Annotated in this window: 56 protein-coding genes (1 of these 56 running past the window's edge); 25 read left to right on the forward strand and 31 right to left on the reverse strand. The window is 51.8% G+C overall.

Annotated elements, in window-relative coordinates:
* Window positions 1-98: 98 nt before the first annotated feature.
* Genes hemG through pepQ form a run of 4 tightly spaced genes read right to left on the reverse strand, consistent with a single transcriptional unit; the run spans window position 99 to window position 4,097 of the window.
* Window positions 99-650, reverse strand: coding sequence for a menaquinone-dependent protoporphyrinogen IX dehydrogenase (gene hemG, locus FQ015_RS17010; protein WP_160524301.1), 552 nt, complete (start codon window positions 648-650; stop codon window positions 99-101).
* 11 nt (window positions 651-661) lie between these two features.
* Window positions 662-2,113, reverse strand: coding sequence for a Trk system potassium transporter TrkH (gene trkH / locus FQ015_RS17015; protein WP_000545683.1), 1,452 nt, complete (start codon window positions 2,111-2,113; stop codon window positions 662-664).
* Between the two features lie 38 nt (window positions 2,114-2,151).
* Window positions 2,152-2,766 carry an IMPACT family protein gene (locus tag FQ015_RS17020; RefSeq protein ID WP_097470667.1) on the reverse strand — a complete coding sequence of 205 codons (615 nt, stop codon included), beginning with the start codon at window positions 2,764-2,766 and terminating at the stop codon, window positions 2,152-2,154.
* Entirely contained in the window at window positions 2,766-4,097 is a 1,332-nt protein-coding gene (pepQ, locus tag FQ015_RS17025; RefSeq protein WP_000444561.1) for a Xaa-Pro dipeptidase, read from the reverse strand. Before pepQ ends, FQ015_RS17020 begins: the two co-directional genes overlap by 1 nt.
* Window positions 4,098-4,286: 189 nt before the next feature.
* On the opposite strand from pepQ, the gene fadB reads away from it, so the two are divergent.
* Both fadB and fadA read left to right on the forward strand, forming a co-directional pair.
* Entirely contained in the window at window positions 4,287-6,476 is a 2,190-nt protein-coding gene (gene fadB / locus FQ015_RS17030) for a fatty acid oxidation complex subunit alpha FadB (protein ID WP_000965930.1), read from the forward strand.
* Between the two features lie 9 nt (window positions 6,477-6,485).
* On the forward strand, window positions 6,486-7,649 hold the full coding sequence (gene fadA, locus FQ015_RS17035) for an acetyl-CoA C-acyltransferase FadA (RefSeq protein WP_039020301.1): 1,164 nt from the start codon (window positions 6,486-6,488) through the stop codon (window positions 7,647-7,649).
* Between the two features lie 290 nt (window positions 7,650-7,939).
* On the opposite strand, the gene fre is transcribed toward fadA, so the two are convergent.
* Window positions 7,940-8,641 carry an NAD(P)H-flavin reductase gene (gene fre, locus FQ015_RS17040; RefSeq protein WP_001353704.1) on the reverse strand — a complete coding sequence of 234 codons (702 nt, stop codon included), beginning with the start codon at window positions 8,639-8,641 and terminating at the stop codon, window positions 7,940-7,942.
* A 45-nt stretch (window positions 8,642-8,686) separates the two neighbouring features.
* Complete coding sequence (ubiD, locus tag FQ015_RS17045; protein WP_059337559.1) at window positions 8,687-10,180, reverse strand: 4-hydroxy-3-polyprenylbenzoate decarboxylase; 1,494 nt, start codon at window positions 10,178-10,180, stop codon at window positions 8,687-8,689.
* Between the two features lie 166 nt (window positions 10,181-10,346).
* On the opposite strand from ubiD, the gene rfaH reads away from it, so the two are divergent.
* A complete protein-coding gene (rfaH, locus tag FQ015_RS17050) occupies window positions 10,347-10,835 on the forward strand; it encodes a transcription/translation regulatory transformer protein RfaH (protein WP_001192404.1) in 489 nt (162 codons plus the stop codon).
* On the opposite strand, the gene tatD is transcribed toward rfaH, so the two are convergent.
* The 8 genes from tatD to rmuC all read right to left on the reverse strand — a co-directional run bounded on the left by tatD (window position 10,832) and on the right by rmuC (window position 17,835).
* A complete protein-coding gene (gene tatD, locus FQ015_RS17055) occupies window positions 10,832-11,614 on the reverse strand; it encodes a 3'-5' ssDNA/RNA exonuclease TatD (protein ID WP_160524302.1) in 783 nt (260 codons plus the stop codon). The two genes, rfaH and tatD, sit on opposite strands and share 4 nt — an antisense overlap.
* 41 nt (window positions 11,615-11,655) lie before the next feature.
* A complete protein-coding gene (tatC, locus tag FQ015_RS17060) occupies window positions 11,656-12,432 on the reverse strand; it encodes a Sec-independent protein translocase subunit TatC (protein ID WP_000109943.1) in 777 nt (258 codons plus the stop codon).
* A 2-nt stretch (window positions 12,433-12,434) separates the two neighbouring features.
* Window positions 12,435-12,950: a Sec-independent protein translocase protein TatB gene (tatB, locus tag FQ015_RS17065; protein ID WP_000459594.1), complete on the reverse strand. Its 516-nt coding sequence runs from the start codon at window positions 12,948-12,950 to the stop codon at window positions 12,435-12,437.
* Between the two features lie 3 nt (window positions 12,951-12,953).
* Complete coding sequence (gene tatA, locus FQ015_RS17070; RefSeq protein ID WP_001295260.1) at window positions 12,954-13,223, reverse strand: Sec-independent protein translocase subunit TatA; 270 nt, start codon at window positions 13,221-13,223, stop codon at window positions 12,954-12,956.
* A gap of 78 nt (window positions 13,224-13,301) precedes the next feature.
* Window positions 13,302-14,942 carry a ubiquinone biosynthesis regulatory protein kinase UbiB gene (gene ubiB / locus FQ015_RS17075; RefSeq protein WP_000187541.1) on the reverse strand — a complete coding sequence of 547 codons (1,641 nt, stop codon included), beginning with the start codon at window positions 14,940-14,942 and terminating at the stop codon, window positions 13,302-13,304.
* Window positions 14,939-15,544: a ubiquinone biosynthesis protein UbiJ gene (gene ubiJ, locus FQ015_RS17080; RefSeq protein ID WP_160524303.1), complete on the reverse strand. Its 606-nt coding sequence runs from the start codon at window positions 15,542-15,544 to the stop codon at window positions 14,939-14,941. Before ubiJ ends, ubiB begins: the two co-directional genes overlap by 4 nt.
* A 13-nt stretch (window positions 15,545-15,557) precedes the next feature.
* On the reverse strand, window positions 15,558-16,313 hold the full coding sequence (gene ubiE / locus FQ015_RS17085) for a bifunctional demethylmenaquinone methyltransferase/2-methoxy-6-polyprenyl-1,4-benzoquinol methylase UbiE (RefSeq protein ID WP_000227958.1): 756 nt from the start codon (window positions 16,311-16,313) through the stop codon (window positions 15,558-15,560).
* A 94-nt stretch (window positions 16,314-16,407) separates the two neighbouring features.
* Window positions 16,408-17,835, reverse strand: a complete 1,428-nt coding sequence (rmuC, locus tag FQ015_RS17090) for a DNA recombination protein RmuC (protein WP_160524304.1) — start codon at window positions 17,833-17,835, stop codon at window positions 16,408-16,410.
* Between the two features lie 215 nt (window positions 17,836-18,050).
* On the opposite strand from rmuC, the gene FQ015_RS17095 reads away from it, so the two are divergent.
* The 6 genes from FQ015_RS17095 to FQ015_RS17120 are packed head-to-tail and all read left to right on the forward strand — an operon-like array spanning window position 18,051 to window position 23,490.
* On the forward strand, window positions 18,051-18,818 hold the full coding sequence (locus tag FQ015_RS17095) for an IclR family transcriptional regulator (RefSeq protein WP_105271937.1): 768 nt from the start codon (window positions 18,051-18,053) through the stop codon (window positions 18,816-18,818).
* Window positions 18,819-18,841: 23 nt separating this feature from the next.
* Window positions 18,842-19,846 carry a 2-dehydro-3-deoxygalactonokinase gene (locus FQ015_RS17100; protein WP_039020297.1) on the forward strand — a complete coding sequence of 335 codons (1,005 nt, stop codon included), beginning with the start codon at window positions 18,842-18,844 and terminating at the stop codon, window positions 19,844-19,846.
* The gene (locus FQ015_RS17105) at window positions 19,836-20,465 is read left to right on the forward strand and encodes a 2-dehydro-3-deoxy-6-phosphogalactonate aldolase (protein ID WP_160524305.1); all 630 of its coding nucleotides are present in this window, start codon (window positions 19,836-19,838) and stop codon (window positions 20,463-20,465) included. The genes FQ015_RS17100 and FQ015_RS17105 overlap by 11 nt, the downstream gene beginning before the upstream one ends.
* Before the next feature lie 24 nt (window positions 20,466-20,489).
* The gene (locus FQ015_RS17110) at window positions 20,490-21,464 is read left to right on the forward strand and encodes a Bug family tripartite tricarboxylate transporter substrate binding protein (RefSeq protein ID WP_105284504.1); all 975 of its coding nucleotides are present in this window, start codon (window positions 20,490-20,492) and stop codon (window positions 21,462-21,464) included.
* 16 nt (window positions 21,465-21,480) lie between these two features.
* Entirely contained in the window at window positions 21,481-21,987 is a 507-nt protein-coding gene (locus tag FQ015_RS17115; protein WP_160524306.1) for a tripartite tricarboxylate transporter TctB family protein, read from the forward strand.
* 12 nt (window positions 21,988-21,999) lie between these two features.
* On the forward strand, window positions 22,000-23,490 hold the full coding sequence (locus FQ015_RS17120; RefSeq protein ID WP_000463035.1) for a tripartite tricarboxylate transporter permease: 1,491 nt from the start codon (window positions 22,000-22,002) through the stop codon (window positions 23,488-23,490).
* A gap of 211 nt (window positions 23,491-23,701) precedes the next feature.
* Here the strand turns inward: FQ015_RS17120 and udp are convergent, their stop codons facing one another.
* A complete protein-coding gene (udp, locus tag FQ015_RS17125) occupies window positions 23,702-24,466 on the reverse strand; it encodes a uridine phosphorylase (RefSeq protein WP_039020295.1) in 765 nt (254 codons plus the stop codon).
* 261 nt (window positions 24,467-24,727) lie between these two features.
* On the opposite strand from udp, the gene FQ015_RS17130 reads away from it, so the two are divergent.
* The 3 genes from FQ015_RS17130 (at window position 24,728) to FQ015_RS17140 (ending at window position 27,315) form a co-directional block, all read left to right on the forward strand.
* A complete protein-coding gene (locus tag FQ015_RS17130; protein ID WP_039020294.1) occupies window positions 24,728-25,540 on the forward strand; it encodes a dienelactone hydrolase family protein in 813 nt (270 codons plus the stop codon).
* A 391-nt stretch (window positions 25,541-25,931) separates the two neighbouring features.
* Window positions 25,932-27,080 carry a type VI secretion system tube protein TssD gene (tssD, locus tag FQ015_RS17135; RefSeq protein WP_001280048.1) on the forward strand — a complete coding sequence of 383 codons (1,149 nt, stop codon included), beginning with the start codon at window positions 25,932-25,934 and terminating at the stop codon, window positions 27,078-27,080.
* Window positions 27,070-27,315: a MarR family transcriptional regulator gene (locus tag FQ015_RS17140; RefSeq protein ID WP_160524307.1), complete on the forward strand. Its 246-nt coding sequence runs from the start codon at window positions 27,070-27,072 to the stop codon at window positions 27,313-27,315. The genes tssD and FQ015_RS17140 overlap by 11 nt, the downstream gene beginning before the upstream one ends.
* Window positions 27,316-27,601: 286 nt before the next feature.
* On the opposite strand, the gene metE is transcribed toward FQ015_RS17140, so the two are convergent.
* The gene (gene metE, locus FQ015_RS17145; protein WP_160524308.1) at window positions 27,602-29,863 is read right to left on the reverse strand and encodes a 5-methyltetrahydropteroyltriglutamate--homocysteine S-methyltransferase; all 2,262 of its coding nucleotides are present in this window, start codon (window positions 29,861-29,863) and stop codon (window positions 27,602-27,604) included.
* A 235-nt stretch (window positions 29,864-30,098) separates the two neighbouring features.
* Here metE and metR point away from each other — a divergent pair, with 235 nt between their 5' ends.
* Window positions 30,099-31,052 (forward strand): HTH-type transcriptional regulator MetR, encoded by a 954-nt coding sequence (gene metR / locus FQ015_RS17150; RefSeq protein WP_160524309.1) that lies wholly within the window; start codon window positions 30,099-30,101, stop codon window positions 31,050-31,052.
* Here the strand turns inward: metR and bioP are convergent.
* The 3 genes from bioP to pldB all read right to left on the reverse strand — a co-directional run bounded on the left by bioP (window position 30,940) and on the right by pldB (window position 33,745).
* A complete protein-coding gene (bioP, locus tag FQ015_RS17155; protein ID WP_001196238.1) occupies window positions 30,940-31,839 on the reverse strand; it encodes a biotin transporter in 900 nt (299 codons plus the stop codon). The two genes, metR and bioP, sit on opposite strands and share 113 nt — an antisense overlap.
* Before the next feature lie 75 nt (window positions 31,840-31,914).
* Window positions 31,915-32,715 (reverse strand): sugar/pyridoxal phosphate phosphatase YigL, encoded by an 801-nt coding sequence (yigL, locus tag FQ015_RS17160; protein WP_000285352.1) that lies wholly within the window; start codon window positions 32,713-32,715, stop codon window positions 31,915-31,917.
* Window positions 32,716-32,722: 7 nt separating this feature from the next.
* On the reverse strand, window positions 32,723-33,745 hold the full coding sequence (pldB, locus tag FQ015_RS17165; protein WP_000487644.1) for a lysophospholipase L2: 1,023 nt from the start codon (window positions 33,743-33,745) through the stop codon (window positions 32,723-32,725).
* Window positions 33,746-33,855: 110 nt separating this feature from the next.
* Here pldB and rhtB point away from each other — a divergent pair, with 110 nt between their 5' ends.
* Complete coding sequence (rhtB, locus tag FQ015_RS17170) at window positions 33,856-34,476, forward strand: homoserine/homoserine lactone efflux protein (protein ID WP_000171696.1); 621 nt, start codon at window positions 33,856-33,858, stop codon at window positions 34,474-34,476.
* 61 nt (window positions 34,477-34,537) lie between these two features.
* Here rhtB and rhtC read toward each other — a convergent pair whose 3' ends face one another.
* From rhtC to pldA, 3 genes are all read right to left on the reverse strand, one after another.
* Window positions 34,538-35,158, reverse strand: a complete 621-nt coding sequence (gene rhtC, locus FQ015_RS17175; RefSeq protein WP_160524310.1) for a threonine export protein RhtC — start codon at window positions 35,156-35,158, stop codon at window positions 34,538-34,540.
* Window positions 35,159-35,221: 63 nt separating this feature from the next.
* Window positions 35,222-37,051: an ATP-dependent DNA helicase RecQ gene (gene recQ, locus FQ015_RS17180; protein WP_000035580.1), complete on the reverse strand. Its 1,830-nt coding sequence runs from the start codon at window positions 37,049-37,051 to the stop codon at window positions 35,222-35,224.
* Window positions 37,052-37,182: 131 nt separating this feature from the next.
* Window positions 37,183-38,052, reverse strand: coding sequence for a phospholipase A (gene pldA, locus FQ015_RS17185; RefSeq protein WP_001259701.1), 870 nt, complete (start codon window positions 38,050-38,052; stop codon window positions 37,183-37,185).
* 164 nt (window positions 38,053-38,216) lie between these two features.
* Here pldA and yigI point away from each other — a divergent pair, with 164 nt between their 5' ends.
* The 4 genes from yigI (at window position 38,217) to FQ015_RS17205 (ending at window position 40,495) form a co-directional block, all read left to right on the forward strand.
* Window positions 38,217-38,684, forward strand: coding sequence for an acyl-CoA thioesterase YigI (yigI, locus tag FQ015_RS17190; protein ID WP_001277142.1), 468 nt, complete (start codon window positions 38,217-38,219; stop codon window positions 38,682-38,684).
* Window positions 38,685-38,735: 51 nt separating this feature from the next.
* Window positions 38,736-39,626, forward strand: a complete 891-nt coding sequence (gene rarD, locus FQ015_RS17195) for an EamA family transporter RarD (protein WP_004025853.1) — start codon at window positions 38,736-38,738, stop codon at window positions 39,624-39,626.
* A gap of 94 nt (window positions 39,627-39,720) precedes the next feature.
* Window positions 39,721-40,101 (forward strand): protein YigG, encoded by a 381-nt coding sequence (gene yigG, locus FQ015_RS17200; RefSeq protein ID WP_021521448.1) that lies wholly within the window; start codon window positions 39,721-39,723, stop codon window positions 40,099-40,101.
* A gap of 13 nt (window positions 40,102-40,114) precedes the next feature.
* Window positions 40,115-40,495, forward strand: a complete 381-nt coding sequence (locus tag FQ015_RS17205; protein WP_000032590.1) for a DUF2628 domain-containing protein — start codon at window positions 40,115-40,117, stop codon at window positions 40,493-40,495.
* Between the two features lie 42 nt (window positions 40,496-40,537).
* Here the strand turns inward: FQ015_RS17205 and corA are convergent, their stop codons facing one another.
* Together corA and ysgD are read right to left on the reverse strand one after the other, a co-directional pair.
* Entirely contained in the window at window positions 40,538-41,488 is a 951-nt protein-coding gene (gene corA, locus FQ015_RS17210; RefSeq protein WP_000947159.1) for a magnesium/cobalt transporter CorA, read from the reverse strand.
* Window positions 41,489-41,639: 151 nt separating this feature from the next.
* The gene (ysgD, locus tag FQ015_RS24285; protein WP_212723238.1) at window positions 41,640-41,696 is read right to left on the reverse strand and encodes a YsgD/CorL family protein; all 57 of its coding nucleotides are present in this window, start codon (window positions 41,694-41,696) and stop codon (window positions 41,640-41,642) included.
* A gap of 161 nt (window positions 41,697-41,857) precedes the next feature.
* Here ysgD and FQ015_RS17215 point away from each other — a divergent pair, with 161 nt between their 5' ends.
* Window positions 41,858-42,622 (forward strand): phosphodiester glycosidase family protein, encoded by a 765-nt coding sequence (locus FQ015_RS17215; protein WP_000951158.1) that lies wholly within the window; start codon window positions 41,858-41,860, stop codon window positions 42,620-42,622.
* A gap of 142 nt (window positions 42,623-42,764) precedes the next feature.
* Here the strand turns inward: FQ015_RS17215 and uvrD are convergent, their stop codons facing one another.
* The 6 genes from uvrD to lptM all read right to left on the reverse strand — a co-directional run bounded on the left by uvrD (window position 42,765) and on the right by lptM (window position 48,388).
* Window positions 42,765-44,927: a DNA helicase II gene (uvrD, locus tag FQ015_RS17220; protein ID WP_039020288.1), complete on the reverse strand. Its 2,163-nt coding sequence runs from the start codon at window positions 44,925-44,927 to the stop codon at window positions 42,765-42,767.
* An 83-nt stretch (window positions 44,928-45,010) separates the two neighbouring features.
* Window positions 45,011-45,727, reverse strand: coding sequence for a 5-amino-6-(5-phospho-D-ribitylamino)uracil phosphatase YigB (gene yigB, locus FQ015_RS17225; RefSeq protein ID WP_001213568.1), 717 nt, complete (start codon window positions 45,725-45,727; stop codon window positions 45,011-45,013).
* Window positions 45,727-46,623: a tyrosine recombinase XerC gene (gene xerC / locus FQ015_RS17230; RefSeq protein ID WP_000130687.1), complete on the reverse strand. Its 897-nt coding sequence runs from the start codon at window positions 46,621-46,623 to the stop codon at window positions 45,727-45,729. The genes yigB and xerC overlap by 1 nt, the downstream gene beginning before the upstream one ends.
* The gene (locus tag FQ015_RS17235; protein WP_000812785.1) at window positions 46,620-47,327 is read right to left on the reverse strand and encodes a DUF484 domain-containing protein; all 708 of its coding nucleotides are present in this window, start codon (window positions 47,325-47,327) and stop codon (window positions 46,620-46,622) included. The genes xerC and FQ015_RS17235 overlap by 4 nt, the downstream gene beginning before the upstream one ends.
* A complete protein-coding gene (gene dapF, locus FQ015_RS17240) occupies window positions 47,324-48,148 on the reverse strand; it encodes a diaminopimelate epimerase (protein WP_001160648.1) in 825 nt (274 codons plus the stop codon). The genes FQ015_RS17235 and dapF overlap by 4 nt, the downstream gene beginning before the upstream one ends.
* Window positions 48,149-48,184: 36 nt before the next feature.
* Window positions 48,185-48,388: an LPS translocon maturation chaperone LptM gene (gene lptM, locus FQ015_RS17245; RefSeq protein ID WP_000799889.1), complete on the reverse strand. Its 204-nt coding sequence runs from the start codon at window positions 48,386-48,388 to the stop codon at window positions 48,185-48,187.
* Between the two features lie 188 nt (window positions 48,389-48,576).
* Here lptM and FQ015_RS17250 point away from each other — a divergent pair, with 188 nt between their 5' ends.
* The gene (locus FQ015_RS17250) at window positions 48,577-50,589 is read left to right on the forward strand and encodes a hypothetical protein (RefSeq protein ID WP_010365389.1); all 2,013 of its coding nucleotides are present in this window, start codon (window positions 48,577-48,579) and stop codon (window positions 50,587-50,589) included.
* 62 nt (window positions 50,590-50,651) lie between these two features.
* On the forward strand, window positions 50,652-50,972 hold the full coding sequence (gene cyaY / locus FQ015_RS17255; protein WP_000999947.1) for an iron donor protein CyaY: 321 nt from the start codon (window positions 50,652-50,654) through the stop codon (window positions 50,970-50,972).
* Between the two features lie 39 nt (window positions 50,973-51,011).
* On the opposite strand, the gene cyaA is transcribed toward cyaY, so the two are convergent.
* Window positions 51,012-53,558 (reverse strand): class I adenylate cyclase, encoded by a 2,547-nt coding sequence (gene cyaA, locus FQ015_RS17260; protein WP_000281696.1) that lies wholly within the window; start codon window positions 53,556-53,558, stop codon window positions 51,012-51,014.
* A 386-nt stretch (window positions 53,559-53,944) separates the two neighbouring features.
* On the opposite strand from cyaA, the gene hemC reads away from it, so the two are divergent.
* The 4 genes in view from hemC to hemY are tightly spaced (at most 21 nt apart) and all read left to right on the forward strand, a layout consistent with a single transcriptional unit that may run on beyond the window.
* Window positions 53,945-54,886 carry a hydroxymethylbilane synthase gene (gene hemC, locus FQ015_RS17265; protein WP_001303155.1) on the forward strand — a complete coding sequence of 314 codons (942 nt, stop codon included), beginning with the start codon at window positions 53,945-53,947 and terminating at the stop codon, window positions 54,884-54,886.
* Window positions 54,883-55,623, forward strand: a complete 741-nt coding sequence (gene hemD / locus FQ015_RS17270) for a uroporphyrinogen-III synthase (RefSeq protein ID WP_032185560.1) — start codon at window positions 54,883-54,885, stop codon at window positions 55,621-55,623. The genes hemC and hemD overlap by 4 nt, the downstream gene beginning before the upstream one ends.
* Window positions 55,624-55,644: 21 nt before the next feature.
* Window positions 55,645-56,820, forward strand: coding sequence for a uroporphyrinogen-III C-methyltransferase (hemX, locus tag FQ015_RS17275; RefSeq protein ID WP_160524311.1), 1,176 nt, complete (start codon window positions 55,645-55,647; stop codon window positions 56,818-56,820).
* Between the two features lie 2 nt (window positions 56,821-56,822).
* Window positions 56,823-57,671, forward strand: partial view of a protoheme IX biogenesis protein HemY gene (hemY, locus tag FQ015_RS17280; RefSeq protein WP_000921814.1) — the 5' portion only. It continues 348 nt past the right edge of the window; only the first 849 of its 1,197 coding nucleotides appear in the window; its start codon is at window positions 56,823-56,825; its stop codon lies beyond the right edge, outside the window.

Genomic DNA, 57,671 nt, shown 5'->3' on the forward strand with positions numbered 1-57,671 from the left:
GCCGTTGTTCCGTGTCAGTGGTGGCGCATTATAGGGAGTTATTCCGGCCTGACAAGAGGAAATTTAAAATAATTTTCTGACCGCGCATTTTTTATTCTTTATGCTTGTTTCAGCGTCGGTTTGTCGGTTAAATGGGCGATTTCTCGGGCGAAATTCGCCACCTGCTGCCAATCGGTATAGACAACTTCTTTGCGCGTATCCGTTTCACCGCCTGACATCTTCATAATCAGCTTGATCATAAAGCGGTCGTACCAGCGGTAACGTGGATAACGCAGCGCCCCGGCAATGACCGCGCAGCGATCGGGACGCCATTGTGAACTCATCAGAAACTTCCGCGCGTAGCTATTGGTCTGTGGAGTACGCTTCTCCGGTTTACGCGCCACCAGGTTTACGGAGTAAAAGGCGCTCGGCATCGAATTCAGCCGCGTCGCATGCTTTTTGACAAATTCCTGGAACGCAGAGTGGTAGTGACCGTAGCGAATAGAAGCGCCAATGACCACGCGATCGTAGTTTTCCCACTGGGGTTCTTCAATGCGATGCACATTAGCGACATCTGCCTGGATCCCCAATTCTTTCAGTTCCGAAGCCAGGTAGGCGGCAATCTCGCGCGTTTGTCCGTCCCTTGTTGAGAAAAGAATTAATGTTTTCACGTATTACTCCATCATTCACGCCAGAAAGTCGGGGTAAAGAGCACCAGTAATGTAAAGACCTCGAGACGACCAAACAGCATATTGGCAATCAGGATCCATTTAGCCACCGGGTTCATACTGGTAAAGTTATCAGCAACCACGCCAAGCCCTGGTCCCAGGTTATTCAATGTCGCAACAACCGAGGCAAAGGCAGAAAAGTCATCCACCCCCGTGGCGATAATCGCCAGCATACTGACAATAAACACCAATGCATAGGCGGAGAAAAATCCCCAAACGGCTTCGAGGATACGTTCCGGCAGTGCGCGATTCCCCAGCTTAATGCTATACACGGCGTTCGGGTGCACCAGTCGTTTCAGCTCACGGTTCCCCTGCTTAAACAGCAGCAGAATGCGGATCACTTTCAGGCCACCGCCCGTAGACCCGGCGCAACCGCCAATAAATGCTGAACATAAAAGCAGTACCGGCAAAAAGAGCGGCCAGCGGGCAATGCTATCTGTCGTAAATCCGGCGGTCGTCGCCATCGACACCACCTGAAAAAACGCCTGGTTAATTGTCATCAGCGCCGAACTGTAGACATTATGAAACCACAGCACGAGGGTACAAATAACCACCAGCGTAAACTGTACGCCGATAAACATGCGAAATTCCGGATCGCGCCAATAAACCTTCAGACTACGCCCACTTAACAGTGAAAAGTGCAGACCGTAGTTACAGCCGGAGATCAGCAGGAAGATAGCAATGATGGTGTTAATAGTCGGGCTGTCGAAATAACCGATACTGGCATCATGTGTCGAGAAGCCGCCAATAGCGATAGTCGCAAAGCTATGGCCGATGGCATCAAAGGCATCCATTCCGGCAAACCACAACGCCAGCGCACAGGCGACGGTCAGCAAGACATAAATCAACCACAGGGTTTTCGCCGTTTCCGCAATTCGCGGGCGCATTTTGTTATCTTTCAGCGGGCCGGGCATTTCCGCGCGATAGAGCTGCATCCCCCCCACGCCGAGGATAGGCAGTATCGCAACCGCCAACACGATGATCCCCATCCCGCCAAACCATTGCAGCATCTGGCGATAAAAGAGGATTGCGTGAGGAAGTGTATCCAGCCCCACCAGCGTAGTGGCCCCCGTGGTAGTCAGACCGGAGAAAGATTCAAAAAACGCATCGGTAATCGTGAGGTTTGGGCTTTCCGAAAAGATAAAAGGGAGCGCACCGACGCTACCCAACACGGTCCAGAACAGCACCACTATCAGAAACCCTTCACGGGATTTCAGTTCGCCCTTCTCTTTGCGGTTCGGCCACCACAGCATAGAGCCAATGGCGAGGGCGACAAAAAAGGTCTGGGTAAAAGCGCGGCCCGCTCCATCCCGGTAGATGAGTGCTACCAGCCCAGGGATAATCATGGTCCCTGAAAATAAGATGACCAGTAGTCCAACGATTCGGGTAATGGCGCGAAAATGCATCTCTGCCGCTTCCTTAGTTCTGCAAAACGAAGTGGGGATTATTCTTCAATCGCTAACAATTGCAATGAACCACGGCTAAAATCCGCCAGCTTTGCGGAAAATTCAGCCACTTTCGCCGCCGGAAGCGCCACCCGCAGCAGAACGAATGCCTGATAATCACTGTTGATAATTTTGCCGCCACACTGCCCCAGCAACGCTTCAATGCCGGTTAACTGACTATATTCACATTGCAAAGTATATTCGGTTAATGGCGTCTTGCGTTGGGTCGTTAGCTGGCGCAGTGCCTGATTCACGCCGCCGCCATACGCTTTCACTAACCCACCGGTGCCCAGCAATATGCCGCCGTAGTAGCGCACCACCACGGCGGTAATTTCCCCGACGCCGCTGCCCATAAGTTGGGCGAGCATCGGTTTACCTGCCGTTCCCGCCGGTTCCCCGTCATCAGAGAAACCCAACTGTTGTGAATCATCCGGCGCACCCGCCACCCACGCCACGCAATGGTGGCGGGCATCGGGGTGTTCTGCCCGCACCGATTCAACAAACGCTTTCGCCGCCTCAACGCCATCGGTATGAGCCAACATCGTTATGAAGCGGCTCTTTTTGATCTCTTCAACGACCGTGACCGGTGCCGCAGGAATTAACCAGCTTTCCATCACGCCAGTTTCAGATCCCGGGTCATGTTTTCCACGTTGTTTTCGTGGATCACCACGTTGTCTTCGATACGAATGCCGCCGAACGGTTTCAGTGCTTCAATTTTCTGCCAGTTAAAGTGTTTACTGAACTGCCCTTCACGCCACGGCGCCAGCAGTGATTCGATGAAGTAGATACCCGGTTCGATGGTTAACACCATACCCGGCTGAAGAATACGGGTGCAGCGCAGGTACGGATATTTTGCCGGTGCCGCGAGGTGCGTACCGCTATCATCCTGCATAAAACCGGCCACGTCATGCACCTGCAGGCCCAGCGGATGGCCGATACCGTGCGGCATAAACGGTCCGGTAAGATCATTTTCGACCATCGCCTCTTCACTCATATCGGTGATGATTTGATGCTTACGCAGCAGTTTGGCGATGCGCTGATGGAACTGGATGTGGTAATCCACATAGCTGACGCCTGCTTTCATGGTAGCGATCAGCGCCAGTTGTTCATCATTTACGTCTTTCACCAGCTGTGCATAGTCGTTGTCGCTTTTTGCCGACCAGGTACGAGTCAGGTCAGCCGCATAGCCGTTATATTCGGCCCCGGCATCCAGCAGGAAGCTGCGCATCTCTTCCGGTGCCTGGTGGTCCAGTTTGGTGTAATGCAACACCGCAGCGTGTTCGTTAAGCGCCACAATGTTGCTATAAGGTACGTCGGTATCACGATGACCGGTCGCGGTCAGATAGGCAATGTTGATATCGAACTCGCTCATGCCAGAACGGAACGCTTCTTCTGCCGCGCGATGACCGTTGACCGCCATTTTCTGCGCTTCACGCATACAGGCCAGTTCGTACTCGGTTTTGAAGGAGCGGTAGTAATGCAGGTAGTCGATCACCCCTTTCGGGTTGATATTGCTGGCCTCAATACCCAGTTGCAGCGCACGTTCCGGCACCGGACCGATATAACCGATATTGCCGCGCGCAGCTGGCAACAGGCTACCAATGCCATCGGCTTTCGGCAGCGCAATTACTTCCACATCCTCAGTCCAGAAGGAGGTCGGCAGTGGTTCGACGTTGTGCCAGTAATCAACCGGCAGATAAAACCACAGTTTCGGCTTGTTCACGCCATCTACCAGCAACCAGCAGTTTGGCACCTGGGTTACCGGCACCCACGCTTTGAATTGCGGGTTCACTTTAAAAGGATAGGGATGATCGTCGAGAAAAACGTTGAACAGTTCGCCGGAGTGAATAAGTAACGCATCCAGTTTGAAGCGCGCCAGCGCATCGCGAGTCCGTTCCTGTAAGGTAGCTATATGATTTTTATAGAGCGAGGCCAGTGATTCCATTTTTTACCCTTCTGTTTTTTTGACCTTAAGTCTCCGCATCTTAGCACATCGTTCATTCAGAGCGTGATTTCTGCCGAGCGTGATCAGATCGGCATTTCTTTAATCTTTTATTTGCATATTTTTAACACAAAATACACACTTCGATGCATCTGGTACGACCAGATCACCTTGCGGATTCAGGAGACTGACATGCTTTACAAAGGCGACACCCTGTACCTTGACTGGCTGGAAGATGGCATTGCCGAACTGGTATTTGATGCCCCAGGTTCAGTTAATAAACTCGACACTGCGACCGTCGCCAGCCTCGGCGAGGCCATCGGCGTGCTGGAACAGCAATCAGATCTAAAAGGGCTGCTGCTGCGTTCGAACAAAGCAGCCTTTATCGTCGGTGCTGATATCACCGAATTTTTGTCCCTGTTCCTCGTTCCTGAAGAACAGTTAAGTCAGTGGCTGCACTTTGCCAATAGCGTGTTTAATCGCCTGGAAGATCTGCCGGTGCCGACCATTGCTGCCGTCAACGGCTATGCGCTGGGCGGTGGCTGCGAATGCGTGCTGGCGACCGATTATCGTCTGGCGACGCCGGATCTGCGCATCGGTCTGCCGGAAACCAAACTGGGCATTATGCCGGGCTTTGGCGGTTCTGTACGTATGCCACGTATGCTCGGTGCTGATAGTGCGCTGGAAATCATTGCCGCCGGTAAAGATGTCGGCGCGGATCAGGCGCTGAAAATCGGTCTGGTGGATGGCGTAGTCAAAGCAGAAAAACTGGTTGAAGGCGCGAAGGCGATTTTACGTCAGGCCATTAACGGCGACCTCGACTGGAAAGCGAAACGTCAGCCGAAGCTGGAACCGCTAAAACTGAGCAAGATTGAAGCCACCATGAGCTTCACCATCGCTAAAGGAATGGTCGCACAAACAGCAGGGAAACATTACCCCGCACCCATCACCGCAGTAAAAACCATTGAAGCGGCTGCCCGTTTTGGTCGTGAAGAAGCATTAAATCTGGAAAACAAAAGTTTTGTCCCGCTGGCGCATACCAACGAAGCTCGCGCACTGGTCGGCATTTTCCTTAACGATCAATATGTAAAAGGCAAAGCAAAGAAACTCACCAAAGACGTTGAAACCCCAAAACAGGCCGCTGTGCTGGGCGCAGGCATTATGGGCGGCGGCATTGCTTACCAGTCTGCGTGGAAAGGCGTGCCGGTTGTCATGAAAGATATCAATGACAAGTCGTTAACCCTCGGTATGACTGAAGCCGCAAAACTGCTGAACAAGCAGCTTGAGCGCGGCAAGATCGACGGTCTGAAACTGGCTGGCGTGATCTCCACGATTCATCCAACGCTCGACTACGCCGGGTTTGATCGCGTGGACGTTGTGGTAGAAGCGGTTGTCGAAAACCCGAAAGTGAAAAAAGCCGTGCTGGCAGAAACCGAGCAGAAAGTACGCCCGGATACCGTGCTGGCTTCCAATACTTCAACCATTCCTATCAGCGAACTGGCCAACGCGCTGGAACGCCCGGAAAACTTCTGCGGGATGCATTTCTTTAACCCAGTGCACCGGATGCCGTTGGTGGAAATTATTCGCGGTGAGAAAAGCTCCGACGAAACCATCGCGAAAGTTGTCGCATGGGCGAGCAAGATGGGTAAAACGCCAATTGTGGTTAATGACTGCCCCGGCTTCTTTGTTAACCGCGTGCTGTTCCCCTATTTCGCCGGTTTCAGCCAGCTGCTGCGCGACGGCGCGGATTTTCGCAAGATCGACAAAGTGATGGAAAAACAGTTTGGCTGGCCGATGGGTCCGGCATACCTGCTGGATGTCGTGGGCATTGATACCGCGCATCACGCCCAGGCAGTGATGGCAGCAGGTTTCCCGCAGCGGATGCAGAAAGATTATCGCGATGCCATCGACGCACTGTTTGATGCCAACCGTTTTGGTCAGAAGAACGGCCTCGGTTTCTGGCGTTATAAAGAAGACAGCAAAGGTAAGCCGAAGAAAGAAGAAGATGCCGCCGTTGACGACCTGCTGGCAGAAGTCAGCCAGCCGAAGCGCGATTTCAGCGAAGAAGAGATTATCGCCCGCATGATGATCCCGATGGTCAACGAAGTGGTGCGTTGTCTGGAGGAAGGCATTATCGCCACTCCGGCAGAAGCCGATATGGCACTGGTCTACGGCCTGGGCTTCCCTCCGTTCCACGGCGGTGCGTTCCGCTGGCTGGACACCCTCGGTAGCGCAAAATATCTCGATATGGCACAGCAATATCAGCACCTCGGCCCGCTGTATGAAGTGCCGGAAGGTCTGCGTAATAAAGCGCGTCATAACGAACCGTACTATCCCCCGGTTGAGCCAGCCCGTCCGGTTGGCGACCTGAAAACGGCTTAAGGAGTCACAATGGAACAGGTTGTCATTGTCGATGCAATTCGTACCCCGATGGGCCGTTCGAAGGGCGGTGCTTTTCGTCACGTGCGTGCGGAAGATCTCTCCGCTCATTTAATGCGTAGCCTGCTGGCGCGTAACCCGGCGCTGGAAGCAGCGGCCCTCGATGATATTTACTGGGGTTGTGTGCAGCAGACGCTAGAGCAAGGTTTTAACATCGCCCGTAACGCGGCGCTGTTGGCAGAAGTGCCGCATTCTGTCCCAGCGATCACCGTCAATCGCTTGTGCGGTTCATCCATGCAGGCACTGCATGACGCAGCACGGATGATTATGACTGGCGATGCACAGGCATGTCTGGTCGGTGGCGTGGAGCATATGGGCCATGTGCCGATGAGTCACGGCGTCGATTTTCACCCCGGCCTGAGCCGCAATGTCGCCAAAGCGGCGGGCATGATGGGCTTAACGGCAGAAATGCTGGCGCGTATGCACGGTATCAGCCGTGAAATGCAGGATGCCTTTGCCGCGCGATCACACGCCCGCGCCTGGGCCGCCACGCAGTCGGGCGCATTTAAAAATGAAATCATCCCGACCGGTGGTCACGATGCCGACGGCGTCCTGAAGCAGTTTAATTACGACGAAGTGATTCGGCCGGAAACCACCGTGGAAGCCCTCGCCACGCTGCGTCCGGCGTTCGATCCAGTCAGCGGCACGGTAACGGCGGGTACGTCTTCCGCTCTCTCCGATGGCGCTGCAGCCATGCTGGTGATGAGTGAAAGCCGCGCCCGTGAATTAGGTCTTAAGCCACGCGCCCGCGTACGTTCGATGGCGGTCGTTGGTTGTGACCCGTCGATTATGGGTTACGGCCCGGTTCCAGCCTCGAAGCTGGCGCTGAAAAAAGCGGGGCTTTCTGCCAGCGATATCGGCGTGTTTGAAATGAATGAAGCTTTTGCCGCGCAGATCCTGCCATGTATTAAAGATCTGGGGCTAATGGAGCAGATTGACGAGAAGATCAACCTCAACGGTGGCGCGATCGCGCTGGGTCATCCGCTGGGTTGTTCCGGTGCGCGTATCAGCACCACGCTGCTGAATCTGATGGAACGCAAAGACGTTCAGTTTGGTCTGGCGACGATGTGTATCGGTCTGGGTCAGGGTATTGCAACGGTGTTTGAGCGGGTTTAAACACTTGCCGGATGCGGCGTGAATGCCTTATCCGGTCTACCGACCCGGCACTAATGTAGGCCTGATAAGACGCGCCAGCGCCGCATCAGGCATCGATTGCCGGATGCGGCGTAAACGCCTTATCCGGCCTACCGACCCGGCACCAATGTAGGCCTGATAAGACGCACCAGCGTCGCATCAGGCATCGTGCATCGATTGCCGGATGCGACATAGATCTAAATGCCACTGTATCACTGTATAAAGTTTTAGTTGCCGTTCTTCCCGCCTGTCAGGGGCGGGTTTTTTATATCTCAGATAAATGCAAACGCATCGCCAAACAGGCGATCTTCCCGCGCATTACGCTCGCTGCAAAACAGGTCACGGGCAATTTTCGCCATCTCAAAACGTCCGGCAATATAGATATCATGCTCTGCCAACGTACCATGATCCTGCAATACCGCCGTTAACACGGTGCCAGTACGCCCACGCCAGCCCGCTTCCGGTTGTTCAACCACCGGCACCACTTGCAAACCTGGATGCTTAAGCGAAAGCGCCTCAAGCTCGGAGAGATCATACAGATGCTGCTCTTCACGCCCGCCCCAGTAAATGGTGATATCACGGTTTGGGTTACGCGCCAACGCTGTCAGCAAAATCGAGCGGGCATAAGAGAACCCGGTGCCGCCCGCAATCAAAATCATCGGACGCTCTTCATCATCGCGCAGCCACGCTTCTCCGTGGGGAATATCGACCACGATTTGATGATCTTTGAGGATGCGGTCCATGACTGCTTTCGCGTAAAGGTTGATTTCAGAAGCGCCAATATGCAGCTCGATAAACTCTTTTTCATCCGGCGTCGAAGCCATTGAGAATGGACGTTTATCGCGCTCATCCATCACCACCATCAAATACTGACCAGCACGAAAAGAAAAGGCCGCGTCTGGCACGATGCGGACACGATATACGGTATCCGTGATAGCTTCTACCGAGGTCACTTTACAGCTTAAGGTTGTCATGCGCTTTCTCTGTCGGATCGATAAATAGGGCAAAACAAACGCGCATCAGGCGCTTTTACCGTTGTTAAAAATAGCCAGTTCATCCCAGATGGCGTCAATATGCGCGACAACATCTGGATCTTTTTTGATGGGACGTCCCCATTCACGCTGGGTTTCCCCCGGCCATTTATTCGTGGCATCCAGCCCCATTTTTGAACCCAGCCCGGAGACAGGCGAGGCAAAATCCAGATAATCAATAGGCGTATTTTCTACCAGAACAGTATCCCGAACCGGGTCCATACGGGTGGTAATCGCCCAAATCACATCGTTCCAGTCGCGTGCGTTGACGTCATCATCGCAAACGATCACAAATTTAGTGTACATAAACTGGCGTAAGAACGACCAGACGCCCATCATGACGCGCTTCGCGTGTCCGGCGTACTGTTTTTTGATCGTCACTACCGCCAGGCGATAAGAGCAGCCTTCCGGCGGCAGGTAAAAATCGACAATTTCCGGGAACTGTTTTTGCAGAATCGGCACAAACACTTCGTTCAGTGCGACACCCAGCACCGCAGGTTCATCCGGCGGACGCCCGGTATAGGTGGAATGATAAATCGCATCTTCACGCTGGGTAATATGCGTCACAGTAAATACCGGGAAACTATCGACTTCGTTATAGTAACCGGTGTGGTCGCCATACGGCCCTTCCGGCGCCGTTTCACCTTGTTCGATATACCCTTCCAGCACAATCTCCGCACTGGCGGGCACTTCAAGGTCATTGGAGATACACTTCACCACTTCGGTCTTGGTGCCGCGCAGCAATCCGGCAAACGCATACTCTGAAAGCGTATCCGGAACGGGGGTGACTGCACCGAGAATCGTGGCGGGATCAGCACCCAGCGCCACAGAAACCGGGAAACGTTCGCCCGGATGCGCCGCACACCACTCCTGATAATCCAGCGCGCCGCCGCGATGCGACAGCCAGCGCATAATCAGTTTGTTTTTACCAATTAGCTGCTGGCGATAAATGCCCAGATTCTGCCGCTCTTTATGCGGGCCGCGCGTCACTGTCAGCCCCCAGGTAATCAGCGGCGCGGCATCTTCCGGCCAGCAAGTCATAATGGGAATGCGGTTAAGATCGACGTCATCGCCAGAGACGATTTTTTGTTGACAGGGCGCACCACGCAGTCGCTTTGTCGGCATGTTTAACACTTGCTTAAACTGCGGCAGTTTATCAAACAGGTCGCGGAAACCTTTTGGCGGCTCCGGCTCTTTCAGAAAAGCCAATAATTTACCCACTTCACGCAGCGCCGAAACATCTTCCTGCCCCATGCCCATCGCCACGCGCTTCGGCGTACCGAACAGGTTGCACAGCACTGGCATTGAGTACCCTTTAGGGTTTTCGAATAACAGCGCAGGCCCACCGGCACGCAAAGTGCGGTCAGCAATTTCAGTGATTTCCAGATGCGGATCCACCGGGAGCGTGATACGTTTTAGCTCACCCTGCTGTTCAAGCAGCGTCAGGAAGTCGCGTAAATCGTTATATTTCATGGCATCCATTGTAGCCTCTTAATCTGCGCCCATTATACGGCGTTCATCTTTGCGATGCTGTAAATTTGTTAAATTAGCGTGAACTCTGACGGTATAACGCAAACCGGGGAATATAATTAACTTAGCGTAAAGCTTTTGCTATCCTTGCGCCCCGATTAAACGGATAAGAGTCATTATGCAATCCTGGTATTTACTGTACTGCAAGCGCGGGCAACTTCAACGTGCCCAGGAACACCTTGAGAGACAGGCGGTTAATTGCCTGGCTCCGATGATCACCCTGGAAAAAATCGTACGGGGTAAACGTACCGCAGTCAGTGAACCGTTATTCCCTAACTACCTGTTTGTGGAATTTGATCCAGAAGTGATTCATACCACGACTATCAGCGCTACACGTGGCGTCAGCCACTTTGTGCGCTTTGGTGCGTCGCCAGCGATAGTCCCATCGGCGGTGATTCATCAGCTATCGGTATATAAACCGAAAGACATTGTCGATCCGGCAACCCCTTATCCGGGTGATAAGGTGATTATTACCGAAGGCGCGTTCGAAGGTTTTCAGGCCATTTTCACCGAACCCGACGGTGAGGCTCGCTCCATGCTATTGCTTAATCTTATTAATAAAGAGATTAAGCACAGTGTGAAGAACACCGAGTTCCGCAAACTCTAAAACGCAATCCCAAACAGTGTTTTAACATTGGCATCCGTGGTGGCAGCCAGCCATGCGGCATCTTCTCCACGCCAGTGCGCAATACGTTGCAAAATATGGGGCAGATGGGCTGGCTCGTTGCGCCGGGATGATGGCTTCGGCGTGAGATCGCGCGGGAGCAAATACGGCGCATCAGTTTCGATCAGCAATTTCTCCGCCGGAATCAACGGCAACAATTCCCGCAGCTCCAGCCCGCGTCGTTCATCGCAAACCCAACCGGTAATGCCGATATAAATTCCACGCGCCGCGCACGCCTGCATCTCTTCACGTGTACCGGTAAAGCAATGAAGAACTGCACCAGGCAGTTTATCCAGCCACGGCTCCAGCAAGGTTATAAACCGATCGTGGGCATCGCGACAGTGCATAAATACCGGCATGTTTAATTCTGCAGCAATGCGTAGCTGGGCAACAAAAGCACATTCCTGCTCTTCTGGTGTAGAAAAGTTGCGGTTAAAGTCGAGGCCACACTCACCAATCGCCACCACTTCTGGCTGCGAGGCCAGTTCAAAGATCGCTTCTTCGGTCGCTGCTTGCCACTGGCTGCTGTCGTGAGGATGTACGCCCGCCGTTGACCAACAGGATGAATACTGACGCGCCAGTTTTTGTGCCTGCTGGCTTTCGTGCAGGTTAGTGCCAGTGATGAGCAGCCCATCAACTCCTGCGTCAAAAGCGCGTGCTACAACATCATCACGGTCTTTCGCAAATTGCGAACTGGTCAAATTAACGCCGATATCAAACATCCTGTACTCCATATGACAACCGCCCTGACGGGCGGTTGAATTTATTCTTCAGTTTTTTCGCTTTCTGCTTCAGCGTCGTTTTCTTCTTCCCGGTTTCGACCCTTACCAACGTAAAAGCGTGAGAAGAAGACACCGATTTCAAACAGGCAGTACATCGGGATCGCCAGCAGCGTTTGCGAGAAGACATCCGGCGGCGTCAGCAGCATCCCGACAACAAATGCGCCAACCAGCACATACGGACGTTTTTTGCGTAAGTCTTCTGGCGAGGTAATTCCCATCCAGCACAGCAGCACAATTGCCACCGGCACTTCAAAGGAGACACCAAACGCCATAAACAGCGCCATAACGAAGCTTAAATAGCTGGCGATGTCGGTGGATACCTGTACCCCTTCCGGCGCGGTATTGGCAAGGAAGCCAAATGCCAGCGGAAAGACCACAAAGTAGGCGAACGCCATGCCGATATAAAACAACAGAGAGCTGGAAACCAGCAGCGGCACCACCAGGCGACGTTCATGCTTATACAGCGCTGGGGCGATAAACGCCCACACCTGATAGAGAATCACCGGCGCTGACAGAATCAGCGACACCATAAAGGTCAGCTTGATCGGCGTAAAGAACGGTGAGGCCACGTCGGTGGCGATCATCGTTGAACCTTGCGGCAACTGCTTGATCAATGGCGCGGATACCAGGTGATAGATGTCATTGGCGAAATAGACCAGACACAGGAATATCACGATCACCGCGATAATGCAGTTCAGCAGACGCTTACGCAGCTCAATCAGATGCGTGATAAGCGGTTGAGTATCTTCTACAGACATGTTTACGGTTTATCACTCGACGAAGGGGAAGGTGCAGCGGTTTTCGGTTCAGCGTCCGCAGCAGGTTTTACCACCGGCTCTGGCGTGGTTTCTGGCTTCTGTTCCGGCGAACTGGCCTGCGTTTGTGCAGCGGCAGGCGTTACGCCTTCATGCGCAGCTTCATTATCTTTCACCACCGGATTATGGATGGTGTGCGCTTCATCGCTCGCCTTTTCAGGATCGTTTGCAACGTAGGAACGCTTCATCGACTCCGCGGCCTGGCGTAGTTCATCCATCGACGCTTTCAGTTCGGGCGTCAGGTTAGTGAGGCTCGCCTTTTCAACCTTTTTCAGGCTGTCCTGAAACTCCTGGAGTTTTAACTCCTGGGTCAGTTCGTTCTGCACCGTTGTCGCCAGTGAACGCAACGCGCGAATCCAGCCCGCTACCGTTTTTACCGCCACAGGCAGTCGTTGCGGCCCCAGAACGACGAGGCCGATGATGAACACCAATAGCAGTTCGCTAAAACCGATATCAAACACGGATTACACCTGCTCTTTATCGTGGCGCTTCGCGTCTTCTGTTTTAGCCTGTTCCTGATTCGTATCCGCCTGCTTATCGGCGATAGTTTTCGCAGTAAAATCAGCATCCTGACTGGTTTTATCCTGCTTTGGTTCATCATCGCTCATTGCTTTTTTAAAGCCTTTGATCGACGCACCAAGATCGGAACCGATGGAGCCGAGCTTTTTGGTGCCAAAAAGCAGTACAACGATGACGGCAATAATCAATAACTGCCAAATACTGATACCACCCATACATGTTCCTCTGTGGTAGATGATGATTAAACAAGGCCGCATTATACGTTACACGGCCCGCCTTGAGCGATGAAAAAATCAGCGTGTTTTGCGCCAACCGACAAACCAGGCGATCAGACCACCTGCCATTAACCAGCCGGGCATCAACCCCCATTCAGGACGGCTGACCAACAAGAATGTGCCACTTAATACTAACGTAGCGCCAATTCCGAGAAAATAACGCGATTGTCCCTGACGTACATGATTTGACTGAAGCTCGCGGGCAATCTTATCAACACTGTGCTGTAAATACTTGCCCTGGCGCAAACTGTCGTAAACCAGTTCAGGCAGTTCTGGCATTTTTTCGACCCAGAACGGCGCTTTTTCTTTAAATGCTCTCACCAGCGCAGGAATACCGACCTGATCTTTAATCCACGATTCAAGGAAAGGCTTCGCCGTTTTCCATAAATCGAGCTGCGGATAAAGCTGGCGTCCTACCCCTTCGACGTAGAGCAGGGTTTTCTGGAGTAACACCAGTTGCGGCTGCACTTCCATATTGAAGCGACGCGCCGTATTAAACAGATTTAACAGCACATGTCCAAACGAAATTTCGGCCAGCGGTTTCTCAAAGATAGGTTCACAGACCGTACGAATGGCAAATTCGAACTCTTCAACGTTGGTATCTGGCGGCACCCAGCCAGAATCGACGTGTAGCTCTGCCACTTTGCGATAGTCGCGATTAAAGAAGGCGATAAAGTTTTCCGCCAGATAGCGTTTATCTTCTTTGTTTAGCGAGCCAACGATCCCGCAATCAATGCCGATATATTTCGGGTTTTCCGGGTGTTCATAGCTTACGAAGATGTTGCCAGGGTGCATATCGGCATGGAAAAAACTGTCGCGAAAGACCTGAGTGAAGAACACCTGCACGCCGCGTTCTGCCAGCAACTTCATGTTGGTGCCGTTTTTCTCCAGCGCCGCGACATCTGAAACCGGAATGCCGTAAATGCGCTCCATCACCATCATCCCTTCACTACAATAGTCAGGGTAAACTTCCGGGATGTAGAGCATCGGGCTGTCTTCAAAATTGCGCCGAAGCTGAATGGCGTTGGCAGATTCCCGCAGCAAATTCAGTTCATCAATCAATGTCTTTTCGTACTCGCGCACCACTTCGGTTGGGCGCAGACGGCGACCATCCGGCAGCAAACGCGGCACCCAGCGAGCCAGACGGTAGATAAGTTTCAGATCCGCTTTAATGACCGGCAAAATATCCGGGCGGATGACTTTAATCACCACCTCTTTACCATTCGATTTCAATCGCGCGGTATGAACCTGGGCGATAGAAGCAGAAGCCAGCGGCTTGATTTCAAAATCGTCAAACCACGCGTCTACCGGCAAGCCGCCCATTGCAGCTTCAATCTGCTGCTTTGCCAGCTTGCCATCAAACGGAGCGACTTTGTCCTGCAATAACGCCAGCTGATCGGCAATATGTGGCGGAAAAAGATCGCGGCGGGTTGATAACATTTGCCCGAACTTGATCCATACCGGCCCCAGTTCTTGCAGGGCCAGTCGTAGCCGCTCACCTAAAGGTTTGTCTTTATGCCGATTTGGCATCCAGAATAATGAGTATCGCCATAGCCGTAGCGGCAGGGTGATACGCATTTTGGGGATCAGTTCATCAAGTCCGTAGCTTAAAAAAGTGCGAATGATGAAATATAGGCGCCGTACTTCACCTGGCGTCATTTAGCCTCCAGTTTTTCCAGCCGTTTGGTCAGGGCATCAACAGCACGCTCGACGGCAGCCGTCTCTTCCGCAAACCAGGCCACTTCAAGCGGACCAGGTGCCATACGCCACTCTTCAGTAATGGCTTCTGCCACATAACGTTGCTGGCGCTTAATGCTGTGATGCAGGAACTTTGCGCCTCCGCGCAGGGCTTTGCTGATACCTTCAGCGGCGATATCACCGGTATAAGGGGCCAGCAGTTCCGCAGGGTCGAACTCTGCCAGATCTGCCAGCGCAACGAAGTTTTGCACCACCTGAATATCGCCCTGTACTTCCAGCTCACCGCTGCGAATTAACGCAGCAAGCTGCTGGCGATCGCGAAGTTTCGGCAACACGCTGGCGTAGGCGATAACGGTGCAGTCAGCATCTCCTGCCCATTCGCCCAGCACATCGACCTGGCGTTCGCTGAACACCAGAATCAATGACGTCGAAAAGCCTTTTACCTCCACGCGCAAAACTTTACCCAGCAGACGCGAGCGGGCCGTTTTCAGCGCGGGTGAACGATACAGGAAGGTGTTGAGCAGACTTTCAATTCCTGCCGTCACTAAAGGTTTAAAAGGCATTTCCGGTCTCCTGTCAGAACTTATAACCACGATGCAGCGCCACAACCCCTGCCGTCAGGTTGTAATAGTCGACACTTTCGAATCCAGCATCCTGCATCATAGCTTTCAGGGTGTCCTGATCGGGATGCATGCGGATAGATTCAGCAAGATAACGGTAGCTGTCAGCGTCGTTCGCGACCAGTGAGCCAATACGCGGCAGCACATGGAAGGAGTAAGCGTCATAGGCCTTACTTAACGGCTCGATAATCGGCTTCGAGAACTCAAGCACCAGCAGTCGGCCGCCAGGTTTCAGAACGCGATACATTGAACGCAGAGCTTTATCTTTGTCAGTGACGTTACGCAGACCAAACGAAATGGTGATGCAATCAAAGGTGTTATCCGGGAACGGCAGCGCCTCAGCGTTCGCCTGAACATACTCAACGTTGCCAATCACACCAATATTACGCAGCTTCTCGCGGCCCATTTTGAGCATGGATTCATTGATATCAGCAAGGACCACTTTGCCAGTTTCACCCACCAGGCGGGAGAATTTCGCTGTCAGGTCGCCAGTACCGCCTGCCAGATCCAGCACGGTCTGCCCGCGGCGTACGCCACTGCAATCAATCGTGAAGCGTTTCCACAAACGATGTATGCCAAAAGACATCAAATCATTCATGACATCGTATTTCGATGCCACGGAATGGAAAACGTGGGCGACCATATCCGCTTTTTGTTCCTTCGCGACGGTCTGAAAACCAAAGTGCGTCGTTTCTTGTGACTTATCCACCATCTCAATGCCTGCTCATCAAAAAATTGTTCCAGAAGTGTAACAGATTGGGCGTCGATGCCCTAGATTTCTACCCGGCTTAACTACCCCCAATGGGCTAGCGCGACTGCTGATTATATTCATCATCGCGTTGATAAGCTTCATCATTCGGCTGCTCCGGTACCGACCGCAGTCGATACTCTTCATCCTGGCTCACCGCTTGTTCAGCCAAATCCGGATTAATCTCGCGTTTAATTTCTACTCCTAAACCGCGAAACGCTTCTGCCTGCGCCAGCACATTTCCGCGACCTGAAGAGAGTTTTTTCATTGCCTGGCGATAGTTATCCTGCGCTTTGTCCAGACTTTGACCGATCGCTGACATGTCATCAACAAACAAACGCATCTTGTCGTACAACTTGCTGGCACGATCGGCTATTTTCTGAGCGTTGCGGCTTTGATGCTCATAGCGCCAGAGGTTGGCGATAGTGCGCAGCGCCACCAGCAGCGTAGTCGGGCTAACCAGCATAATATTGTTTTTCAAAGCTTCGGTGATCAGCTCCGGCTGGCGGTCAAGCGCCAGTAAAAATGCGGGCTCAACAGGGATAAACATCAGCACGTAATCCAGCGTTCGTAGCCCCGGCAGCTGTTGATAATCTTTACGCCCCAGCAAGCGGATGTGGTTACGCACCGACGCGATATGTTCCTGTAGCGAGCTTTCGCGGGTGTAGTCGTCTTCTGCGTTGAAATAGCGTTCATAGGCGACCAGCGTCATTTTGGCGTCGATCACCACATCTTTTCCCTGCGGCAACCGCACGATGACATCCGGCTGCATCCGCGAGCGGGCGTCATTTTCGATGCTGACCTGGGTTTCATATTCATACCCTTCACGCAGACCGGAAGCCTCCAGCACACGCGTCAATACTACCTCGCCCCAGTTGCCCTGGGTTTTATTGTCGCCTTTCAGCGCACGCGTCAGGTTGATCGCTTCCTGGGCCATTTGCGCGTTGAGCTGCTGGAGATTGCGTATTTCGTGAGTCAGGGTATGGCGTTCTTGTGCTTCTTTACCGAAACTGTCCTGAACCTGACGGCGAAAACCGTCCAGTTGTTCACGTAGTGGCGACAACAGGCTGTTCAGACTCTGACGGTTTTGCTCATCAACCCGGCGATTGCTGTGCTCGAAAATACGGTTGGCGAGGTTTTCAAACTGCTCACTGAGGCGCTGTTCGCTGTTGATCATTTGGCGAATTTTATCGTCAGCATGTTGCTGTACGGCCTCCATTCGCGTGGTGACCTCACGCAGATCCGCCTCCAGCGAGGTGTTAATGCTTTGCAGACTGCGCACTTCATTATTGAGTAACTCGCACTCAGCACGCCAATGTTCGCTTTGGGTAATTTGTTGTTTTGCCGCACTTAACTCCGCGACCATCTCTTCACGTTCAGCGAATTGCTCGGCTTTTTGCTGCGCATGCTGATAACTGGCAATCAGCCAGCCAATCGCCACGCTCACCAACGCAATAACTGCGTAAACCATGATTGAGATATCCACAACGCCTCCAGCCTCATTACTTACCCGCACAAAATAGAATTGTGCTGTACAAACGTCCAGTTTGAAAGAAGTTTCCTGCGAGGCGCTACGCAAAACGATCCTTAATTTTTATTATTTTATCCCACAATATGAGACGTAGTTTATATTGTGGGATATATCACCTTTTCCCCACGTCATTATGTGGAACACTTCAGCAATATCATCAGGAGAAACGTATGGCAGATACCTCTTCAACCACCGCTGGCGCACAAACGTTATTACGCGGGCTGGCGGTTCTTAATGCTGTTTATAACGGCTGCCATGACCTGAAAAGTATCGGCGAGTTCACCGGCACGACCCGGAGCACAACCCATCGTTTAGTCACCGTTCTGGTGGAACAACGCTACCTGCGCCACGTCCCAACGCAGGGCTACCAACTGGGCGCCAAACTGATCGAATTCGGTGCCAGAGCGCTGGAAAGCACCTCGCTGTACGAAGTTGCGCTGCCCGTTTTGCAACGCCTTGCCCGTTACACCCTGGACACTGTGCATCTGGGGATCGTTGAAGGCGACGAAGTGCTGTATCTGGAGAAGATCAACAGTCAGCGCGGGCTGGAGATGCGCTCACGTCCTGGGCATCGCATGCCTCTGGCGATTACGGGAATCGGTAAGGCTTTGATCCTCAACCGAACAGAAGAAGAGTGGCGCACGCTATTTTTGACTTGTGGTGATGAAACAAAACTGGGCGCATTTATACAAAACATGCGCCGTTATGCCGCCAGTGGTTTTGCTTTTGATCTGGAAGAGAACGAGCCCACTATCCGTTGCGTTGCAGCCCCGGTTTACAACGCCCGGAATGAAATTGTGGCGGCCATTTCTGTCGCCAGCACCACCACATATATGTCGCTGGCGCGTCTGGAAGAACTGGCACCTTACGTCAAATCCTGTGCAGAAGAGATATCCGCTGAACTGGGCTGGGGTAAGCATGTCCGCAAAAATAAATAAACCATGACTAAAGGAAACGGCTAATGTCGGGAAACACCTCATTTATTGCCCTGGACTGGGGAACGTCATCGCTTCGGGCATGGCGTTTTGGCGACTCACCAAATCCACAAGAAAAACGTGAATTCCCGTGGGGGATCATGAAATTACCCTCCCAGGCAGCAACACGTGAGGACGCTTTCCACGATACGTTTTTACGTGTCTGCGGCGACTGGCTGGCACAATCCCCATGCCCGGTTCTGGCTTGCGGCATGATCGGCAGTGCGCAAGGATGGAAACCCGCAGCTTATTTACCTTGCCCGGTCACTCTTGAGGGTCTGGCAAAGCAGTTGACGCCTGTTATCCACCAGCAGCAGACAATGCTGCACATCATTCCTGGCGTGATTAAAGAAGGTGAAATGCCCGAAGTGATGCGTGGTGAAGAGACACAAATCTTCGGTGCTATCTCGATGGAACCGGCCCTGCAAAACGCGATCCGCCAGGGTATGCCTGTGCTGATTGGCTTACCTGGCACACATGCGAAATGGGCGGTAGTTGAAAACAACACCATTACCGATTTCCGAACCTTTATGACAGGCGAGTTATTTGATGTTTTATCCCGCCATTCGATTCTCGGTGCCACCATGCGTTCGGGAGATGAACCGCACTGGGATGCCTTCACCCATGGGCTGAAATCAGCACAAGAGCATCATCAGACCGGATTATTATCGACGCTGTTTTCGACCCGTTCGCGCCTGCTGACCAGTAATCTTACGCCGTCCTCGCAGGGGGATTACCTTTCAGGATTACTGATAGGCCATGAATTATGCGGTCTGGCATCCAGTTTGCTACGTGATTTACCCGCCACAACACCGATCGCCTTAATCGGTAGCGCCACTCTGAACAGCCGCTATTCACAAGCATTCAGCCACGTTTTTCCCGACAGACAGCTACACGCCATTCCTAATGCCACTGAACAGGGGTTATGGCGAATCGCCCACGCTGCCGGGCTACTCTCCACCAACGCCAGGGAATGTACTCATGCCATTTAATACGCTTTTGCAAAAAACCGGGTTAGTCGCCATTTTACGCGGCGTAAAACCGGATGAAATTGTCGCCATCGGTGAAAAGCTGTATGCCGCTGGATTTCGCCTGATTGAGATTCCCATGAACTCGCCGGAGCCGTTGCAAAGTATCAGTTTACTGCGCGACGCCCTGCCTAAGGACTGCCTGGTCGGAGCCGGAACTGTGCTTTCGGTGGAGCAAGTCGTCGCGGTTAAAGAGGCTGGAGGCCAGATTATCGTGATGCCGCATTGCGATACTGCGGTGATCCGTCGTGCCCGTGCGCTGGGTATGTATTGTGCGCCTGGCGTCGCTACGCCCACCGAAGCTTTTGCTGCCATTGAACATGGCGCCAATGCCATCAAGCTGTTCCCGGCTGAACAAATTACGCCTGAAGTCACCAAAGCCTGGCGTGCGGTTATTCCACAATCCGTTCCGATGTTACCGGTTGGCGGTATCACTCCAGACACAATAGCGCGTTATCTGAGCCACGGCGCAAACGGCTTTGGCCTCGGTTCTGCGCTATATCGCCCCGGCATGACGCCAGAGCAAGTCTATGAAAATGCAGTACTGTTTATGAACGCATGGAACAATTTAAATAGCAACTAACTGATAAATAAGGATATAAAAGCAATGATAAAACATCTTACCTTACCGAAAAAAATGGCTGCAATGGTACTTCTTGCCGGCGCTGCCCTCAGCACTGCGCCTGTGCAGGCGGCCTCCTGGCCAACCAAACAGATCGAGTTAGTCGTACCCTACGCGGCCGGAGGCGGTACGGATCTGGTTGCCCGTGCCTTTGCTGATGCCGCCAAAAACCATTTGCCCGTCAGCATCGGGGTTATCAATAAACCTGGCGGTGGCGGCGCTATCGGCCTGAGTGAAATCGCCGCTGCCCGTCCTAACGGTTACAAAATGGGTTTAGGCACGGTTGAACTGACCACCCTTCCCAGTCTCGGAATGGTGCGTTTTAAAACCAGCGACTTTAAACCCATTGCCCGTCTGAATGCGGATCCTGCGGCTATCACCGTCCGTGCCGATGCACCGTGGAATAGCTATGAAGAATTTATGACTTACGCCAAAGCGAATCCCGGAAAAGTACGCATTGGTAACTCAGGCACCGGAGCAATCTGGCATCTGGCGGCAGCTGCACTGGAAGACAAAACGGGCGCGAAGTTTTCTCATGTCCCGTATGACGGCGCAGCCCCTGCCATTACAGGCCTGTTAGGCGGGCATATTGAAGCGGTTTCCGTAAGCCCAGGTGAAGTTATCAATCATGTGAAAGGCGGCAAGCTGAAGACACTGGTAGTGATGGCGGATGAACGTATGAAAACCATGCCTGACGTCCCGACGTTAAAAGAGAAAGGCGTTGATCTCTCCATCGGCACCTGGCGCGGCCTGATTGTGTCGCAAAAAACGCCGCAGGATGTGGTGGATGTTCTGGCTAAGGCCGCAAAAGAGACGGCTGAAGAGCCTGCATTCCAGGATGCACTGCAAAAGTTGAATCTCAACTATGCATGGCTTGATGGTGCCAGCTTCCAGACCCAAATCAACGAGCAGGAAAAGTACTTTGACGAGCTGCTGACTCGCCTGGGCCTGAAAAAATAATCCCGAGGTACGGTCGATGAACACAAAACAGTCTGTTGCTCAACTCGCCGTACCGCACCGCAAGCGCCTTTCATCCACTGTGGTGGTGGCGCTGTTACTTTGTGTGGTTGCTGGCGCGGTGATAATTAATGCCGCTGATTTTCCAGCAACTGCCATTGAAACGGATCCCGGTGCAAGTGCCTTCCCTACTTTCTATGCCTGCGCTCTGATTGTGCTCGCTGTCTTACTGGTGATACGCGATCTTTTGCTGGCAAAACCAGTCCCTTGCGCCAACGCACAGGAAAAACCGGCATTCAGGAAAACGGCAACAGGAATTGCGGTAACCGCGTTTTATATTGTGGCGATGAGCTACTGTGGTTATCTCATTACTACTCCTGTTTTCCTCATCGTCATTATGACGTTGATGGGCTACAGGCGATGGGTACTCACACCGGGTATTGCGCTGCTGTTAACGGCAATCCTCTGGTTGCTGTTTGTCGAAGCGTTACAGGTGCCATTGCCTGTCGGCACATTTTTCGAATAACAGGGGCCTGCAATGTTTGAAAGTGAACTTTTAACTCAGGGGTTTTCGACATTACTCAGTAATCCTCAGGCGCTGCTGTTTGCCACGTTTGGAGTGATGCTGGGTATTATGATTGGCGCTCTGCCTGGCCTGACAGCGACCATGGGTGTGGCGATTTTGCTGCCTTTCACCTACGGCATGGAGCCTGTTTCTGGCTTGTTGATGATTTGCGGTGTCTTTTTTGGTGGTGTGTATGGTGGTTCTATCACCGCAATTTTGCTCAAAATTCCCGGTACACCTGCCGCCGCTGCCACCGCCATTGACGGTTATGAGTTAACGAAGCAGGGAAAAGCCGGGCTGGCGTTAAGTGCCGCCACGTTCTCTTCTTTTAGCGGTGGAACGCTCAGCATTATCGTATTGATGTTTCTCTCTCCGGTACTTGCGAGTTGGGCGCTGAAATTTAGTGCCTCGGAGTCCTTCGCCCTGGCAACCTTCGGGCTAAGTATTATTGCCAGTATTTCCGGTGAGTCACTGATTAAAGGGCTGATTGCCGGGGTTGGCGGATTACTGATCGCAACGATAGGCCTCGATCCGATGGGCGGTTTTCCACGCTTTACGGGCGGGTTTGTGGAACTGATGAATGTGCCATTTATCCCGGTGATGATTGGTCTGTTTGCTGCTTCAGAAGCATTCCGCTCTATGGAGCAAAACCAGCAAATTCGTCAGGGGGCGAAGGTGGCTATCGGCAGTCTGTTACTGCCCTGGCAAACACTACGCCGCATCGCATTAACCATTTTGCGCTCATCAGGATTAGGGGTTTTTATTGGCATGATCCCCGGTGCGGGGGCAGATATTGCAGCTTTTGTTGCCTATAACGAAACTCGTCGTTTCAGTAAGACGCCTGAAAACTTTGGTAAGGGTGAGATTAAGGCGGTGGCCTCCTGTGAGGCAGGCGCGAATGGCTGCACCGGTGGCGCATTGTTACCTATGCTGACGCTGGGGATCCCAGGCGATGCGGTAACTGCCATCATGCTGGGCGCGTTAACGTTACAAGGGATGCAGCCAGGCCCACTGATGTTTACCGACCACGGCGATATGGTTTATACGCTGTTTGTCGGCATGATCTTTTGTTACTTCATGCTGCTAGTTCTTGGACTGCTCTCTTTGAAAGTCATCGGTAACGTGGTGAAAATTCCCGGCAATATTCTCACACCGATGATCCTCGCACTTTGTGTGGTCGGGACTTATGCGTTGAACAATAGCCTGTTTGATGTTGGCATTATGCTGATTGCAGGCGTGGTGGGCTATTTCATGCAAAAAGGGGGGTATCCGGCGTCACCCGTAGTGCTGGCATTGATTATGGGCCCGATGGCAGAAAGTAATTTTCGCCGTGCGCTGTCGCTTTCTGGTGGGTCACTCGACTTTCTGTATACCCGACCGATAACCCTGGCATTGCTGACACTGGCAGCCTTTACGCTACTGACGCCAATAATACGCAAAATTATGCGCTTACGGCGTCAGTAATTGATATCGCTCCCCGACGTTGGGGAGTATGAGACTGATGACAAACGCTAAATTGCCTGATGCGCTGCGCTTATCAGGCCTACCACAGAAATGCAATATATTGAATTTGCATGCTTTTGTAGGCCGGATAAGGCGATCACGCCGCATCCGGCATGAACAAAGCACACGTTAACAACAATCGGAATGCTCCCCTAAGCCAGGGAGCGTTTTTTTATTTCAGCAGACGACGCGCCGCTTCCACCACGATTTTCACCGCATGGCTTTCGGTTTGTTTCATCGTCTCAGCATTCGGGATCTCTTGCTGGGTACGATTGACGATAACGCCCGCCACCATACCCGCACGCAGGCCCTGGCTTGCACACATGGTCAGCAGGGTTGCAGATTCCATTTCATAGTTCATTACGCCCATCGCCTGCCACTCTTCCATCGAACCTTTAAAGTGGCGCACAACACGACCAGAGTAAGTGTCGTAGCGTTCCTGGCCTGGGTAGAAGGTGTCGGAAGAAGCCGTCACGCCAACGTGAGTGGTTGCACCAATTGACTTCGCCGCTTCAACCAGCGCGGTCGTACATTCGAAATCAGCCACAGCCGGGAACTCCAGCGGAGCGAAGTGCAGGCTCGCGCCATCCAGACGAACAGACGCAGTGGTCACCAGCACATCGCCGACATTGATATGCGGCTGAATTGCGCCCGTAGTACCAATACGCAGGAAAGTACGGATACCCAGCTGTGCCAGCTCTTCAACAGCAATAGAGGTGGAAGGACCACCGATACCAGTAGAACAAACAATGATAGGTTTACCATCCAGCTCAGCACGCCAGGTGGTGAATTCGCGGTGAGATGCCAGCTTAACTGGCTTTTCCATCAGCGTTGCAATTTTTTCCACGCGATCCGGGTCGCCAGGAACGATGGCAAGCGTAGCCCCTTGTAAATCGTTTTTAGTGAGGCCGAGATGAAAAACATCAGACTTGGACATAAACAACTCCTCTGTGAATCGGTTTAGTCAGAAGAAGCAAAAAGACACTTTACCGAAGGGTTTAACATTTTTTCGTGACACTCATCACCTTGATGCAAATGCGTTGCATAAATTTACCCAGCAAGAGTGATGCGAATCACATAAATCACTCTTCATTCTGCATGACTGCATAAAAGATGAGCCGATTCAGGCAATGTGATTTGTTGCATGCTGACTATAGTTAACATTGCGCAACATTTTTATAAGGGTACGGAGAATACCATGGCAACAACACAACAATCTGGATTTGCACCTGCTACATCACCTCTCGCTTCGACCATCGTTCAGACCCCGGATGACGCGATTGTAGCAGGCATCACCTCTATCCCTTCACAAGGGGATAACATGCCTGCTTACCATGCCAGACCAAAGCAGAGCGATGGCCTACTACCAGTGGTCATTGTAGTGCAGGAAATTTTTGGCGTGCATGAACATATCCGCGATATTTGTCGCCGTCTGGCACTGGAGGGGTATCTGGCTATCGCACCTGAACTTTACTTCCGCGAAGGCGATCCGAATGATTTTGCCGATATCCCTACGCTGCTTAGCGGTCTGGTAGCAAAAGTGCCTGACTCGCAGGTGCTGGCCGATCTCGATCATGTCGCCAGTTGGGCGTCACGCAACGGCGGCGATGTTCATCGCTTAATGATCACCGGATTTTGCTGGGGTGGGCGCATCACCTGGCTGTATGCTGCGCATAACCCGCAACTGAAAGCGGCGGTGGCATGGTACGGCAAACTGACAGGCGATAAGTCGCTGAATTCACCGAAACAACCTGTTGATATCGCAACCGATCTTAACGCGCCGGTTCTCGGCTTATATGGTGGTCAGGATAACAGCATTCCGCAGGAGAGCGTTGAAACCATGCGCCAGGCGCTGCGGGCTGCTAATGCGAAAGCAGAGATTATCGTCTACCCGGATGCCGGGCATGCATTCAACGCCGATTATCGCCCGAGCTATCATGCCGAATCTGCGAAAGATGGCTGGCAGCGAATGCTGGAGTGGTTTAAGCGGTATGGTGGGAAACGGAATTAGTTTCCTCTTAGTCTATATTTGAGATGGTGAGTGAACGAATGCGTTTTGCTGCCATCTCTGTCCCCCAAAAAATAATCAGTATGAATTGATTGGAGAGCACGACTCCGCTATTTGACCTTAAGAAAGTCGGCAAGTCATAGTCATAAATGAGTCTCTTCACTGGCAGATACCTTAAAGATTTACCATCAACTCCCATTCTCAAACAAACATTAATTATTATCAACATATTCACATTAATTATAAATTATCTCAGACCTTCCTGATAAAAAGATATTAAAGTGAAACATTTTGTTTTTCACATTTTAGTTCATCCCTATTAGGCGTAAATAAAGATAAAAAATAACAATACTATTTTTCTTTCACAAAAGAATTAACAAAAGGTTTTTCAAGGATGAGTGATATTATTTACCTGACCATAACCGGAGAACAACACGGATGTATTTCCTCTCGTTGTGGAACGAGCACATCAATAGGTAATCGCTGGCAGATTGGTCATGAAGATGAAATCTTCGCGTTCTCGCTCTCTAATAGTATTACGAATACAGGAAAAGGGTCACATTTGCATGGCCTTAGTTTCTGTAAGTTGATTGACAAAAGCTCCCCGTTACTTATTAACGCTATTAACAATAACGAGCAGTTGTTCATGGAGTTTGACTTCTATCGGATCAATAGATTTGGTCGATGGGAGAAATATTACAACATTCAACTCCGCGGCGCGCTCTTATCAGCAATCAATCACCTGTTTACGGAGAACAATCTGGATACAGAAACCATCACTGTCAGTTATGAATATATACTCTCCAGGCATCTGATTGCTAATACTGAATTTAGTTATTTGGCATTTCCCGATAACTACAATCGTCTGTTTATACCACGGCCAAAAACTAAAGATGATAATGGCCTCAAAACACTCAATAGTAAAGCTGTTGGCAGACTGCTTGCTGCTGGCGGCATATACAATGGGAATATCGAAGGATTCAGGGAAACAGCAAACAAGTTGGGGGGAGATGCACCTGCTGGTTACGATCAAGTTATGGATAACAAAGGGTTACTCATCGCTGGTGCTTCAATAGTTGCTGGAGCAGTTCTGGGGAGAATGAGACTCCCTGATTTGGAATCACTTGAGCATTTCGGAGCCAGAGGAGCAGTATCAGGAAGACCATTTAATCCCGACCTTGCCGGTGGTCCAATAGAAAATCTGACGACAGATGGCGTAACAATCAACAGGGAAGGTATCGCTATTGTTGAAAAACACATAGCCAGATTTGGTCATGACCCTGTAAATGAAGTGATGATCAATAGACTGAAAGACATTGAGAAAGGAAAAATCCCCCCAGAACAAGTAGATCTTAACTTCTATACTCATGAATGTCGGGAATATCAGCGTTACTGTAATCTTGGTTGGGAAACAGGACAACCTGATGGTGACGCAGGCTATGCACTCTGGAATCATACGCATACTGCTACTCTAGAAGATTATAAACTTAAGGGAGAACTTAATGACTTATACCACCAGGATGCACTTGACTATGATAACTGAAACTGAAATTAACGTACTGAAAGTTATGGCTGAGAAAGATATAAACTGGAACTGGATGAATCTCGATCGCACACTATCTATAAGGCAAATTCCAGGATTCGGTAATGTTATTAACATTGTTAACAAATTAGCTAACGAGGGTTTGGTTATTATTGAGGATAGCGGACATAAGTCTATGCCTCACTACCACGTTACTGAAAAGGGATACAATCTCGTGAAAAGTGAGAATAAATAACGTAGCGTTGATTACTGAACAAATCGCTCAGGATTATATTTTGCGAAAAAAATGATTCGGTTATTTCTGTGTCTGAACGGCCGCAGATAGCAAAATGGCTTCCGGTGATGGAAGCCATCAGATTATTGGCAAAGTGCGTGTTGTTCATGCCGGATGCGGCGTGAACGCCTTATCTGGCCAACTAAATCTTGAAAATTCAATAAATTGAATAAATTATGTAGGCCTGGTATCAGGCAGTTTCGCCTCTTTCATCGTACTGCAATTTACAGTGACTCGTTAATACTCATCACCCCCGACGCAAATTCTGCGCCGCCTGCACCATGTTCGCCAGTGCCGCGCGGGTTTCTGGCCAGCCGCGCGTTTTCAGACCACAGTCCGGGTTGACCCACAGACGCTCTGCCGGAATGCGTTGTGCCGCTTTCTTCAGCAGGGACTCAATCCATTCCACGCTCGGTACGTTTGGCGAGTGAATGTCATAGACGCCAGGACCGATTTCATTCGGATAATCAAACTCTTCAAACGACTCCAGCAACTCCATGTCGGAACGCGAGGTTTCGATTGTGATGACGTCAGCATCCAGCGCCGCAATCGAATCCATGATGTCGTTGAACTCGCAGTAACACATGTGAGTGTGGATTTGCGTGTCATCTTTCGCTACGGCAGCGTTGATACGGAAAGCCTCCACGCCCCACTGGAGATAGGCATCCCAGTCGCTGCGACGCAGCGGTAAACCTTCGCGTAGCGCCGGTTCATCAATCTGGATGATGCCAATTCCAGCGGCTTCCAGATCGGCCACTTCATCACGCAGCGCCAGCGCAATTTGTTTGGCGATGGTTTCACGGCTGACATCTTCACGCGGGAACGACCAGCAGAGAATGGTCACCGGGCCAGTCAGCATCCCTTTCACCGGTTTATCAGTCAGCGATTGCGCATACTTCGCCCACTCCACAGTAATCGGTGCCGGGCGCCTAACGTCACCAATGACAATCGGTGGCTTCACGCAGCGGGAACCGTAACTCTGTACCCAACCGTTTTGCGTAAAGACAAACCCGTCGAGGTGCTCGCCAAAGTATTCCACCATGTCATTACGCTCGGCCTCACCATGCACCAGCACATCCAGACCCAGACGTTCCTGCTCAACAATGGCCTGCTTGATATGTTCTGCAATGCCCGTACGATAGTTGTTGGCGTCGAGATTACCCTTTTTGAAATCCAGACGCAGGGTACGGATTTCTGTGGTTTGCGGGAAAGAGCCAATCGTGGTGGTCGGCCACGCGGGCAGTTTAAAACGCGCACGCTGGGCTTCAGCACGCACTTCATAGACATTCGCACGCTGACTGTCCTGGGCGGTGATCGCCGCCAGACGCTTTTCTACTGCCGGATTATGTACACGAGTAGAGTGACGACGCGCCTGAATCGGAGCGCTCCACTCTGCCAGAGCTGCCGTGTCACCACTGTTCAGCGCATCGCGCAGCAATGCCAGTTCATGGCATTTTTGCAGGGCGAAGGCAAACCAGCTTTTCACTTCTGCATCAAGACGCGTTTCCACGCTCAGGTCGATAGGGCAGTGCAGCAATGAGCAGGAAGATGCCACCCACAAATCGCGTTTGCCGACAATGTCCTTAATTTGCGCATATTTCTCGGTAAGATCGGCGCGCCAGACGTTACGACCATTGATAAGACCCGCAGACAGCAGCCAGTCAGAAGGCAGACGCTTGTGCAGTTCAGCAACGTCATCTTTACCATGTACGAGATCGACATGCAGACCCTGAACAGGCAGCGCAGTAATGGTGTCGAGATTTGGCGTTACGCCTTCAAAATAGGTAGTCAGCAGCAGTTTCACCTGGCCCTGGAGCGCGTCGTAAGCGGGTTTATAGGCGTCCAGCCACGCCTGCGGCAGTTCCAGTACCAGTGCGGGTTCGTCGATCTGTACCCACTCAATGCCACGTTTTGCCAGTTCTGCCAGCACTTGCTGATAAACCGGCAGAATGTCGCTCAGCAGGCTCAGGCGATCAAACTGTTCACCTTTCACTTTACCCAGCCACAGGTAGGTAACCGGCCCCAGCAGCACGGGCTTGACCTTGTGGCCCAGCGCCAGCGCCTCGTCCACTTCCTCCAGCAGCTGCGTCCAGGTCAGTTTGAACTGCTGGCCTTTAACGAACTCCGGCACCATGTAGTGATAGTTGGTGTTAAACCATTTGGTCATTTCCGCTGCCGCCGCAGGTTCGCCAGTCGGTGCACGTCCACGACCAATACGGAACAGGGTGTCGATATCTACCGAACCATCTTTGTTCTGGTGACGCGCCGGAACGTTACCCAGCAGCAGGCTGGTGGTCAGGACATGATCGTACCAGGCAAAATCGCCCACCGGCAGCAGGTCGATACCCGCTTGCTTTTGTTGATCCCAGTGACGAGCACGCAGTTCACGCCCTACTGCCAGCAGTTCTTCACGCGTGGTGTTCCCGGCCCAATAACTCTCTTGCGCTTTTTTCAGCTCGCGACGCAGGCCAACGCGAGGGAAACCGAGGGTGTGATTCAATATTGTCATTTTTCTTCCTCTAATTATATGTAAATCCTATGGATTTTGAATTTAGGGAAGGCGGCAAGTTTATTCATCCCCGGGAGCTTACTGAAGTAAGTGACCGGGGTGAAGAAACGCAGCCAACGCACCATAAATTTAAAAGACGAAGGATTTTAGCCGTCCAGATGTTTACACATCCATAATTGGCGGTTACTGTATATTCCTCAAGCGCAAATTATTCATGCCGAAGTGAAGGACTTTCATGATCGAAGTAAAACACCTGAAAACGCTACAAGCGTTGCGGAACTGCGGCTCACTCGCAGCCGCTGCGGCGACGTTGCATCAAACGCAATCCGCCCTGTCTCACCAGTTTAGCGATCTGGAACAGCGCCTTGGCTTCCGGCTATTTGTGCGTAAAAGCCAGCCGCTTCGGTTTACACCGCAGGGAGAAATCCTGTTGCAACTGGCGAATCAGGTGCTGCCGCAAATCAGCCAGGCACTGCAAGCCTGCAATGAACCGCAGCAGACGCGCCTGCGCATTGCTATTGAATGCCATAGCTGTATTCAGTGGCTGACGCCCGCGTTAGAAAATTTCCATAAGAACTGGCCGCAGGTGGAGATGGATTTTAAATCAGGCGTAACGTTTGACCCGCAGCCTGCATTGCAGCAGGGCGAGCTGGATCTGGTGATGACCTCCGATATTCTGCCGCGCAGTGGCCTGCATTATTCGCCGATGTTCGATTATGAAGTGCGTCTGGTGTTAGCGCCTGACCATCCACTGGCGGCGAAAACGCGAATCACGCCGGAAGACCTCGCCAGCGAAACGCTGTTGATTTATCCGGTGCAGCGTAGCCGACTGGATGTCTGGCGGCATTTTCTTCAGCCAGCAGGCGTTAGCCCGTCGCTGAAAAGCGTCGATAACACCTTGTTGTTGATTCAGATGGTTGCCGCGCGGATGGGTATTGCCGCCCTGCCGCACTGGGTGGTGGAGAGTTTTGAGCGCCAGGGTCTGGTCGTAACCAAAACCCTGGGCGAAGGATTGTGGAGCCGACTGTACGCCGCCGTGCGCGATGGCGAGCAGCGTCAGCCGATTACAGAAGCGTTTATTCGCTCAGCGCGCAATCACGCCTGCGATCATCTGCCGTTTGTGAAGAGCGCGGAGCGACCCACTTACGATGCACCCACAGTGATGCCAGGATCACCAGCGCGCCTGTAATAAACGTTGGCCAGTGCGGCTGTTGGTGCCAGATAGCCAGGTTAACCAGCAGCCCTGCCGGAACGTGCATATTATTCATAATGCCCAGCGTTCCGGCGTCCACCTGCGTCGCGCCGTAGTTCCACATAAAGTAGCCAATACCGGAAGCCACCACGCCAAGAAACACCAGAATGCCCCATTGCAGCGTGGTTTGCGGCATTTTCTGCGCATTTCCCAGCAAGAACCATGCAATCACCGCCACCAGAAACGCGCCAAGATAGAACCACGCAAAGGCGTTATGCTGTGGCATCGGACGAGTTTCCATCAGGCGTTTGTAACCCACCATGCCGATGGCAAAAGTGATATTGGAGAGTTGCACCAGCAGCAGGCCAGTCCAGAAGTGGTCGGTGACCTGATCATAGCGAATAATCCCGGCACCAATCACCGCCAACAAGGCGCTAAAAGCATAACCCCAGCGCAGACGGCGCTTACTCATGATGTCATAAATCAGCGTGATGTAGAGCGGAGTCAGTACGGTGAACAGCAACAGTTCGGAGACCGTCAGGTAGAGATAGGCGCGAAAACTCAGCATATACATCACGCCAAGCTGCATCGCGCCCACCAGCATATACAGACCGACCGTTTTCAGGCTATTGCCACGGGTACGCAGAAACGGCAGAAACACGAGTGCCGCCAGGCCAACGCGCACCAGCACTGCAAAATAGCTATCGACGTGCCCCGCAAGGTACTCGCCATAAAAGCTAAAGGAGAAGGCCCACAGAATCGTGGTGATGATAAGTAGCGCCACAATGGAAAACTCTTTGATTAACGAGTATCCATTGTAGCGAAGTATCAGGTTGACAACTGACCAAATAAAGAACGATTACGATAAATAGAGTTTACGCAGATAATGCGGCACTGCGTCGTCGGCGTTAGTACCAATCACTTCCAGCTCCGGATGCAGATCTTTCAGACGCTGGTGCGCACTGCCCATAATGCAGCCTTTACCTGCCATCGACAGCATTTCGGCGTCGTTCATCCCGTCACCAAAGGCAATACAATCTTTCAGACTGTAGCCCAGTTTCTTCGCCACCGCTTCCAGGGCATGGCCTTTTGAAACGCCGCCCGCCATCACTTCCAGACAAGTTAGGGTAGAGAAACTGACGTTGACGCGATCGCCCCAACGAGCGTTGATTGCCTGCTCCAGCGGCAGCAGTTGTTCATGAGAATCACAGGTGAAGAACACTTTGCTGACGCCTTCCGGCTCCAGTAATCCTGGCTCATACAGCGCATATTTGAACACCGCCTCTTTAAAAAAGCGCATCTCTTCCGGGCGGTGGCGATTCATAAACCATTCGTCGTCGCGATAAACGTTAGTAATGATGTCCGGGTTGTCGTTGACCACGCCAAACAGGTCGCTGGCAATGTCGCGATCCAGGTTATGAGCAAAAATCAGATTGCCATCAAGATCGTGAACGCGCGCGCCATTGGAGGTAATCATGTAAGACTTAATCTCCAGATTATCGCGAATTTGCCCTACATCAACGTGGTGGCGACCGGTCGCAAACACAAAGTTAATGCCGCGCGCGGTGAGGAGCTTCAGAGTTTCTTTGGCGTAAGGGGATAACGTATGGTCGGGAGAAAGTAACGTGCCATCTAAATCAGACGCAACAACCTGGTACATAAGAAATTTAAACCTCTGTAGAGCGGTTTCCGCTGGGTGAGTTATGCCTGTTGAAAAAATCAACAATGGCGTGGAGCGCGACTGAGCGCATTGCGTCCTTTTCAAAAAGGATCTCATGGTACGCACCTTTAATTACCAGCGGTCGTCCCCCTTCGACAGGATGGCCCGCAGCGGTGCGGAGTTCACAAAAACGGTCGTGCATGCGGTTATCCACCACGCGTTCCTCTTCAGCCTGCAAGAGAAGCGTTGGCGTGGCGTCATCACCCGCACCGGCTAACACCTGTTCGCCAGCCAGAATACTTTCGCGTACCCAATGGTAGGTCGGCCCACCGACGCGAATCGTTGGGTCATCAGCATAGAAGCGTAAGTTACGTCGATATCGCTGTCTGCTGTGGGTCAGTACGTTGATAGCAAACGGCAACGCGCGCCAGCGCCCGGTGCCTATTGCATAGCCATCACGGAAACGTGGATGCGCTTCGGCCCAGTTAAGGATCTGCCGCGCCATAAATGACGGCATACGAATCACGATCCCAAACATTGGCGCAGTTAGCGCAATGGCGTCACATACACCTGGATGGCGTTGCAGAAATAACGTGGAGATCGCACCGCCCATCGAATGTGCCAGTATATAGCGCTTACGCCACGGACCGGGCTGGACCTCCTGTTGCCAGAATGCCGCCAGATCATCAACATAATCATTAAAGCGATTAACATGCCCAAGATGCGGATCGGCTAACAGGCGACCGGAACGTCCCTGCCCGCGATGGTCGATGATTAAGACATCAAACCCCAAATGGAACAGGTCGTAGGCCAGTTCCGCATATTTTACGTAGCTCTCAATACGCCCCGGGCAGATGACTATCACCCGGTCATGGTGCTGTGCGCGAAAACGGACAAAGCGCACCGGAATGTCATCTACACCAGTAAACTCTGCTTCATCACGCTGACGCCAGAAATCAGTCAGCGGTCCCATGGTAAAAGCAGCAAACGCGTTTTCTCTTGTTTCCCAGTCTTTTTGCTGCTGAAACATCGGGTAATCTGCCTCTTAAACCACGTAAAATCGTTTTTTTAAGCGTGTCTGACACAACGCTGCGACAGTAGCGTATTGTGGCACAAAAATAGACACACCGGGAGTTCATCATGACCTTAGAATGGTGGTTTGCCTACCTGCTAACATCAATCATTTTAAGCCTGTCGCCAGGCTCTGGTGCAATCAACACCATGACCACCTCGCTCAACCACGGTTATCGTGGTGCGATGGCGTCTATTGCTGGGCTTCAGACCGGACTGGCGATTCATATTGTGCTGGTTGGTGTGGGGTTGGGTACGCTATTCTCCCGCTCAGTGATTGCGTTTGAAGTGTTGAAGTGGGCAGGAGCTGCTTATTTGATTTGGCTGGGTATCCAGCAGTGGCGTGCTGCTGGCGCAATTGATCTTAAATCGCTGGCCTCTACTCAATCGCGCCGACATTTGTTCCAGCGCGCAGTTTTTGTGAATCTCACCAATCCCAAAAGTATTGTGTTTCTGGCGGCGTTATTTCCGCAATTCATCATGCCGCAACAGCCACAACTGATGCAGTATATCGTGCTCGGCGTCACCACTATTGTGGTCGATATTATTGTGATGATCGGTTACGCCACCCTCGCCCAACGGATCGCATTATGGATAAAAGGGCCAAAACAGATGAAGGCATTGAATAAGATTTTTGGCTCGCTGTTTATGCTGGTAGGAGCGTTGTTGGCATCGGCGAGGCATGCGTGAAAAATAATGTCGGATGCGGCGTAAACGCCTTATCCGACTTACTCTGATGAAGCGTTTGGCATCAACGAGAAATAATCAAATGAATGCCAAATCCGGCAAATAACGCCCCGGCAAAACCATCAATCCACTTCGCCAGACGTTGATAACCACGGCGCATTTGCGGTAGAGCAAACAGGCTGGCAACCACCGTAAACCACGCCAGCGTTTCGACAATAATCAACGCGAAAATGCCCCAGCGCTCAGTGGTGCCGACGTTCTCACCAACAAACAGCGAGAATACCGAACCAAAGTAGATAATCGCTTTCGGATTGGCGAGATTGGTCAGTAAGCCTTTCAGGAAACTGCGCCCGCTTTTTGCCAGTTCTACCTGTGGCGCAGGCGCAGAAACGACCTCTTTTTTCAGTGCGCTACGCAGCATCTGATAACCCATCCAGCAGAGATACAGGCCACCGCCCACCATAATCAGCGTATGCAGCCAGGCCATTTTTTCGATAATCAAATGCAGGCCAAGCAACGCGATCCCTGCCCAGACCATTACGCCGCAGGTAATGCCCAGCACGCCCATCATCGCCTCTTTACGCGAACGACTGACAGCGGTCTGAGAAACAAAGAAGAAATCGGGACCGGGGCTCATAAGCGCCACAATGTGCACCATGGCAACGGTGAGGAATAACATCAACATACAATTGACTCGCGGGGAAAACGTTTACGGAGTCTTCATCCTGGCACTTTTTTATGCCGCTGACTACTCTTCGTCGTCGCCATCGACATGCGCACGGATAAGTGCCATAAACGGTTTGCCAAAGCGCTCCAGTTTGCGCATCCCAACGCCGTTAACGCTGAGCATTTCGCTGGCGGTGATTGGCATCTGTTCCGCCATCTCAATCAAGGTCGCATCGTTAAACACCACGTACGGCGGGACATTGCTTTCATCGGCAATCGATTTACGCAGTTTGCGTAATTTGGCGAACAGTTTGCGATCGTAATTGCCACCGAAAGATTTCTGCATTGCTTTCGGTTTGAGCGCCACAATACGCGGCACGGCAAGTTGTAAAGAGGATTCGCCGCGCAACACCGGGCGTGCGGCTTCTGTCAGTTGTAATGCCGAATGCTGGGCGATGTTTTGCGTCACCAGACCGAGATGAATCAACTGGCGGATTACGCTCACCCAGTGCTCATGACTTTTATCGCGGCCCATGCCGTAGACTTTCAGTTTGTCATGACCATAGTCGCGGATTCGCTGGTTATTCGCACCGCGAATCACTTCCACTACATAGCCCATACCAAAACGCTGATTCACACGACCAATGGTGGAAAGCGCAATCTGCGCATCGGTTGAACCATCGTACTGTTTTGGCGGATCGAGACAGATATCGCAGTTCCCGCACGGCTCCTGCCGCCCTTCACCAAAGTAATTCAGCAGCACCAGACGACGACAGGTTTGCGCCTCAGCAAACGCGCCCATCGCATTGAGTTTATGGCGTTCGATATCCTGCAATTGCCCCTGCGGTTTTTCTTCCAGGCAACGGCGCAGCCACGCCATATCGGCCGGATCGTAAAACAGCATCGCTTCCGCGGGCAGGCCATCACGCCCGGCGCGACCGGTTTCCTGATAATAGGATTCGATATTGCGTGGAATATCAAAGTGAACCACGAAGCGGACGTTAGGCTTGTTGATGCCCATGCCGAACGCTACCGTCGCCACCACAATTTGCAGGTCATCGCGCTGGAATTTTTCCTGCACGTCCGCACGGACATCGTTTTCAAGCCCGGCGTGATAAGCCGCTGCGCTGATACCCTTGCTTTGCAGACGCGCGGCGGTGTCTTCTACTTTCGCACGACTATTACAGTAAATAATCCCCGACTTACCGCGTTGTTCCTGCACGTAGCGCATCAACTGATCGAGCGGTTTGAATTTCTCCATCAGCATGTAGCGAATGTTCGGGCGATCAAAACTGCTGATTTGAATCAGCGGATCGTTCAGCCCCAGCAGGCGCACGATATCCTGCCGCGTGGTGTCGTCGGCGGTGGCGGTTAGCGCCATAAACGGCAGAGTAGGAAAACGCTGACGCAGCTGACCGAGCGCGGCGTATTCCGGGCGGAAATCGTGCCCCCATTGGGAGATACAGTGCGCTTCATCAACGGCTAATAACACTGGATTCCAGTGCGCCAGATGCTCAAGGAAGTTATCCAGCATCAGGCGTTCCGGCGCGATATACAGCAGGCGGATTTGCCCGGTGCGGCAGCCTGTCATTACTTCAAGCTGCTGCTCGCGGGTTTGCGTCGAGTTAAGGCACGCCGCCGCCACGCCGTTGGCCTGTAGCTGATCCACCTGATCTTTCATCAACGAAATCAGTGGTGAAACAACCACGGTAAGACCGTTTAGCAGTAAGGCAGGAATTTGATAGCAAAGGGATTTTCCGCCACCAGTGGGCATGACGACCAGGCAATCGCGACCGGAAAGTACGGTGTCGATAATCTCTTCCTGGCCGGGGCGAAACTGTTGGTAGCCAAAGGTTTCTTGTAAAACCTGTTTAGCCCCGGACTCCAGATTCAACACTTCCGCCTGCGCCACATTAACCCCGATTGCCTGAAATAAAAACAGGCGCTATTTTCAGCGCCTGCGCGAGAAACTGCAATGCTTTTAGTCTCTGAGAGGGTAATCCTGGATGCTGGATTCCAGTTTTGCCTTTCAATCAACTCACATTAGAACAAGTCGTTCAGCATAACCCCCACACCCACACGGGTCTGGTTAAAGTTATAGTCGATGAGCGATTCGCCATAACCGCTGTAAACCTGGGTATAAAGGCGCACATGCCTGGTGATCGGGTAACTTAAGCCTAACTCCGCACCACCGTAACCGGTGTTCCAGTTGTACTGTCCTTTCGCACTCAGCACCGCATCACCCAGGTGATAGCCGATTTTAAGCTGGTAGTAACCCATATATTTGGTGATATCTGGGTTATCGTCAGTATTCCCCACCACATACCACGGCTTCACCTCTACCAGCCAGTTACCGTTTTCTGCCATCAGACGGGTATAAAGGCGGTTCCAGCTGCGGGAAGTCGGGTCTGAACGCCCGTTAGAGTCGTGGTTATAACCCATCTCCACATCGCGCAGCGTCCAGCCAGCAAAGCGGTAATCTGTGGCAAAACCAAGGAACAATTGCGGTTCGTAGTTGGTTTCACGAAACGGTGAAGACTCTTCGCTATTGGACAGTTGCCACCAGGATTTTTGCGTGTAAGAAGCTCCCAACACCGAATTTGGCCCCAATATTCCGCGCCACAGCGGAAATGCCAGGCTCAACTGGAATTTCACTTCATCCTTACGCGCGTTTTCCGCCCAGTCATAACTGGCGATCGCTTCTTTGTTCAGATCGCTGGTTTGGGTGTAGATGAGGTAGTTGGTGTCATAAGGATAGAGCGTGAAAGGATTGTCATGCTCCTGCAGCATATTCGCAATAATACTGCCACGCACCGCAGGCGCGTCATGCACCTCTTTTACCGTTGCCTCTTGCGCATACACTGCCATTGGCAACATAAACACCGGCAACAACCAGCCCTGCAGAGTCCGCATCGGTCGTGTTCTCCGTAACGAATTATTGATTAGATGAATATTTTTCTGCGGGCTATTTTACATACTTAACTCCTTTGCCGTTAGTTATCCCTTCCTAAAGTAGAAACCAACAAAAAAGAAGCATAAAATCAACATTTCATTAACCAATGAAGTGTAAGGATGATATGTCTGCCGTACTGACCGCTGAACAAGCCCTGAAATTAGTGGGTGAGATGTTTGTTTATCACATGCCATTTAACCGTGCGTTAGGGATGGAACTGGAGCGTTACGAAAAAGAGTTCGCACAGCTGGCCTTTAAAAATCAGCCAATGATGGTGGGTAACTGGGCGCAAAGCATTTTGCACGGCGGGGTCATTGCGTCGGCGCTGGATGTCGCCGCAGGTCTGGTGTGCGTGGGAAGTACCTTAACCCGCCACGAAACCATCAGTGAAGATGAACTACGCCAGCGGCTATCGCGGATGGGGACCATTGATCTTCGCGTCGATTATCTGCGCCCAGGCAGGGGTGAGCGTTTTACTGCTACCAGTAGTCTGTTGCGTGCGGGCAATAAAGTCGCCGTCGCCCGCGTTGAATTACACAATGAAGAACAGCTTTATATAGCCAGTGCCACCGCCACCTATATGGTAGGTTGATAACGTAAAAGCAGGTAAACTGCTTTTACCAATAAAAAATGAGTTTTGCCAATGGACACCAAACAAACGCGGCAGGGCGTATTACTCGCTCTTGCCGCTTATTTTATTTGGGGTATTGCGCCAGCGTACTTCAAGCTGATTTACTACGTGCCCGCCGATGAGATCCTGACGCATCGCGTGATCTGGTCGTTTTTCTTTATGGTGGTGCTGATGAGCATCTGCCGCCAGTGGTCTTATTTAAAAACGCTAATTCAGACGCCACAGAAAATTTTTATGCTGGCCGTCTCTGCCGTGCTGATTGGTGGCAACTGGCTACTGTTTATCTGGGCGGTGAACAATCACCATATGCTGGAAGCGAGCCTCGGTTATTTTATTAACCCACTGGTGAATATAGTGCTGGGAATGATTTTCCTCGGCGAGCGATTCCGCCGGATGCAATGGCTGGCGGTGATTCTGGCGATATGTGGTGTGTTGGTCCAGCTCTGGACTTTTGGTTCACTGCCAATCATCGCGCTGGGGCTGGCGTTTAGTTTTGCCTTCTACGGCCTGGTACGCAAGAAAATTGCCGTTGAAGCGCAAACCGGCATGTTAATCGAAACTATGTGGCTGCTGCCCGTCGCGGCGATTTATCTGTTTGCTATTGCCGACAGCTCAACCAGCCATATGGGGCAAAATCCGATGTCGCTGAATTTACTGCTGATCGCCGCCGGTATTGTCACCACCGTTCCACTGTTGTGTTTTACTGCGGCTGCGACACGCCTGCGTCTCTCAACGTTAGGCTTTTTCCAGTATATTGGCCCGACGCTGATGTTCCTGCTGGCTGTGACGTTTTATGGTGAAAAACCGGGTGCCGATAAGATGGTGACCTTCGCCTTTATTTGGGTGGCGCTAGCAATTTTTGTGATGGATGCGATTTATACGCAGCGTAGAACGTCCAAATAAAAAATAAATATATTCTGAAAAAATATGCCTGCTCTTGCATGAGAGTGGGCATATTGTCATGCTGACAGGAGACTCACACAAGGATGTAAAATTTATGTTGCGTATATTTATCCCAACATCTAACGGTAAGATTTCCAGACGTCGTTATATATTTTCATTTATTTTAATAAATTTCATTTTTGCCTTTCTTATTATCTTTTTTAACGATGGGGACGCAGGTTTTCTTGTTATTGTCTCTACCATCGCACTCCATTATCTCGTCATCAACATGAATTGCCAACGACTCCGTGATAGTGGTTTCATATATATAAAAACTTATGTTTTTGGTACATTAGCAGTATATATCATCTCTATCATCACAATGATAGCCGAACATTTTGATTGTTCAGGCAATGGTTCGATGATTTTTTTGATTTGTTATTTTTCCACTTTCAGTATGCTAATGCTTGCACCTACTGATTCATCAAAACAATAGTTATGGAGTATTTATGAGTAAGGAATATATGAACGATGGTTCATTAAGTGAAAAATGGAAATATCGCTTTAGTTTTTATGATCAACATGGCTTTCCTGGATTCTGGGGGGCAACACCAGAATATAAAGCAGCATTTAAAGCATTAAAAGTAAGACAACGATTAACTATTCAAATTAATTTCATTGCTTTCTTCTGTTCCTGGATCTATCTATTTGTTCTGGGTTTATGGAAAAAAGCAATTATAGTTCTATTACTTTGCATTCTATCTCTATTTGTTGGTGCACTAATTGGCGTTAACATTTTGGGAATTGCCGTAGCAGCCTATGTTGCTGTTAACACGAACAAATGGTTTTATGAGAAAGAGGTAAAAGGGTTAAATACCTGGAGCCTTTGAATAACTGGTGGCTTAGCCGGGCTAAACCACCGCTCTCGTTTTTTACAACCAGTTCTTCCGTTTAAAGTACAGATACGGTGCCAGGCCCGCGAGGATCATAAAGATAATCGCGCCTGGGTAGCCGAAGCTCCACTTCAGTTCCGGCATAAACTCAAAGTTCATCCCGTAGCTGGAAGCGACCAGCGTCGGTGGCAGGAACACCACGGATACCACCGAGAAGATTTTGATGATGCGGTTCTGCTCGATATTGATAAAGCCCATCGCCGCCTGCATCAGGAAGTTCACCTTCTGGAACAGGGATTCGTTATGCGGCAGCAGGGATTCGATATCTCGCAGGATTTCACGCGCCTGTTCCAGTTGTCCACCCGGTAAACGCGCTTTACGCACCAGGAAATTGAGCGCACGCTGGGTATCCATAAGACACAGGCGAACTTTCCAGCCGATATCTTCCAGCTCCGCCAGTGTGGAGAGTGCTTCGTCGTACTCATCGCCCTGATGCCCTTCCATAATTACCCGGCTCAACTGCTCCAGGTCGCTGTAGATATTTTCAATTTCATCTGCCAACTGTTCGATTTTGGTTTCGAACAGATCCAGCAGCAGCTCGTAGGCGTTACCGTCCACCATTGACTGGCTACGGGCACGCATACGATACAGACGAAAAGCGGGCAGTTCACGCTCACGCAGAGTAAACAGACGACCATCACGGATGGTAAATGCCACAGTGGAGTTACCGGCGTGATCTTCCGCATCTTCAAAGAAGAAGAAGGAGTGAATATGCAGGCCGTCATCGTCTTCAAAGAAACGTGCCGATGCTTCGATGTCTTCCAGTTCCGGGCGGGTTGCCAGGCTCTGGCCAAGTTCAGATTGTACGCGCAGTCGCTCGTCGTCGTCCGGTTCGACAAGATCAATCCATACTGCATTTACAAGGGGTTGTGACTCTTCGACTTCCAGCCGGGTCAGTCGGTTATTTTCCAGTTGAAATGCGCTCAGCATGACCGGGACTCCCAATGCTTAAAATATCGGACAGTTCGGTGGGCACACAGAAACAAATTGGGTTTCAGACCATTAAACAGCCTGACTCAGCGCGACGGGAAAAATTGAGGTCGCTGACAACCGCTAAGGCTATCAGCAAAAAGGGATAGCCTTAGGAGTTGATCCTGGATGACAGGATAATGAGCCAGTATCTACTGGGTGTGTCCAAGGCGAATGTCCTCTTAGAGTGATCGTGCGCGCATGTTACGCCAGCAAAATTTTGCCGTCAACACGCAACAGAACACCACAGAACAATAGTTGAACTTCGCGCTTTTTGGTACTCGTCAAGGTCGCTAACAGGATAAAAAAATCCCACATCCAGGACCTATAATGGCGCATCGGCTACTCATTGGTAAAGGAATGATCACCTTGAATCTCAAACGGATTTTTCTCGCCCTCACCTTACTTCCCTTGTTTGCTGTTGCCGCTGATGATTGCGCACTATCAGATCCGACACTGACCATACAGGCGTATACCGTTAATCCTCAAACAGAGCGGGTGAAAATGTACTGGCAAAAAGCCAATGGCGAAGCGTGGGAAACGTTACATGCGCTGCTGACGGATATTAATAGTCAGGGTCAGGTGCAAATGGCGATGAACGGCAGCATATATGATGAAAGCTATGCGCCGCTCGGTTTGTACATCGAAAACGGTCAGCAGAAGGTGGCGTTAAATCTCGCTTCAGGTGAAGGGAATTTCTTTATCCGTCCTGGCGGTGTGTTTTATGTCGCGGGAGATAAAGTCGGCATCGTTCGTCTGGATGCCTTTAAAACCAGTAAAGAGATTCAGTTCGCGGTGCAGTCAGGGCCAATGTTGATGGAAAACGGCGTCATTAATCCGCGTATTCATCCCAACGTCGCCTCACGCAAAATTCGTAACGGTGTTGGGATTAATAAACAAGGGAACGCCGTGTTTTTGTTGAGCCAGCAGGTGACAAATTTTTATGATTTTGCCTGTTATGCCAAAACGAAACTGAACGTTGAGCAACTGCTTTATCTTGATGGCACGATTTCACATATGTATGTGAAAGGCGGGGCAATCCCGTGGCAACGCTATCCTTTTGTTACCATGATTTCCGTCGAGCAGAAAAGTTAAAACAACCGTTTTGTGTCACTGAATATGGTGCAGATGCCGGATGCGGCGTAAACGCCTTACCCGGCCTACATGACATTGCAATTTATTGAATCTACATGATTTTGTAGGCCGGATAAGGTGCGCAGCACCGCATCCGGCAACGTTATACCGTCTCCAGCCGGGCGTAAGCCGCCACCAGCCATTTAATACCCTGGCCCTGGAATGCCACCTGCAAACGGCTATGTTCACCGCTGCCTTCCATATTGACGATAGTCCCTTCACCAAACTTGGCGTGCCGTACGCGCTGGCCGAGTTTGTAACCGCTGTCGTTCTCGACCATCGGCGTACCCATCCGCTGATGGCTGACAGGACGGCTTACCGTAGCGCGCAGGCGCACCTCTTCCACACACTCTTCCGGCAGCTCACCAATAAAGCGCGACGGGCGATGGTAAACCTCTTTGCCATACAGACGGCGGGTTTCCGCGTAGGTCAGCGTCAGTTTCTGCATCGCGCGGGTTACGCCAACGTAGGCCAGACGGCGTTCTTCTTCCAGACGCCCGCCTTCATCCAGCGACATCTGACTTGGGAAAATCCCCTCTTCCATACCGACAATAAACACCTGCGGGAATTCCAGACCTTTCGCCGAGTGTAGCGTCATCAGCTGTACCGCATCCTGCCAGGTATCCGCCTGCCCTTCACCTGCTTCCAGTGCCGCATGGGAGAGGAACGCCTGCAGCGGCATTAAATCTTCGTCTTCTTCGTTGTAGCTGAACTGGCGCGTTGCCGTCACCAGTTCCTCTAAGTTTTCGATACGCGTCTGGCCTTTTTCGCCCTTCTCTTGCTCGTACATGGTGCGCAGTCCGGAGTCTTTAATTACCCGATCAGTCTGTACATGCAGCGGCATATCGGCAGTTTCTTGCGCTAAGGCGTCGATCAGTTCCATAAACCGTTGCAAAGCGCTGGCAGCACGTCCGGCGAGGGCTTTTTCCTGCAACAGTTCACGACATGCCTGCCAGAGTGTTAACTGGCGATCGCGCGATGTCTGACGTACCACGTCCAGCGTCCGGTCACCAATACCCCGCGTTGGCGTATTCACCACGCGCTCAAAGGCCGCGTCGTCGTTACGGTTGGCAATCAGGCGCAGATACGAGAGCGCATCTTTGATTTCCTGGCGTTCGAAGAAGCGCATCCCGCCATAAATACGGTACGGCATACTGGCTTGTAATAACGCCTCTTCCAGTACACGCGACTGGGCATTGCTACGATAGAGAATGGCGCACTCGGCGAGCGCCCCGCCGTTGTCCTGCCAGGTCTTGATGCGGTTAACAACAAAACGCGCTTCGTCGAGTTCGTTAAAAGCGCAATAGAGGGAAATCGGCTCACCGTCCGCGCCATCGGTCCACAACTTTTTACCCAAACGCCCGTTGTTGTTTTCAATCAGGGCGTTCGCCGCGCTCAGGATATTGCTAGTGGAGCGGTAGTTTTGCTCCAGACGGATAGTTTCGGCACCGGGGAAATCATTGAGGAAACGCTGAATATTCTCCACCTGCGCCCCGCGCCAGCCGTAGATTGACTGGTCGTCATCGCCAACGATCATCACTTTGCCAGTATCGCCCGCCAGCAGGCGGATCCACGCATACTGAATGTTGTTGGTATCCTGGAATTCGTCCACCAGGATATTGGTAAAACGTTCGCGGTAGTGTTGCAGGATATGCGGCTTGTTAAGCCACAGTTCGTGGGCGCGTAGCAGTAGTTCAGCGAAGTCTACCAGGCCCGCGCGGTCGCACGCTTCCTGATACGCCTGGTACACCTTCTGCCAGGTCTGCTCCACCGGATTACCGTAGCTTTGAATATGATGCGGACGCAGCCCTTCATCTTTCTGGCTGTTGATGTACCACATTGCCTGGCGCGGCGGCCACTGCTTCTCGTCGAGGTTCATGGCTTTGATCAGACGCTTAAGCAGGCGCAGCTGGTCTTCGCTGTCGAGGATCTGGAAATCCTGCGGCAGGTTGGCGTCCATATGGTGCGCACGCAGCAGACGGTGTGCCAGCCCGTGGAAAGTGCCGACCCACATACCGCCCTGGCTGGTACCCATCAGTTGCCCGATACGATGGCGCATTTCCGCCGCCGCTTTGTTGGTAAATGTCACCGCCATAATCGAGTACGGCGAGCAGTTTTCCACGCTCATCAGCCAGGCGATACGATGCACCAGTACGCGCGTCTTACCACTGCCCGCGCCCGCCAGCACCAGAAGGTTGCTGCGTGGCGCGGCCACCGCTTCGCGCTGTTTGTCATTAAGGCTGTCGAGCAGGTAAGAAACGTCCATTGGCACCGCCGCGTAAAAATAGGTTGGGCGGAGAAGCGCAACGCCCTCCGCCAAAAAGCTGGGTATATATACAGATTTGCTGATTATATCAGCGAGGTCAGAGATGCCAACCGGGAAATTTCCAGATGCGGGAGTAAACGGCTGTCCCAGGTTTGCATCAGATCGCCATTTTCCGGTCTGATCCAACAGGCCTGCATTCCGCTGCGAATTGCCCCACCCACGTCAGTGGTGAGATCGTCCCCGACATGTAAGATCTCGCTGATCGGCACGTTGAGTTTTTCCGCCGCCAGGAAGTACATATCGCTGAACGGTTTTGAGCGCCCGTGCGGGCCAGCACGCAGCACAAACTCAAAATAATCCCCCAAACCAAACAGCTCCGGCTGGGCGTTACCGTTGGTGATCGCCACCAGCGGCCATTTCTTCGCCAGCTGTTTTAAGGTGTCGTGCGTTTGCTGCGGAACGTCGATCCGGCTACGCCATTTGGCAAAGTTGATCATTGCCGCGTGTGCGCCTGCACTGGCTTCTTCTGCGCTCAGCCCGGCGTCGAGCATCGCTTGTTCTATTGAGCGAAAACGCCAGCGCGTCACATCATGATAAATCTCGGGTTCCGCTTCCCGTACCGCCTGACGCAGACGTTGCAGATCTTCATTCTGGAAGCTGCGCAGCGCCGGATGGTAATTTTGCACAAAGGTAAGCGCCTCCTGCTCAGTGCGCAAAATCACCGGACGGTTATCGTAAAGGGTATCATCCAGGTCAAAGGTGAGCGCCGAGATGCGCCCCAAAGGCCGGTAAAAACGCATTATTTCCCCCGTTTGGCGCGTGGATGCGCCGCATCGTACACCGAGGCAAGGTGTTGAAAATCAAGATGAGTATAGATTTGCGTGGTAGAAAGGTTGGCATGACCCAGCAGCTCCTGTACACCACGAAGATCACCGCTCGACTCCAGCATATGCGTAGCGAACGAGTGACGTAATTTATGCGGGTGAACGTGATTATTCAGCCCTTGTTTTATGCCCCATTCGGCAAAGCGTTTCTGTACATTACGCGCGGAGATACGCTTGCCCAGTTTCGACAGGAAAAGCGCGTCGTCTTCGCTACCAAACAGGTCGCGCAAATCAAGCCAGTGCTCAATCCACGCCACGGCGTTACGACCAATCGGCAGGCGGCGCTCTTTGCTGCCTTTCCCCATCACCCACACTTCGCCGGACTCCAGGTCGAGGTGTTTGATATCGAGCCCCACCAGTTCGGAAAGACGCAGACCCGCACCGTACATTACTTCCAGCATTGCCCGATCGCGCACGGCGAGGGGATCGTTGATATCAATATCCAGCAGCCGATTTATATCATCGACGTCGATATTTTTCGGCAGATGACGCGGCGCTTTCGGTGCCGAAACACCTTTCGCCGGGTTAGCTTTGAGTTCGTTCTGGCTGACCAGCCAGTCAAAAAAGCTACGTAGCGCAGAGAGGCGTAATGCGAGGCTTGCCGCGCCCAGCCCTTTACGGCGACTGCGTACAGCAAAATTACGCACCATCGTCACATCACATTGCTGCCAGCTTTGCAGGCCGTTTTCGCTGGCAAAATTGATGATCGCCTCAAGTTGGCGCTGGTAGTTAAGCAGGGTTATCGGGCTAAGCTGACGCTCCACGCTCAGATAACGTAGGTAGCGTTCTACATCGGTGTGTAAATCGGTCATACGCGTTCAATCCAACGCTCCAGAAGCTCCGGCAACATCAGCGCAATTTCATGAAGTAACTGCGTTCCCTGCCCTTGTTGATAGTGACTGGCATCGCGGCTGGTGAACAGCACGACACCCAAATCAGCATCGCTTCCCAGCATCGACATCGCCACCGATCCCACCGCTTTCGCTTCCGGTAGCACCACCAGCAGCTCCGGTCCGTTAAGCGGCCCAAGATAGTGCTGTTCCTGCCCCAGACGCTGAATACGCAGCGGTTCGAAAGACTGACGGCTTAATGCGAGATGAGTGTGGTTCGACGGCGCACCTAAGCGCCAGCGATCCGGAAACAGGCGCAGACTCGCACCTGCCAGGCCGAGATCGCGTGCCCAGCGGTGAAAACGCATCAGCATATCGTCGAGACTGCTGGCGGCGGTGAGACTACGCTGCAGGTAAAGTAAGCGATAGAACAAGCCTTCGTTGGCGATAGCCTGTTCCATCAACAGCGCCATGTTCTCTTCCAGAACATGAATATGATGACGTGCGCGGGCCATGTGCCACTCGACCAACGAAACGGTGCCGCGTACCGGATGCGGCACACGTATCGCTTCTACTGCGCGCGCATTGCGGATAAAAAACTCAGGATTTTTAATCAGATAATCGACAACCGCCCGGTCATCTAGCTCCGTGAGTGTTTCCTGTAGTTCTTCCCCTGGTTGCTTCATAGATGAATAAATCCGTCGTAGACATGTACCGCCGGCCCCGTCATATATAACGGGTGACCCGGACCTTTCCAGGCGATATCAAGACGACCGCCGGGGAGTTCCACGCGTACTTCTTCGGCCAGCAAACCTTGCTGAATCCCTACCGCCACCGCCGCACACGCGCCGCTGCCGCAGGCCTGGGTTTCTCCTGCCCCACGCTCATAAACGCGTAAACGAATATGTTCGCGTTTAACCACTTGCATAAAACCGATATTGGCGCGCTCCGGAAAACGTTCGTGGCTTTCCAGAACAGGACCAAGCGTTTCTACCGCCGCAGTATCGACATCATCAACCTGAATCACGCAATGCGGATTTCCCATCGACACCACGCCGCATAAGATTGTCTGCTCGGCGGCGCGCATAATATAGGTCTTTTCCGCTTTGTTAGCGCGAAATGGCACGGCAGAAGGTTCGAAGTTGGGTTCGCCCATATTGACGCGCACCAGATCGTCATCGGTGACGGTCAGAACCATCCGCCCGTTGGCAGTGCTGACGCGGATATCGCGCTTATTGGTCAGCCCTTTCAGACGCACAAAACGGGCAAAGCAGCGTGCGCCGTTGCCGCACTGCGCCACTTCACTGCCATCAGCATTGAAAATGCGATAGTGAAAATCCAGTTCCGGATCATACGGTGGCTCAACCACCAGCAGTTGGTCAAACCCTATCCCCAGGTGCCGATCCGCCAGGCGACGAATCAGTTCTGGTGAAAAAAAGACATTCTGCGTTACCGCGTCGACGACCATAAAATCGTTGCCAAGGCCATGCATTTTCGAGAACTGCATCATTTACTCCAATCACGCGGGTACAGAAACTGACTTTTAGTAATTCACCTGGGATGGACCATCGCCAGTGGCGCGATCGTTTTTATCCGGCACCGTGGATTGCGTTTGCGTCTCTACCGGTTTGGTCGGTGGCGGTGCGTTTTTATCTGCAGGCGGGAAATAGAGCGGACCTTTCAGACCGCAGCCCGTCAGGCTGAAGAGAGTAAGTAATACAGTGAGTGCCTTAAACACGTTTTTCATTATGGATTGCCTGTAAAGTTCATCGCTTTCTGCTTTCTATCATCGCAGGAGAAGACGTAAAAGCAAGCGTTTAGCGACTCTTTATGAAGTCTGAAAAATGAGGAATTGCTGCGAGTATAACGCTTACACGTGAGGATTTATGTTTTGCTGGTAGTTTCGTGATCGGCACCTCGCGCCAGGATGGCTTTATGCACTATCGCAATGTGGTTTGTTTGTTGTCTTTTTTAGTTCCGTCAGCGTGGGGATGCTCGCTCGGTGAACCTGATCATAATATTTACCAGAAACAGGGAAAAGGCGTGGTATACCTGCGCCCTAATGAAGAGACAAATCTTTCGTTACCGGAAGTAAATTACCAGCGACTGCGTCGTTTACCTGATTTATTCATTGTTCCTGACACCCTGGACGATGGGGAAAAAGAACCGCCGTTAAACGACCTTACCACCGATTATATTGATCAGGGCGCATGGGCCTGGTATCCAAATTATGCTTACTTTAGCGATGGCCGTTTTGTTATTTATGCGGGCAAGATTGTACAAAATCCATCTGGTTATCCACCGGTCGATGTAGCCTCGTTCCATTCATGGGGCGATTTTGCCGTCGATAAAAACAGCATTTATTACAAAGGCCAACGGACAGATGAAAATGGCGGCAAGCAACGCGTCGATGAAAAAACGCTGCGCAAAGTAGGATTAGGTAGCCGTTGGATGCCTGATCGGCTGGGATTGGTGCTACGTGACGCGCATTTTCTTTATATCGATGGGCACCGTTTTGATAACCCAGAGAGTTTTTCCGTGATCGCGCAAAAATCCTGGGGTCAACAAGGGAAATTCGCTTCAACGTTTTTTCCCTGCATTGCCTACCCCTTTGGCCCGTGGGATATGCTTACCCGCACACGAACAAAGTTGCTGATCAATGGAGAGCAACTGGATGCAGATCCGGACAATTTTTCTGTCGTTCGCTGGATGCCCGGCACCCTGTTTAGCTGGCGTGATAAACACGGCGAGCATCGTAAAGTCATTGATCAGGTTCGTTTGGCAAGGAATGAAGATATATCCCGGCAATGTGACAACTTTACGCTGTTAGAAAAAAAGGTGTTCTGGCGCAAGGGGCCAGATTGTGAGCAGGAAGAATTACCCAGTCTCGACCCGGAGCAGTTTCACCCGATCAGTGACATCGTGGCGCAGTATCAGGACAAGTTGTATGCAATCAGTAAGACCCCCTTCGGTGAAAATCAGTTGGAGATCATCACCCTGGATAACCCGAATCTGATCATCAATAAACGTTTTAATGCCGGAAGGCATCATGGCTATTTACTCACCCGATCAACAAATTGGGACGGACATGAGAAAGACGGTTTACAGGTGTTTGAATCCGTTGGCCCACTGATACTGCTGGACTACCGTGTGCCGAATGAAGCAGATGCACACCGTGGCAATAACCCGCATTACAAAAAATGGTTTGCTCGCGACGATCGTTACGTTTATGCATTCGATGGTGCGCAGCTTTGGCGTTACCCTACGCAATATCCCAAAGCGGCACGTATCAAAGCCGCTAAAGACGACTGGCTGAACGTCAGCCTTAGCCAGTTGGATGGTGAGATAATGAAAGATGGCTCATTTACTCCCACTGGCATCAAGCACACATCCTCTTTAAAACCCGCCAAGGCATACGAAGATGGGGACAATGAATCTTCATTTATCGTAAATAAATCGGGAGTAGGCTGGCGAAAAGCGCTTTCACCCGACCTGCAATGGAGTGAGTGGCATTACCTGGAAGGCATTGATCCAAAAAAGTTTCATCTGATTACCGAACGTATTGCACAGTACAAAAACCAACTCTACGTCGTCAGGCGCTCGCATTTTGGAGAAGATCGGCTCGAAATCATAGAGTTGGAGTCATCTTTGCCCATCAAAAATAAACCGATAAATACGGGCAAGGAGCGTCATTACTTTCTGCAAAGTACCCGACAAAAACAGGATGTGCAGGTATTCACCAGCAGCGGTGCGCTGATAGCAACGGAGCGCTTTGCTTATGACGATAGCTATGTCTACACCTGGATTGACGATCAGCTTTATCGCACACCCTCCCCCTGCCCAGCGAAAACATACGTCAGAGAAAAGAATGTCCGTGAAATTCATAATAGCGACATTATTATTCCGGTGACGGAGGAATCGTGCCGGAACGCAGCAGCAGACGGGTAAACTTTGAAGCCCTGACACCATGCCGCTATACTGCCGCCATCACCTAAAAACAGGAAACAACAATGAACGACAGTGAATTTCATCGCCTGGCTGATCAACTCTGGCTGACCATTGAAGAGCGTCTGGATGACTGGGATGGCGACAGCGATATCGACTGCGAAATCAACGGCGGTGTGCTGACCATTACCTTTGAAAATGGCAGCAAAATCATTATCAACCGTCAGGAACCGCTGCACCAGGTGTGGCTGGCAACCAAACAGGGCGGCTACCATTTTGATCTGAAAGGCGATGAATGGATTTGCGACCGTAGCGGCGAAACCTTCTGGGATTTGCTGGAACAGGCGGCAACGCAGCAAGCGGGTGAAACAGTCAGTTTCCGCTAAGATTGCATGCCGGATAAGCCTCGCTTTCCGGCACGCTCATCACGAAAAATACTGCTGTAATAGCGGCGTGTCGTGATCCTGATTGGCAGGCGGCATGTTGCCGATAGATTTGGTGCGGAACGGAATCACCTGTTCACGACCATCAACCTTCACAATTTGATAGAACTGCGGCAGGTTGAAGTTGATGAAGCTTGAGCCGTAGGTGAAACGGTCGTGCGAAGACGAGTAGAAGCGACTGACGTCACGCACCAGTTCCTCTTTGCTGCCTTCGCAGTGGTGATATACCTCAACCCGGTTGCTTTCGTCGAGAATGTAGATATTAAAGCCATTCTCGTCTTGCGTTTCTTCGAAGAAGAACTGGATGATCCCTTCGCTGGCAAAGCCGTCCACCACCGCCGGTAATTTGACGTGATTGGTTTCAACCTGCACTGACAGGCCGTGCAGTTTGTTATGCGAAATAGCGCCATAAAACTCGATGGCATTTTCCAGTTTCTGTACCGATACATTCAGGCGTTCGAAGAATAAGCCCCAGGTTTGACCAGAAACGCGCAGCGCCTTGAAGCGCCCGGTTTCCTGGCGGGTGCTGGAAAGACGCAGTTCAATGCACTCAGAAACCAGTTGCTGCACGCGAGTACGGATTAAGCCGCGCAGATGCTGGCTGTAGCAGAAGACTTCCACGCTATCTGGCGGTGCGGCGTCCTGATGCATTTTGCCGAGAATAGTTTTCAGGGCTTCGATCATCGACTGCTCGCCGTTGAAGTGCAGCGTACGCACTTCGTTCCACGAGTTGCGGTACAGCAGGTCCACGCTACCTACCAGGCAATTTTGATTCTCGCCAAAGCTGAAGACATCCAGCTTACGGAAATCAAAATGCACCACCTGATTGCGGAACGCAGCTGTCGGGTCATATTCCAGGTTAACGATAATCGCCAGATGGCGAATCTCACACGGGCTGTAGAGCGCTTTTGGCGTCGGTGCAGGCAGGCGCAGCGGGAAATGGTGCGACACATCGGCGACCATCTCCTGCAACTTAGGCAAATCGACAATGCCGTTGCCTTTAATATACAAGCGGGTGCGCGAGGTCAGCAGGCCGTTAAACCATGCCCACGCCACCAGTTTATTCAGGTAACGGTTATATTCCAGCGGCTGATGGCTGATGATCGACTCAATATTTGGCGCGCGGTTATACAGATACCAACCTGAACGGTTAGCCCGGCCCGGCGGCACATAAATAAAGGTCAGATTCGGTTCCGAGAGATCGGGTGAAATCTGCGGATTTACCAGCGTCACTTTACCTGGCAATGCTTCAAACGCGGCATACAGTTTACGCGTCAGCACGCCGATATCCTGCGGACTGGCAGAGACGCTAAGGTTATTGCGACGCGCAAAGCGGATCAGATTGCGGTAGCTCTGCATCATTGCATCGAGCAGTTCGTTGTGCGCCTCGCGCACCTGATCAATCTTCCAGTTAGCGCGGTTATCGAGCATTGCCAGACGAGCATCGTCCCATTCCCACTCTTTCACTAACTGGGTTAGCACTTCACGACGCCAGCCTACACAGGCGCGTTCACGGCTGAGTTTTTCGCACACTTTTAAATAGAAGCAGCGACGCACTAAATCCAGACGGGTGAAATCTTCAATCGCCGTCAGGTATTCAGTAACACGCTCCAGCATCATGCAGTACGGATCGAGACCAAACGATACAATCTCGCCGTCGTGCAAACGCTGTTTGATATCTTTCGCCAGCAGACGTGGGTTCGGGTATTCCCAGGAATAGGCTTCCAGCAGCAGTGTTTTCAGCACCGCTTTGTATGGGGAATCGATACTCTTATAGAGCTGCCAAAGGCTGGCACCAAAGTACTCTTCGGCAGAAAGTGAGCTTAAGCCGCCGAGATCCAGCCATTCATTAGGAGTAAGCACGCCCTGCGCGTAAAGCGTCATCACATAGTCGTCGTAATGCTCTTCTTCGTCACACGGCACCATATTCCACAGAATACGCTTACCCGCGAGACGCACGGCAGTGCGATAAAATTCGTCAAGCAGCAGTATATGCTGGGTGGAGCCACAATCTTCGCCCCCCAGGCTGCCGCTTTCATTATGACGGAAGCGATTTTCATCAATCAGGAAGAAGCTAACTTCCACGCCCAGCGAGGCGGCCCAGCTTTCCAGCAGGCTGCATTTACGTTGTAGTAACTGGCGCTCTTCGCTATCAAGCCAGGATTGATGACAGACCCAGATATCCAGGTCAGAGGAACAACTTTGCCCTACGGACGAGGTGCTGCCCATGGTGTATACACCAGTAATTGGAAGCTCACCTTTCGGCGGATCCTGTACTGACATTCCACGATACAGTTCAAGCTCGTTCAGGTAGTGGCGTTGAGTTTCATCAGGCGTGTAAAGGCAAATGCCTTTGGGAACGTTACCATCAAGGTAACCCGGCATTAGCGGATGGTGATAGTGCAACAATGTCGGCAGTAGACTGTAGACCTGTTGGAATGCAGGCCCCATAGCAGCAAGCGCGCGATCCACGCGCAATTGATTTATGGCATCCAGTCTCTGTTTCAGAGTCTCAATATAGAGGTACAAGACGTATCGCCTGATTTGCTACCCGTCATGACTGTGATTCCGCCAACATCAACGGTAACACGCGGCATTCGGGATATTTCGTATGTCAAAGGTAACCGTTACCACTTTTCGCGCCTGGTTTTTTTAGTTTCACGACGAAAAAATGGTCTAAAACGTGATCAATTTAACACCTTGCTGATTGACCGTAAAGAAAGATGCGCTACATACAAGTGTAGCACCGTTTATTCTCTGTAAATTCCTTATTACGACGGCGTGAAACGCCTGTCAGGATCCACTGCCAGACCTCATTTTACGGTTTGCGCAGGCGTCTACGTTTCACCACAACACTGACATCGCTCTGGCAAGGATGTTAGGATGGACCACGGATGATAATGACGGTAACAAGCATGTTAGACAATGTTTTAAGAATTGCCACACGCCAAAGCCCACTTGCACTCTGGCAGGCACACTATGTCAAAGACAAGTTGATGGCGAGCCATCCGGGCCTGGTCGTTGAACTGGTACCGATGGTGACGCGCGGCGATGTGATTCTTGATACGCCGCTGGCGAAAGTAGGCGGAAAAGGCTTATTTGTAAAAGAGCTGGAAGTCGCGCTCCTGGAGAATCGCGCCGATATCGCCGTACATTCAATGAAAGATGTGCCGGTTGAATTCCCGCAAGGTCTGGGGCTGGTCACCATTTGCGAGCGTGAAGATCCTCGCGATGCCTTTGTGTCCAATAACTATGACAGTCTGGATGCGTTACCGGCAGGCAGTATCGTCGGGACGTCCAGTTTACGTCGCCAGTGCCAACTGGCTGAACGCCGCCCGGACCTGATTATCCGCTCCCTGCGCGGCAACGTCGGCACTCGCCTGAGCAAACTGGATAACGGCGAATACGATGCCATCATTCTTGCCGTAGCCGGACTAAAACGTTTAGGTCTGGAGTCACGCATTCGCGCCGCACTGCCACCCGAGATTTCTCTTCCGGCAGTAGGGCAAGGTGCGGTAGGTATTGAATGCCGCCTTGATGATACACGCACTCGCGAGCTGCTTGCCGCACTCAATCACCACGAAACTGCACTGCGCGTTACCGCAGAACGCGCCATGAATACCCGTCTCGAAGGCGGATGTCAGGTGCCAATTGGTAGCTACGCCGAGCTTATTGATGGCGAAATCTGGCTGCGTGCGCTGGTCGGCGCGCCGGACGGTTCGCAGATTATTCGCGGTGAACGCCGCGGTGCACCGCAAGATGCCGAACAAATGGGGATTTCGCTGGCAGAGGAGCTACTGAATAACGGCGCACGCGAGATCCTCGCTGAAGTTTATAACGGAGACGCCCCGGCATGAGTATCCTGGTCACCCGCCCGTCTCCCGCAGGAGAAGAGTTAGTGAGCCGTCTGCGCACACTGGGGCAGGTGGCCTGGCATTTTCCGCTGATTGAGTTTTCTCCGGGTCGACAATTACCGCAACTTGCCGATCAACTGGCAGCGCTGGGGGAGAGGGATCTGTTGTTTGCCCTCTCGCAACACGCGGTTGCTTTTGCCCAATCACAGCTGCATCAGCAAGATCGTAAATGGCCCCGACTACCTGATTATTTCGCCATTGGACGCACCACCGCACTGGCGCTACATACCGTAAGCGGACAGAAGATTCTCTACCCGCAGGATCGGGAAATCAGCGAAGTCTTGCTACAATTACCTGAATTACAAAATATTGCGGGCAAACGTGCGTTGATATTACGTGGCAATGGCGGTCGTGAGCTGATTGGGGATACCCTGACGGCGCGCGGCGCTGAAGTCACTTTTTGTGAATGTTATCAACGATGCGCAATCCATTACGATGGTGCAGAAGAAGCGATGCGCTGGCAATCCCGCGAGGTGACGACAGTCGTTGTTACCAGCGGTGAAATGTTACAGCAACTCTGGTCGCTGATCCCACAATGGTATCGTGAGCACTGGTTACTACGCTGTCGACTTTTAGTCGTCAGTGAGCGTCTGGCGAAACTCGCCCGGGAACTGGGCTGGCAAGACATTAAGGTCGCCGATAACGCTGACAACGATGCGCTTTTACGGGCATTACAATAACTCTCATAACAGGAAGCCATAATGACGGAACAAGAAAAAACCTCCGCCGTGGTTGAAGAGACCAGGGAGGCCGTGGACACCACGTCACAACCTGTCGCAACAGAAAAAAAGAGTAAGAACAATACCGCATTGATTCTCAGCGCGGTGGCTATCGCTATTGCTCTGGCGGCGGGCGTCGGTTTGTATGGCTGGGGTAAACAACAGGCCGTCAATCAGACTGCCACCAGCGATGCCCTGGCTAACCAACTTACGGCACTGCAAAAAGCCCAGGAGAGCCAAAAAGCCGAGCTGGAAGGCATTATCAAGCAACAAGCTACGCAGCTTGAACAGGCGAATCGTCAGCAAGAAACGCTGGCAAAACAGCTGGATGAAGTCCAACAAAAGGTCGCGACTATTTCCGGCAGCGATGCTAAAACCTGGCTGCTGGCCCAGGCTGATTTCCTGGTGAAACTCGCCGGAAGGAAGCTGTGGAGCGATCAGGACGTCACGACCGCTGCAGCGTTGCTGAAAAGTGCAGATGCCAGCCTGGCGGATATGAATGACCCGAGTCTGATTACCGTTCGTCGGGCAATTACCGATGATATCGCCAGCCTTTCTGCGGTATCGCAGGTGGATTATGACGGCATCATCCTTAAGCTGAACCAGCTTTCTAATCAGGTAGATAACCTGCGTCTGGCCGATAATGACAGCGATGGTTCACCGATGGATTCCGACGGTGAAGAGCTTTCCAGTTCCCTCAGCGAATGGCGTATCAATCTACAAAAAAGCTGGCAGAACTTTATGGACAACTTCATTACGATTCGCCGTCGTGATGACACCGCCGTACCACTGTTAGCACCGAATCAGGATATCTATCTGCGCGAAAATATTCGCTCCCGCCTGCTGGTCGCGGCACAAGCCGTACCGCGTCATCAGGAAGAGACTTACCGCCAGGCGCTGGAGAACGTCTCCACCTGGGTGCGGGCGTATTACGATACTGATGATGCCACCACCAAAGCGTTCCTTGATGAGGTGGATCAGTTAAGTCAGCAGAATATCTCAATGGATGTGCCGGAAACCTTGCAAAGCCAGGCAATTCTGGAAAAACTGATGCAAACGCGCGTACGTAACCTGCTGGCACAACCTGCTGCTCCAGCAACGGAACCGACTCCTGCTCCACAAGTCGATACTCCGGCAGCCGCGCCGCAAGGAGAATAACCATGCTAAAAGTGTTATTGCTCTTTGTGTTGCTGATTGCGGGGATCGTGGTCGGCCCGATGATTGCCGGTCATCAGGGTTACGTGCTGATCCAGACCGATACCTACAATATCGAAACCAGCGTCACGGGCCTGGCGATCATTTTGATTCTGGCGATGGTAGTGCTGTTTGCCATTGAGTGGCTACTGCGGCGGATCTTCCGCACCGGCGCACACACCCGTGGGTGGTTTGTCGGACGTAAGCGTCGCCGTGCCCGTAAGCAGACCGAACAGGCGCTACTGAAACTGGCTGAAGGTGATTATCAGCAAGTTGAAAAACTGATGGCTAAAAATGCCGATCACGCTGAACAACCGGTGGTGAACTATCTGCTGGCTGCCGAAGCCGCGCAACAACGCGGTGATGAAGCACGCGCCAACCAACATCTGGAACGCGCAGCGGAGCTGGCCGGCAACGACACAATTCCGGTAGAAATCACCCGTGTACGTCTGCAACTGGCCCGTAATGAAAACCATGCAGCACGTCACGGCGTTGATAAGCTGCTGGAAGTTACGCCACGCCATCCGGAAGTATTACGTCTGGCGGAACAGGCGTATATCCGCACTGGTGCATGGAGTTCGCTGCTGGATATCATCCCATCAATGGCAAAAGCCCACGTTGGCGATGAAGAGCATCGTGCAATGCTGGAACAACAGGCATGGATTGGCCTGATGGATCAGGCGCGTGCCGATAACGGTAGCGAAGGTTTGCGTAACTGGTGGAAAAACCAAAGCCGGAAAACGCGTCATCAGGTGGCGTTACAGGTGGCAATGGCGGAACATCTTATTGAATGTGACGATCATGATACTGCCCAG

The organism is Escherichia sp. HH26CH (genome assembly GCF_009820205.1).
GTDB classification, from domain to species: Bacteria; Pseudomonadota; Gammaproteobacteria; order Enterobacterales; family Enterobacteriaceae; genus Escherichia; species Escherichia coli_F.

Bases quoted from the DNA above. Each gene is read 5' to 3' on its own strand.
- fadB (WP_000965930.1), top strand. From the start codon at position 4,287: ATGCTTTACAAAGGCGACACCCTGTACCTTGACTGGCTGGAAGATGGC.
- hemC (WP_001303155.1), top strand. From the start codon at position 53,945: ATGTTAGACAATGTTTTAAGAATTGCCACACGCCAAAGCCCACTTGCA.
- metR (WP_160524309.1), top strand. From the start codon at position 30,099: ATGATCGAAGTAAAACACCTGAAAACGCTACAAGCGTTGCGGAACTGC.
- trkH (WP_000545683.1), bottom strand. From the start codon at position 2,113: ATGCATTTTCGCGCCATTACCCGAATCGTTGGACTACTGGTCATCTTA.
- FQ015_RS17250 (WP_010365389.1), top strand. From the start codon at position 48,577: ATGCACTATCGCAATGTGGTTTGTTTGTTGTCTTTTTTAGTTCCGTCA.
- ubiJ (WP_160524303.1), bottom strand. From the start codon at position 15,544: ATGCCTTTTAAACCTTTAGTGACGGCAGGAATTGAAAGTCTGCTCAAC.
- uvrD (WP_039020288.1), bottom strand. From the start codon at position 44,927: ATGGACGTTTCTTACCTGCTCGACAGCCTTAATGACAAACAGCGCGAA.
- hemD (WP_032185560.1), top strand. From the start codon at position 54,883: ATGAGTATCCTGGTCACCCGCCCGTCTCCCGCAGGAGAAGAGTTAGTG.
- tatA (WP_001295260.1), bottom strand. From the start codon at position 13,223: ATGGGTGGTATCAGTATTTGGCAGTTATTGATTATTGCCGTCATCGTT.
- pepQ (WP_000444561.1), bottom strand. From the start codon at position 4,097: ATGGAATCACTGGCCTCGCTCTATAAAAATCATATAGCTACCTTACAG.
- udp (WP_039020295.1), bottom strand. From the start codon at position 24,466: ATGTCCAAGTCTGATGTTTTTCATCTCGGCCTCACTAAAAACGATTTA.
- fre (WP_001353704.1), bottom strand. From the start codon at position 8,641: ATGACAACCTTAAGCTGTAAAGTGACCTCGGTAGAAGCTATCACGGAT.
- tatC (WP_000109943.1), bottom strand. From the start codon at position 12,432: ATGTCTGTAGAAGATACTCAACCGCTTATCACGCATCTGATTGAGCTG.
- pldB (WP_000487644.1), bottom strand. From the start codon at position 33,745: ATGTTTCAGCAGCAAAAAGACTGGGAAACAAGAGAAAACGCGTTTGCT.
- FQ015_RS17140 (WP_160524307.1), top strand. From the start codon at position 27,070: ATGATAACTGAAACTGAAATTAACGTACTGAAAGTTATGGCTGAGAAA.
- tatD (WP_160524302.1), bottom strand. From the start codon at position 11,614: ATGTTTGATATCGGCGTTAATTTGACCAGTTCGCAATTTGCGAAAGAC.
- hemX (WP_160524311.1), top strand. From the start codon at position 55,645: ATGACGGAACAAGAAAAAACCTCCGCCGTGGTTGAAGAGACCAGGGAG.
- rhtB (WP_000171696.1), top strand. From the start codon at position 33,856: ATGACCTTAGAATGGTGGTTTGCCTACCTGCTAACATCAATCATTTTA.
- yigB (WP_001213568.1), bottom strand. From the start codon at position 45,727: ATGCGTTTTTACCGGCCTTTGGGGCGCATCTCGGCGCTCACCTTTGAC.
- rhtC (WP_160524310.1), bottom strand. From the start codon at position 35,158: ATGTTGATGTTATTCCTCACCGTTGCCATGGTGCACATTGTGGCGCTT.
- FQ015_RS17020 (WP_097470667.1), bottom strand. From the start codon at position 2,766: ATGGAAAGCTGGTTAATTCCTGCGGCACCGGTCACGGTCGTTGAAGAG.
- pldA (WP_001259701.1), bottom strand. From the start codon at position 38,052: ATGCGGACTCTGCAGGGCTGGTTGTTGCCGGTGTTTATGTTGCCAATG.
- ubiD (WP_059337559.1), bottom strand. From the start codon at position 10,180: ATGGATGCCATGAAATATAACGATTTACGCGACTTCCTGACGCTGCTT.
- FQ015_RS17100 (WP_039020297.1), top strand. From the start codon at position 18,842: ATGTCGGGAAACACCTCATTTATTGCCCTGGACTGGGGAACGTCATCG.
- metE (WP_160524308.1), bottom strand. From the start codon at position 29,863: ATGACAATATTGAATCACACCCTCGGTTTCCCTCGCGTTGGCCTGCGT.
- yigG (WP_021521448.1), top strand. From the start codon at position 39,721: ATGTTGCGTATATTTATCCCAACATCTAACGGTAAGATTTCCAGACGT.
- ubiB (WP_000187541.1), bottom strand. From the start codon at position 14,942: ATGACGCCAGGTGAAGTACGGCGCCTATATTTCATCATTCGCACTTTT.
- rarD (WP_004025853.1), top strand. From the start codon at position 38,736: ATGGACACCAAACAAACGCGGCAGGGCGTATTACTCGCTCTTGCCGCT.
- yigL (WP_000285352.1), bottom strand. From the start codon at position 32,715: ATGTACCAGGTTGTTGCGTCTGATTTAGATGGCACGTTACTTTCTCCC.
- FQ015_RS17110 (WP_105284504.1), top strand. From the start codon at position 20,490: ATGATAAAACATCTTACCTTACCGAAAAAAATGGCTGCAATGGTACTT.
- FQ015_RS17235 (WP_000812785.1), bottom strand. From the start codon at position 47,327: ATGAAGCAACCAGGGGAAGAACTACAGGAAACACTCACGGAGCTAGAT.
- ubiE (WP_000227958.1), bottom strand. From the start codon at position 16,313: ATGGTGGATAAGTCACAAGAAACGACGCACTTTGGTTTTCAGACCGTC.
- fadA (WP_039020301.1), top strand. From the start codon at position 6,486: ATGGAACAGGTTGTCATTGTCGATGCAATTCGTACCCCGATGGGCCGT.
- FQ015_RS17205 (WP_000032590.1), top strand. From the start codon at position 40,115: ATGAGTAAGGAATATATGAACGATGGTTCATTAAGTGAAAAATGGAAA.
- lptM (WP_000799889.1), bottom strand. From the start codon at position 48,388: ATGAAAAACGTGTTTAAGGCACTCACTGTATTACTTACTCTCTTCAGC.
- FQ015_RS17215 (WP_000951158.1), top strand. From the start codon at position 41,858: ATGGCGCATCGGCTACTCATTGGTAAAGGAATGATCACCTTGAATCTC.
- xerC (WP_000130687.1), bottom strand. From the start codon at position 46,623: ATGACCGATTTACACACCGATGTAGAACGCTACCTACGTTATCTGAGC.
- FQ015_RS17115 (WP_160524306.1), top strand. From the start codon at position 21,481: ATGAACACAAAACAGTCTGTTGCTCAACTCGCCGTACCGCACCGCAAG.
- rfaH (WP_001192404.1), top strand. From the start codon at position 10,347: ATGCAATCCTGGTATTTACTGTACTGCAAGCGCGGGCAACTTCAACGT.
- tssD (WP_001280048.1), top strand. From the start codon at position 25,932: ATGAGTGATATTATTTACCTGACCATAACCGGAGAACAACACGGATGT.
- FQ015_RS17095 (WP_105271937.1), top strand. From the start codon at position 18,051: ATGGCAGATACCTCTTCAACCACCGCTGGCGCACAAACGTTATTACGC.
- FQ015_RS17130 (WP_039020294.1), top strand. From the start codon at position 24,728: ATGGCAACAACACAACAATCTGGATTTGCACCTGCTACATCACCTCTC.
- dapF (WP_001160648.1), bottom strand. From the start codon at position 48,148: ATGCAGTTCTCGAAAATGCATGGCCTTGGCAACGATTTTATGGTCGTC.
- FQ015_RS17105 (WP_160524305.1), top strand. From the start codon at position 19,836: ATGCCATTTAATACGCTTTTGCAAAAAACCGGGTTAGTCGCCATTTTA.
- cyaY (WP_000999947.1), top strand. From the start codon at position 50,652: ATGAACGACAGTGAATTTCATCGCCTGGCTGATCAACTCTGGCTGACC.
- FQ015_RS17120 (WP_000463035.1), top strand. From the start codon at position 22,000: ATGTTTGAAAGTGAACTTTTAACTCAGGGGTTTTCGACATTACTCAGT.
- corA (WP_000947159.1), bottom strand. From the start codon at position 41,488: ATGCTGAGCGCATTTCAACTGGAAAATAACCGACTGACCCGGCTGGAA.
- yigI (WP_001277142.1), top strand. From the start codon at position 38,217: ATGTCTGCCGTACTGACCGCTGAACAAGCCCTGAAATTAGTGGGTGAG.